55 protein-coding genes (1 of these 55 only partly in view) are annotated in these 56,661 nt (G+C 62.6%); 18 read left to right on the forward strand and 37 right to left on the reverse strand.

Annotation, left to right across the window (positions count from 1 at the left end; translation table 11 throughout):
• Nucleotides 1–322 precede the first annotated feature (322 nt).
• The 3 genes from AC07SU_RS23690 to AC07SU_RS23700 all read right to left on the reverse strand — a co-directional run bounded on the left by AC07SU_RS23690 (nt 323) and on the right by AC07SU_RS23700 (nt 3,423).
• Nucleotides 323–1,981, reverse strand: a complete 1,659-nt coding sequence (locus tag AC07SU_RS23690; protein ID WP_176996498.1) for a cation acetate symporter — start codon at nt 1,979–1,981, stop codon at nt 323–325.
• On the reverse strand, nt 1,978–2,289 hold the full coding sequence (locus tag AC07SU_RS23695) for a DUF485 domain-containing protein (protein ID WP_176996499.1): 312 nt from the start codon (nt 2,287–2,289) through the stop codon (nt 1,978–1,980). Before AC07SU_RS23695 ends, AC07SU_RS23690 begins: the two co-directional genes overlap by 4 nt.
• A 282-nt stretch (nt 2,290–2,571) precedes the next feature.
• Nucleotides 2,572–3,423, reverse strand: coding sequence for a glycine betaine ABC transporter substrate-binding protein (locus AC07SU_RS23700; RefSeq protein WP_016972152.1), 852 nt, complete (start codon nt 3,421–3,423; stop codon nt 2,572–2,574).
• 333 nt (nt 3,424–3,756) lie between these two features.
• Here AC07SU_RS23700 and AC07SU_RS23705 point away from each other — a divergent pair, with 333 nt between their 5' ends.
• Nucleotides 3,757–5,310, forward strand: a complete 1,554-nt coding sequence (locus AC07SU_RS23705; RefSeq protein WP_494998389.1) for a glycoside hydrolase family 17 protein — start codon at nt 3,757–3,759, stop codon at nt 5,308–5,310.
• Between the two features lie 113 nt (nt 5,311–5,423).
• Here the strand turns inward: AC07SU_RS23705 and AC07SU_RS23710 are convergent, their stop codons facing one another.
• Nucleotides 5,424–5,792 (reverse strand): hypothetical protein, encoded by a 369-nt coding sequence (locus tag AC07SU_RS23710; protein ID WP_494998390.1) that lies wholly within the window; start codon nt 5,790–5,792, stop codon nt 5,424–5,426.
• 236 nt (nt 5,793–6,028) lie between these two features.
• Between AC07SU_RS23710 and AC07SU_RS23715 the strand changes: the two genes are divergently transcribed.
• Nucleotides 6,029–7,327 (forward strand): serine/threonine protein kinase, encoded by a 1,299-nt coding sequence (locus AC07SU_RS23715; protein ID WP_494998391.1) that lies wholly within the window; start codon nt 6,029–6,031, stop codon nt 7,325–7,327.
• Entirely contained in the window at nt 7,320–8,108 is a 789-nt protein-coding gene (locus tag AC07SU_RS23720; protein ID WP_178921972.1) for an MlaA family lipoprotein, read from the forward strand. Before AC07SU_RS23715 ends, AC07SU_RS23720 begins: the two co-directional genes overlap by 8 nt.
• A 96-nt stretch (nt 8,109–8,204) precedes the next feature.
• Here AC07SU_RS23720 and AC07SU_RS23725 read toward each other — a convergent pair whose 3' ends face one another.
• From AC07SU_RS23725 to AC07SU_RS23750, 6 genes are all read right to left on the reverse strand, one after another.
• Nucleotides 8,205–8,567, reverse strand: a complete 363-nt coding sequence (locus tag AC07SU_RS23725) for a DUF805 domain-containing protein (RefSeq protein WP_494998392.1) — start codon at nt 8,565–8,567, stop codon at nt 8,205–8,207.
• Between the two features lie 135 nt (nt 8,568–8,702).
• Complete coding sequence (locus tag AC07SU_RS23730; RefSeq protein WP_494998393.1) at nt 8,703–9,617, reverse strand: DUF808 domain-containing protein; 915 nt, start codon at nt 9,615–9,617, stop codon at nt 8,703–8,705.
• 713 nt (nt 9,618–10,330) lie between these two features.
• Complete coding sequence (locus AC07SU_RS23735) at nt 10,331–11,737, reverse strand: efflux transporter outer membrane subunit (protein ID WP_494998394.1); 1,407 nt, start codon at nt 11,735–11,737, stop codon at nt 10,331–10,333.
• Nucleotides 11,734–14,859: an efflux RND transporter permease subunit gene (locus AC07SU_RS23740; protein ID WP_494998395.1), complete on the reverse strand. Its 3,126-nt coding sequence runs from the start codon at nt 14,857–14,859 to the stop codon at nt 11,734–11,736. Before AC07SU_RS23740 ends, AC07SU_RS23735 begins: the two co-directional genes overlap by 4 nt.
• A 4-nt stretch (nt 14,860–14,863) precedes the next feature.
• The gene (locus tag AC07SU_RS23745) at nt 14,864–17,926 is read right to left on the reverse strand and encodes an efflux RND transporter permease subunit (RefSeq protein WP_494998396.1); all 3,063 of its coding nucleotides are present in this window, start codon (nt 17,924–17,926) and stop codon (nt 14,864–14,866) included.
• A gap of 13 nt (nt 17,927–17,939) precedes the next feature.
• Entirely contained in the window at nt 17,940–19,067 is a 1,128-nt protein-coding gene (locus tag AC07SU_RS23750) for an efflux RND transporter periplasmic adaptor subunit (protein ID WP_494998397.1), read from the reverse strand.
• 241 nt (nt 19,068–19,308) lie between these two features.
• On the opposite strand from AC07SU_RS23750, the gene AC07SU_RS23755 reads away from it, so the two are divergent.
• A complete protein-coding gene (locus AC07SU_RS23755) occupies nt 19,309–19,914 on the forward strand; it encodes a TetR/AcrR family transcriptional regulator (RefSeq protein WP_176998184.1) in 606 nt (201 codons plus the stop codon).
• A 206-nt stretch (nt 19,915–20,120) separates the two neighbouring features.
• Nucleotides 20,121–20,579 (forward strand): REP-associated tyrosine transposase, encoded by a 459-nt coding sequence (locus AC07SU_RS23760; RefSeq protein ID WP_494998398.1) that lies wholly within the window; start codon nt 20,121–20,123, stop codon nt 20,577–20,579.
• A 119-nt stretch (nt 20,580–20,698) separates the two neighbouring features.
• Here the strand turns inward: AC07SU_RS23760 and AC07SU_RS23765 are convergent, their stop codons facing one another.
• Nucleotides 20,699–21,139 carry a GlcG/HbpS family heme-binding protein gene (locus AC07SU_RS23765; protein ID WP_178925533.1) on the reverse strand — a complete coding sequence of 147 codons (441 nt, stop codon included), beginning with the start codon at nt 21,137–21,139 and terminating at the stop codon, nt 20,699–20,701.
• Nucleotides 21,140–21,395: 256 nt separating this feature from the next.
• On the opposite strand from AC07SU_RS23765, the gene gcl reads away from it, so the two are divergent.
• From gcl to AC07SU_RS23805, 8 genes are all read left to right on the forward strand, one after another.
• The gene (gcl, locus tag AC07SU_RS23770; protein ID WP_176998187.1) at nt 21,396–23,171 is read left to right on the forward strand and encodes a glyoxylate carboligase; all 1,776 of its coding nucleotides are present in this window, start codon (nt 21,396–21,398) and stop codon (nt 23,169–23,171) included.
• Nucleotides 23,172–23,181: 10 nt separating this feature from the next.
• A complete protein-coding gene (gene hyi / locus AC07SU_RS23775; RefSeq protein WP_494998399.1) occupies nt 23,182–23,964 on the forward strand; it encodes a hydroxypyruvate isomerase in 783 nt (260 codons plus the stop codon).
• 165 nt (nt 23,965–24,129) lie between these two features.
• Nucleotides 24,130–25,020 (forward strand): 2-hydroxy-3-oxopropionate reductase, encoded by an 891-nt coding sequence (locus AC07SU_RS23780; protein ID WP_494998400.1) that lies wholly within the window; start codon nt 24,130–24,132, stop codon nt 25,018–25,020.
• A gap of 150 nt (nt 25,021–25,170) precedes the next feature.
• Complete coding sequence (locus AC07SU_RS23785; protein WP_494998401.1) at nt 25,171–26,451, forward strand: glycerate kinase type-2 family protein; 1,281 nt, start codon at nt 25,171–25,173, stop codon at nt 26,449–26,451.
• Nucleotides 26,441–27,856 (forward strand): pyruvate kinase, encoded by a 1,416-nt coding sequence (gene pyk, locus AC07SU_RS23790; protein WP_176998190.1) that lies wholly within the window; start codon nt 26,441–26,443, stop codon nt 27,854–27,856. Before AC07SU_RS23785 ends, pyk begins: the two co-directional genes overlap by 11 nt.
• Nucleotides 27,857–27,975: 119 nt before the next feature.
• Nucleotides 27,976–28,851, forward strand: a complete 876-nt coding sequence (locus AC07SU_RS23795) for an urea transporter (RefSeq protein ID WP_494998402.1) — start codon at nt 27,976–27,978, stop codon at nt 28,849–28,851.
• Between the two features lie 31 nt (nt 28,852–28,882).
• The gene (locus AC07SU_RS23800; RefSeq protein WP_494998403.1) at nt 28,883–29,707 is read left to right on the forward strand and encodes an ion transporter; all 825 of its coding nucleotides are present in this window, start codon (nt 28,883–28,885) and stop codon (nt 29,705–29,707) included.
• Nucleotides 29,708–29,812: 105 nt separating this feature from the next.
• Entirely contained in the window at nt 29,813–30,817 is a 1,005-nt protein-coding gene (locus tag AC07SU_RS23805; protein ID WP_176998193.1) for a sulfate ABC transporter substrate-binding protein, read from the forward strand.
• Between the two features lie 104 nt (nt 30,818–30,921).
• Here the strand turns inward: AC07SU_RS23805 and AC07SU_RS23810 are convergent, their stop codons facing one another.
• Nucleotides 30,922–31,536 (reverse strand): DUF5666 domain-containing protein, encoded by a 615-nt coding sequence (locus AC07SU_RS23810; RefSeq protein WP_176998194.1) that lies wholly within the window; start codon nt 31,534–31,536, stop codon nt 30,922–30,924.
• A 178-nt stretch (nt 31,537–31,714) separates the two neighbouring features.
• Between AC07SU_RS23810 and AC07SU_RS23815 the strand changes: the two genes are divergently transcribed.
• Nucleotides 31,715–32,911: an MFS transporter gene (locus AC07SU_RS23815; protein WP_494998404.1), complete on the forward strand. Its 1,197-nt coding sequence runs from the start codon at nt 31,715–31,717 to the stop codon at nt 32,909–32,911.
• Nucleotides 32,912–33,000: 89 nt separating this feature from the next.
• Here AC07SU_RS23815 and AC07SU_RS23820 read toward each other — a convergent pair whose 3' ends face one another.
• Nucleotides 33,001–33,405 (reverse strand): type II toxin-antitoxin system HicB family antitoxin, encoded by a 405-nt coding sequence (locus tag AC07SU_RS23820; protein WP_494998405.1) that lies wholly within the window; start codon nt 33,403–33,405, stop codon nt 33,001–33,003.
• Nucleotides 33,406–33,622: 217 nt separating this feature from the next.
• Here AC07SU_RS23820 and AC07SU_RS23825 point away from each other — a divergent pair, with 217 nt between their 5' ends.
• Both AC07SU_RS23825 and AC07SU_RS23830 read left to right on the forward strand, forming a co-directional pair.
• Nucleotides 33,623–34,279: a peroxiredoxin-like family protein gene (locus AC07SU_RS23825; protein ID WP_494998406.1), complete on the forward strand. Its 657-nt coding sequence runs from the start codon at nt 33,623–33,625 to the stop codon at nt 34,277–34,279.
• A 14-nt stretch (nt 34,280–34,293) separates the two neighbouring features.
• The gene (locus AC07SU_RS23830; RefSeq protein WP_494998407.1) at nt 34,294–35,181 is read left to right on the forward strand and encodes a LysR family transcriptional regulator; all 888 of its coding nucleotides are present in this window, start codon (nt 34,294–34,296) and stop codon (nt 35,179–35,181) included.
• An 81-nt stretch (nt 35,182–35,262) separates the two neighbouring features.
• Here the strand turns inward: AC07SU_RS23830 and phnP are convergent, their stop codons facing one another.
• The 14 genes from phnP to AC07SU_RS23900 form a co-directional block, all read right to left on the reverse strand.
• On the reverse strand, nt 35,263–36,012 hold the full coding sequence (phnP, locus tag AC07SU_RS23835; RefSeq protein ID WP_176998199.1) for a phosphonate metabolism protein PhnP: 750 nt from the start codon (nt 36,010–36,012) through the stop codon (nt 35,263–35,265).
• The gene (gene phnN / locus AC07SU_RS23840) at nt 36,003–36,575 is read right to left on the reverse strand and encodes a phosphonate metabolism protein/1,5-bisphosphokinase (PRPP-forming) PhnN (protein WP_494998408.1); all 573 of its coding nucleotides are present in this window, start codon (nt 36,573–36,575) and stop codon (nt 36,003–36,005) included. Before phnN ends, phnP begins: the two co-directional genes overlap by 10 nt.
• Nucleotides 36,575–37,720, reverse strand: coding sequence for an alpha-D-ribose 1-methylphosphonate 5-triphosphate diphosphatase (locus tag AC07SU_RS23845; RefSeq protein ID WP_494998409.1), 1,146 nt, complete (start codon nt 37,718–37,720; stop codon nt 36,575–36,577). The genes phnN and AC07SU_RS23845 overlap by 1 nt, the downstream gene beginning before the upstream one ends.
• A complete protein-coding gene (phnL, locus tag AC07SU_RS23850) occupies nt 37,710–38,432 on the reverse strand; it encodes a phosphonate C-P lyase system protein PhnL (protein ID WP_176998202.1) in 723 nt (240 codons plus the stop codon). The genes AC07SU_RS23845 and phnL overlap by 11 nt, the downstream gene beginning before the upstream one ends.
• The gene (gene phnK / locus AC07SU_RS23855; protein WP_176998276.1) at nt 38,429–39,238 is read right to left on the reverse strand and encodes a phosphonate C-P lyase system protein PhnK; all 810 of its coding nucleotides are present in this window, start codon (nt 39,236–39,238) and stop codon (nt 38,429–38,431) included. Before phnK ends, phnL begins: the two co-directional genes overlap by 4 nt.
• Complete coding sequence (locus tag AC07SU_RS23860; protein WP_494998410.1) at nt 39,199–40,041, reverse strand: alpha-D-ribose 1-methylphosphonate 5-phosphate C-P-lyase PhnJ; 843 nt, start codon at nt 40,039–40,041, stop codon at nt 39,199–39,201. The genes phnK and AC07SU_RS23860 overlap by 40 nt, the downstream gene beginning before the upstream one ends.
• A complete protein-coding gene (locus AC07SU_RS23865) occupies nt 40,034–41,110 on the reverse strand; it encodes a carbon-phosphorus lyase complex subunit (RefSeq protein WP_494998411.1) in 1,077 nt (358 codons plus the stop codon). Before AC07SU_RS23865 ends, AC07SU_RS23860 begins: the two co-directional genes overlap by 8 nt.
• The gene (phnH, locus tag AC07SU_RS23870) at nt 41,110–41,700 is read right to left on the reverse strand and encodes a phosphonate C-P lyase system protein PhnH (RefSeq protein WP_494998412.1); all 591 of its coding nucleotides are present in this window, start codon (nt 41,698–41,700) and stop codon (nt 41,110–41,112) included. Before phnH ends, AC07SU_RS23865 begins: the two co-directional genes overlap by 1 nt.
• A complete protein-coding gene (gene phnG / locus AC07SU_RS23875) occupies nt 41,700–42,137 on the reverse strand; it encodes a phosphonate C-P lyase system protein PhnG (RefSeq protein ID WP_494998413.1) in 438 nt (145 codons plus the stop codon). Before phnG ends, phnH begins: the two co-directional genes overlap by 1 nt.
• Before the next feature lie 12 nt (nt 42,138–42,149).
• Complete coding sequence (gene phnF, locus AC07SU_RS23880; RefSeq protein WP_176998207.1) at nt 42,150–42,854, reverse strand: phosphonate metabolism transcriptional regulator PhnF; 705 nt, start codon at nt 42,852–42,854, stop codon at nt 42,150–42,152.
• A gap of 36 nt (nt 42,855–42,890) precedes the next feature.
• Entirely contained in the window at nt 42,891–43,673 is a 783-nt protein-coding gene (phnE, locus tag AC07SU_RS23885; RefSeq protein ID WP_033897602.1) for a phosphonate ABC transporter, permease protein PhnE, read from the reverse strand.
• Between the two features lie 110 nt (nt 43,674–43,783).
• Nucleotides 43,784–44,785, reverse strand: a complete 1,002-nt coding sequence (gene phnD, locus AC07SU_RS23890) for a phosphonate ABC transporter substrate-binding protein (RefSeq protein ID WP_176998208.1) — start codon at nt 44,783–44,785, stop codon at nt 43,784–43,786.
• Between the two features lie 32 nt (nt 44,786–44,817).
• Nucleotides 44,818–45,651, reverse strand: a complete 834-nt coding sequence (phnC, locus tag AC07SU_RS23895) for a phosphonate ABC transporter ATP-binding protein (protein ID WP_176998209.1) — start codon at nt 45,649–45,651, stop codon at nt 44,818–44,820.
• Between the two features lie 239 nt (nt 45,652–45,890).
• The gene (locus AC07SU_RS23900; RefSeq protein ID WP_494998414.1) at nt 45,891–46,799 is read right to left on the reverse strand and encodes a LysR family transcriptional regulator; all 909 of its coding nucleotides are present in this window, start codon (nt 46,797–46,799) and stop codon (nt 45,891–45,893) included.
• Between the two features lie 110 nt (nt 46,800–46,909).
• Here AC07SU_RS23900 and AC07SU_RS23905 point away from each other — a divergent pair, with 110 nt between their 5' ends.
• On the forward strand, nt 46,910–48,103 hold the full coding sequence (locus AC07SU_RS23905; RefSeq protein ID WP_494998415.1) for an MFS transporter: 1,194 nt from the start codon (nt 46,910–46,912) through the stop codon (nt 48,101–48,103).
• A 149-nt stretch (nt 48,104–48,252) separates the two neighbouring features.
• Here the strand turns inward: AC07SU_RS23905 and AC07SU_RS23910 are convergent, their stop codons facing one another.
• The 10 genes from AC07SU_RS23910 to ccmA all read right to left on the reverse strand — a co-directional run bounded on the left by AC07SU_RS23910 (nt 48,253) and on the right by ccmA (nt 55,600).
• Entirely contained in the window at nt 48,253–48,645 is a 393-nt protein-coding gene (locus AC07SU_RS23910) for a hypothetical protein (RefSeq protein ID WP_494998416.1), read from the reverse strand.
• 16 nt (nt 48,646–48,661) lie between these two features.
• Nucleotides 48,662–49,846 (reverse strand): c-type cytochrome biogenesis protein CcmI, encoded by a 1,185-nt coding sequence (ccmI, locus tag AC07SU_RS23915; RefSeq protein ID WP_176998213.1) that lies wholly within the window; start codon nt 49,844–49,846, stop codon nt 48,662–48,664.
• A complete protein-coding gene (locus tag AC07SU_RS23920; protein ID WP_071488487.1) occupies nt 49,839–50,312 on the reverse strand; it encodes a cytochrome c-type biogenesis protein in 474 nt (157 codons plus the stop codon). Before AC07SU_RS23920 ends, ccmI begins: the two co-directional genes overlap by 8 nt.
• Nucleotides 50,309–50,845: a DsbE family thiol:disulfide interchange protein gene (locus AC07SU_RS23925; protein ID WP_016978490.1), complete on the reverse strand. Its 537-nt coding sequence runs from the start codon at nt 50,843–50,845 to the stop codon at nt 50,309–50,311. The genes AC07SU_RS23920 and AC07SU_RS23925 overlap by 4 nt, the downstream gene beginning before the upstream one ends.
• Nucleotides 50,842–52,830 carry a heme lyase CcmF/NrfE family subunit gene (locus tag AC07SU_RS23930; RefSeq protein WP_176998215.1) on the reverse strand — a complete coding sequence of 663 codons (1,989 nt, stop codon included), beginning with the start codon at nt 52,828–52,830 and terminating at the stop codon, nt 50,842–50,844. The genes AC07SU_RS23925 and AC07SU_RS23930 overlap by 4 nt, the downstream gene beginning before the upstream one ends.
• A gap of 3 nt (nt 52,831–52,833) precedes the next feature.
• Nucleotides 52,834–53,289: a cytochrome c maturation protein CcmE gene (gene ccmE, locus AC07SU_RS23935; protein WP_010565024.1), complete on the reverse strand. Its 456-nt coding sequence runs from the start codon at nt 53,287–53,289 to the stop codon at nt 52,834–52,836.
• A complete protein-coding gene (gene ccmD, locus AC07SU_RS23940; protein ID WP_176998216.1) occupies nt 53,286–53,462 on the reverse strand; it encodes a heme exporter protein CcmD in 177 nt (58 codons plus the stop codon). The genes ccmE and ccmD overlap by 4 nt, the downstream gene beginning before the upstream one ends.
• The gene (locus AC07SU_RS23945; RefSeq protein WP_494998417.1) at nt 53,459–54,214 is read right to left on the reverse strand and encodes a heme ABC transporter permease; all 756 of its coding nucleotides are present in this window, start codon (nt 54,212–54,214) and stop codon (nt 53,459–53,461) included. Before AC07SU_RS23945 ends, ccmD begins: the two co-directional genes overlap by 4 nt.
• Nucleotides 54,215–54,299: 85 nt before the next feature.
• Complete coding sequence (gene ccmB, locus AC07SU_RS23950; RefSeq protein ID WP_014717701.1) at nt 54,300–54,968, reverse strand: heme exporter protein CcmB; 669 nt, start codon at nt 54,966–54,968, stop codon at nt 54,300–54,302.
• Nucleotides 54,965–55,600 (reverse strand): cytochrome c biogenesis heme-transporting ATPase CcmA, encoded by a 636-nt coding sequence (ccmA, locus tag AC07SU_RS23955; RefSeq protein ID WP_178925056.1) that lies wholly within the window; start codon nt 55,598–55,600, stop codon nt 54,965–54,967. Before ccmA ends, ccmB begins: the two co-directional genes overlap by 4 nt.
• A gap of 200 nt (nt 55,601–55,800) precedes the next feature.
• Between ccmA and fliK the strand changes: the two genes are divergently transcribed.
• Nucleotides 55,801–56,661, forward strand: the 5' portion of a protein-coding gene (fliK, locus tag AC07SU_RS23960; RefSeq protein WP_494998418.1) for a flagellar hook-length control protein FliK. 717 nt of this gene lie beyond the right edge of the window; only the first 861 of its 1,578 coding nucleotides appear in the window; it begins with the start codon at nt 55,801–55,803; its stop codon lies off the right edge, out of view.

Here is a 56,661-nt window from a genome sequence, read left to right on the forward strand (position 1 = left end):
CCCCCCCCCCCCCCCCCCCCCCCCCCCCCCCCCCCCCCCCCCCCCCCCCCCCCCCCCCCCCCCCCCCCCCCCCCCTTCCCCCTACACACCCCACCACCTCCGTAGGAGCTGGCTTGCCAGCGATGGGGCCCGAGAGATCAGCGCCAAGCTCAGGGACGCCATCGCCGGCAAGCCGGGCTCCTACAACGGATTGCGCGCAGCCTTCCTACAACTTTTATTGGTGCAGGATCTGAGAAACAGTTTTGTCGTATCTGTTACCAATAAAAGCAAAAAAATGCCCCGATCTCGCGACCGGGGCATTTTTTTGTAACAGCCAGAGCGATTAGTGGTTAACCGCCCCGCTCGCCCCCAAACCAGTCTGCGAACGCACAAACTGCGGGAAGTACAGCGCACGTTCCTTGTCTGCCGCCGCCGACTTGTCGGTGATGGAGAAGAACCAGATGCCGATGAACGCAATGATCATCGAGAACAGTGCCGGGTACTCGTAAGGGAAGATGGCTTTTTCATGGTGCAGGATCGAGACCCAGATGGTTGGGCCCAGGATCATCAGGCCAACCGCACTGATCAGGCCCAACCAGCCGCCGATCATCGCGCCACGGGTGGTGAGGTTCTTCCAGTACATGGAAAGCAGCAACACCGGGAAGTTACAGCTGGCTGCAATGGAGAACGCCAGGCCGACCATGAACGCAATGTTCTGGCTTTCAAACAGGATGCCCAGGCCGATAGCCAGCACGCCCAAGGCGATGGTGGTGATCTTCGAGACGCGAATTTCATCCTTGTCGTTGGCCTTGCCTTTCTTGATCACGCTGGCATACAGGTCATGGGACACCGCCGAAGCACCGGCCAGGGTCAAGCCGGCTACCACCGCCAGAATGGTGGCGAAGGCAACAGCCGAAATGAAGCCCAGGAAAATGCTGCCACCCACCGCGTTGGCCAGGTGCACCGCCGCCATGTTGTTACCGCCCAGCAAGGCGCCTGCCGCGTCCTTGAACGCCGGGTTGGTGCTGACCAACAGGATCGCGCCAAAGCCGATGATAAAGGTCAGGATGTAGAAGTAACCAATGAAGCCAGTGGCATAGAACACGCTCTTGCGGGCTTCTTTCGCGTCGCTGACGGTGAAGAAGCGCATCAGGATGTGCGGCAGGCCAGCGGTACCGAACATCAGCGCAAGCCCGAGGGAGAACGCCGAGATCGGGTCTTTTACCAGGCCGCCAGGGCTCATGATCGCTTCACCTTTAGGGTGAACCTTGATCGCCTCGGAGAACAGGACGTTGAAGTCGAAGTTGACGTGCTTCATCACCATCAACGCCATGAACGACGCGCCGGACAACAGCAGCACCGCCTTGATGATCTGCACCCAGGTGGTTGCCAGCATGCCGCCGAACAACACATAGAGCACCATCAGGATGCCCACCAGGATCACCGCCACGTGGTAGTCCAGGCCGAACAGCAGCTGGATCAGCTTGCCCGCCCCCACCATCTGCGCGATCAGGTAAAACGCCACCACCACCAGCGAACCACAGGCCGACAGGCTGCGGATCTGGGTTTGCCCGAGGCGATAGGATGCCACGTCGGCAAAGGTGTACTTGCCCAGGTTACGCAGGCGCTCGGCGATCAGGAACAGGATGATCGGCCAGCCCACCAGGAAGCCGATCGAGTAGATCAGGCCGTCATAACCGGAGGTATACACCAGCGCGGAAATCCCCAGGAAGGACGCCGCCGACATGTAGTCACCGGCAATCGCCAGGCCGTTCTGGAAACCGGTGATCTTGCCACCGGCCGCGTAGTAGTCGGCCGCCGACTTGTTGCGCTTGGACGCCCAGTAGGTGATGCACAAGGTGGCACCGACAAACGCGATGAACATCACGATGGCGGAGACGTTCAGCGGTTGCTTGTGCACTTCACCGGTCAATGCATCCGCCGCCCAAACGGCCGGAGCGAACAGCGAAGCGCCGAATACAGCCAATAGACGCCGGATCATTGCGCAGCCTCCTTGAGAATCGCATTGTTCAGGTCGTCAAATTCGCCGTTGGCCCGGCGTACGTAGATGCCGGTCAGGATGAAGGCGGACACAATCAGTCCGACGCCCAGGGGAATGCCCCAGGTAATCGAGGAACCGGGGCTGAGCTTGGCCCCCAGTATTTGTGGCCCGTAGGCGATCAACAGGATGAAAGCGGAGTAAAGCCCTAGCATGATTGCCGAGAGAATCCAGGCGAATCGTTCCCTTTTTCTCACCAGCTCCTTGAAACGCGGGCTGTTTTGAATCGAGAGGTAAATGCTGTCGTTCATTGTTTTTATCCTCGCAGCACAGCTTTTTATTATTTTGGAACGTATCCACTGTATGCGGCTGCCGTAGAGGTTCCAGACGACCTTAGTAGTAGATGGAGATCGCCACTTCGCAAGTTTTGCGGCCAACAAATAAACAACAGCCTGAATACAGACAAAAATGTGGGAGCGGGCTTGCCCGCGAATGCGGTGGTTCAGTCGGCTTATGCATCGACTGACACACTGCTTTCGCGGGCAAGCCCGCTCCCACATTAGGTCTGCGGCGTAATTTCTACAGATTAACGGTTACTTACCGGTCCACTCAGCAACACGCTCAGGGTGCTTGGCTACCCAATCCTTGGCTGCGGCATCAGGCTTGGCACCTTCCTGGATCGCCAGCATGACTTCGCCGATTTCGTCCTTGGAGGCCCACTGGAATTTCTTCAGGAAGGCTGCGACTTCCGGCGCTTTCTTCTCCAGGCCCTTGCTGCCGATGCTGTTAACGGTTTCAGCGGCACCGTAAACGCCTTTCGGGTCGTCGAGGAAACGCAGTTTCCACTTGGCGAACATCCAGTGTGGCACCCAACCGGTCACCGCAATGGATTCCTGCTTGTCTTCGGCACGGGTCAGTTCGGCGATCATCGCGGCGCCCGAACTGGCTTGCAGTTTATAGTCGAGGCCGTACTGCTTGATGGCTTCGTCGGTCTTGAGCATCACGCCTGAACCGGCGTCGATGCCGACGATCTTGTTCTTGAAGGTGGTGTCGGTCTTGAGGTCTTCGATGGACTTGGCCTTGACGTACTCCGGCACGATCAGGCCGATTTTCGCATCCTTGAAGTTGGGGCCGTAGTCGACCACCTTGTCCTTGTTCTTGGCCCAGTACTCACCGTGGGTCACGGGCAGCCAGGCGGAGAGCATGGCGTCGAGTTTGCCGGTGGCCACGCCTTGCCACATGATCCCGGTGGCGACCGCCTGCAGTTTCACGTCATAACCGAGCTTTTCCTTGATCACTTCTGCCGCCACGTGGGTGGTGGCCACGCTGTCGGACCAGCCATCCACATAGCCGATGCTCAGGGTTTTGCTGTCGGCGCTGGCCAGTGTGGAGCTCATCGCAACTACCAGAGTGGCAGCTGCGCCCAAGAGTCGTCGCATCTTCATAGTACTTCCCCGAAAGTGCTGCGCCCGACGGATGCCGAGCGACGTCAACCTAGTTGTTATGTGGTGCACCGCGCCCCCTTCACGCGCATCGATCCGGCTGCTGCCACATCAGTGGAGTGCTGACCCTTTGATCATCAACCTGACGGGGCTTGGAACCTGCTCTGCCTGCGACCTCAGGTAAGCAAGAAACGACATCACAACGCCAGCAGGACGTTTTGTAGGATATGGCGTCAAAATCCCGCCCGAACTTTGCATGTCAAAATTATGCGGCCCCACTGGGACCGGGCAAATCCGGGTAAGATGCGCGCCTTTGCTCTTCCAGATAAGCCGACCATGCCCGCGACTGCCCGCTTCCCTGCCCTGCCCTATTTCCTCGCCTTTGTCCTCGGCCTGCTGGCCCTCGTCGGTTACTGGTACGGCCTCGGCCGGCCCGTGGTGTTGCCGGACGTCGCCAGCGCCAGCCACAAGATGCAATGCGCGTCCTACACGCCTTTTGACAAAGACCAATCCCCGTTCGACCAGCCGTTCCAGCTGCGGCCAGAGCGCATGGACGCCGACCTGGCCTTGCTGGCCACCCGCTTCGAATGCATTCGCACCTACTCCATGACCGGCCTGGAAGCCCTGCCCGAAATGGCACGCAAGCATGGATTGAAGCTGATGGCCGGCGCCTGGGTCAGCAGTGACCCGGTAGCCACCGAGAAAGAAATCGACGAACTGATCGCCTCGGCCAACGCCAACCCGGATGTCGTGACCGCCGTAATCGTCGGCAACGAAGCCTTGCTGCGCAAGGAAGTCACCGCCAAGCAGCTGGTGACCCTGATCCACAAAGTCAAAAGCCATATCCAGCAACCGGTGACCTACGCCGACGTGTGGGAGTTCTGGCTACAGCACCCGGAAATCGCTCCGGCCGTGGACTTCCTCACCATCCACCTGCTGCCGTACTGGGAAGATGACCCGTCGGGCATCGACCAGGCGCTCAAGCATGTGGGCGATGTGCGCCAGACCTTCGGCAACAAGTTCGCCCCCAAGGATGTGCTGATCGGCGAAACCGGCTGGCCCAGCGAAGGCCGTCAACGGGAAACCGCCGTGCCGAGCCGGGTCAACGAGGCCAAGTTCATGCGCGGGTTCGTGGCGATGGCCGAAGCCAACGGGTGGCATTACAACCTGATCGAAGCCTTCGACCAGCCGTGGAAACGTGCCAGTGAAGGCGCAGTGGGCGGTTACTGGGGCTTATTCGATGCCGATCGCCAGGACAAAGGCATCCTCGCCGGCCCGGTGAGCAATGTGCCGTACTGGCCGCTGTGGCTCGGGGTGGGCGGGGTGATCCTGCTCGGTACGCTGGCGCTCGGCGGTTGTGTACGCAGCAAGCGCTCGGCAATCCTGCTGCCGCTGCTCGGCGCCGTTGCGGCCTGCTCCATCGGCACCTGGGCCGAACTGACCCGCGTGACCGCACGTTTTAATGACGAATGGGTGTGGGCAGGCTTGCTGGTGGTGTTGAACCTGCTGGTGCTGGCTCACGCCGCACTGGCCTTGAGCGCCCGGGAAGGTTGGCGTGAACGCGCATTCAACTGGCTGGAGCAGCGCGCCGGTTGGCTGGTGGCGATCGCCGGGTTTGCCGGCGCGGTGATGATGCTGGCACTGGTGTTCGACCCGCGCTACCGCAGCTTCCCGAGTGCGGCCTTGGTATTGCCAGCGCTGGTGTACCTGGTGCGTCCGGTGACCGGGCCGCGTCGGGAAATTGCGCTGCTGGCCTTTATCATCGGTGCCGGCATTGCGCCGCAGTTGTACCGTGAAGGCCTGTTGAACCAGCAGGCGTGGGGGTGGGCAGTGGTCAGCGTGTTGATGGTTGCAGCGTTGTGGCGTTGCTTGCGAGTGCGCAAAACCTGAGACCGCTATCGCAGCGATGCGGCGACCCGACAAGCCAGCTCCCACATTTGACCGAGTACATCCTTTGGAATGCGGTCAAGTGTGGGAGCTGGCTTGCCTGCGATAAGGCCCTATCAGGCAACCCGTGGCTTCCTGACCAACCGCAACCCGGCAATCACCACCGCAAACACCGCAAACGTGGTGTTGTACAACGCCAGCGCCGGCAGGCCGAACAGCATCCCCAGCACCGCCAGCCCCCATCCCGCACGGCCCGGCACAAAAAACGCCAGCACCGCCGTGACCAGCGCCGCCCAGCCCATCACCTTGAAGTGGATCATCAGGCCCAGGTTCGAGCGCAGTTGGCATTCCCAGCGGCTGGCCTCATCGGCACAGATGCCGACCCACCGTCCATCCTCCATGAAGCCGTAACGTGCGCCATAACTGGCGGCCAGCCATAACGGCAGGGCAATCAGCAGCAGGATCCAGGGTAAACGACGGGACATTGGGGCACTCCGATAGGCAAAAACGGCGCTCAGCTTAATGCCCCGGTGGCCATTGGCAAGGCGCATACACACAATTAGTGTTCACCAACGCGTGGCAAAGTGTATCGTCTGGCTACTATTACCCGGATTCCCACGCTTTTTCCGACTTTTCGTGCCGAGTGATGGCACTTCGGCGACAGCGCGGTGGTCATAGCCTGCGAACATCTTTCAGCACGTTTCCTCTTAGGGATTAAGTCATGCTCCGTTCCTTGCGCTGTGCTGCCTTATTGGGCAGCCTTTTTCTGAGTGCGTCAGCACTGGCGGTCGACATCGACCAAGCCACCTATGGCTTCCCTCTGACCAACCCGTTCGAAGCGACCATCGCCACCACCCCGCCCGATCTTCGGCCCAAGCTGCCGAGTGACGACGAGATCAACCAGTCCGACTACAGCCTGACGATGCGCCCCGAGCGCGAGTTCAGCCTGCCGGACAACTTCTGGGCGGTGAAGAAACTCACCTACCGCATCGCCAAGCAGGACCACGCCGCGCCGCTGATCTTCCTGATCGCCGGCACGGGTGCGCGCTTTGACAGCAGCATCAACGAGTACCTGAAAAAGCTGTATTACCAGGCTGGCTACCACGTGGTGCAGCTGTCGTCGCCCACCAGCTTTGACTTCATCAGCGCCGCCTCGCGCTTCGCCACCCCGGGTATCACCCAGGAAGACGCGGAAGACATGTACCGCGTGATGCAAGCCGTGCGCGCACAGAACGCCTCGCTGCCGATCACCGACTTCTACCTCACCGGCTACAGCCTGGGTGGCCTGGATGCGGCATTTGTCAGCAAACTGGACGAGACCCGCCGCAGTTTCAACTTCAAGAAAGTGCTGCTGCTCAACCCGCCGGTCAACCTCTACACCTCGATCACCAACCTCGACAAGCTGGTACAGACCGAGGTCAAGGGCATCAACAACACCACCACCTTCTATGAGCTGGTGCTGAACAAACTGACCCGCTACTTCCAGCAAAAGGGCTACATCGACCTTAACGACGCCCTGCTCTACGACTTCCAGCAATCCAAGCAGCACCTGACCAACGAACAGATGGCCATGCTGATCGGCACCTCGTTCCGCTTTTCGGCCGCCGACATCGCCTTCACCTCGGACCTGATCAACCGCCGCGGCCTGATTATCCCGCCCAAATACCCGATCACCGAAAGCACCAGCCTCACGCCGTTCCTCAAGCGTGCGCTGCAATGCGACTTCGACTGCTACCTCACCGAGCAAGTGATCCCGATGTGGCGCGCCCGCTCCGATGGCGGCAGCCTGTTGCAACTGGTCGATCAGGTCAGCCTGTACGCCCTCAAGGACTACCTGCACAACAGCCCGAAAATCGCCGTCATGCACAACGCCGACGACGTGATCCTGGGCCCTGGCGACCTCGGCTTCCTGCGTAAAACCTTCGGCGATCGCTTGACCGTCTACCCGCTGGGCGGCCACTGCGGCAACCTCAATTACCGCGTCAACGCCGACGCCATGCTGGAGTTCTTCCGTGGCTAAATATCTTCTGCTGCTCGCCGCCCTGATGTGCGCAGGCGTGGCCAATGCCGACAACAGCAAGGCCCATGAACCGGTCAAGGTCGACGCCGATGGTTTCAAGGAACCGCTGTCCAAGCTCAAGTTCAACCCCGGCCTGGACCAGCGTGAATTCGAGCGTTCCTCGCTGACTGCGCTTAACGTCTACGACCCGCTGGAGTCGTGGAACCGCCGCGTGTACCACTTCAACTACCGCTTCGACCAATGGGTGTTCCTCCCGGTGGTGGACGGTTACCGCTACGTCACGCCAAGCTTCCTGCGCACCGGCGTGAGCAACTTCTTCAACAACCTGGGCGACGTGCCCAACCTGTTGAACAGCCTGCTGCAACTCAAGGGCCACCGCTCCCTGGAAACCACCGGGCGCCTGCTGCTCAACACCACCATCGGCATCGCCGGCCTGTGGGACCCGGCCACCGCCATGGGCCTGCCGCGCCAGAGCGAAGACTTCGGCCAGACCCTGGGCTTCTACGGCGTCCCCGGCGGCGCCTACCTGGTGCTGCCGATCTTCGGCCCATCGAACCTGCGCGACACCACCGGCCTGGTCGTCGACTACGGCGCAGAAACCGAGATCAACTTCCTCAACGTGTCCAAGGTCAGCGAAAACCACCCGGAAATCTGGGCCCTGCGCGCCGTGGACAAGCGCTACCAGACCAGCTTCCGTTATGGGCAAATGAACTCGCCGTTTGAGTACGAGAAGGTGCGGTACATCTATACCGAGTCGCGCAAGTTGCAGATTGCCGAGTAAACAGCGCCCACAAAAAAAGGCCATTCGATTGAATGGCCTTTTTTATTTAAAAAATCTTTACTTTCTTACTCGGCTAACTTCTTTAAAAACTGTCTTTCAAGAGGCTACCGGGGGTACGCCGTAATCATTCTCTTCCTTATCGCCTTGAGTCAGTAACTGGATAGACACCATTATAAAACCTACTACCGGTATCAAAAACCAAAGTATATAGGCCCCTGTAATGTTTACGTCATGCAGCCGTCGAAATGTCACTGACAACAGTGGAGGCAACATGAAAAACACATAAAAACCAAAGGGTACATAGAACCATGGACTCGAAAATACATCTGCCCATTGCGCAATAAAATAAGAAACCCAAACTACCATCGTGTCCATCAACGCAAACGACCAGTACTCCTTTCTAGACGCTCGACCACTGAACTTGACATAGTTTTTTATCGCTTGAAAACACACCTTCATCCTTAACCCCTACTCGATCCATTTTTATCACGCCCCTTCACATGAAGAGGCGCGACGCATCCTATAAATGCCTGGAAAATCGAACTGTAGGATTAAGCTTAAACAGCGTTTCAAACTGTACTCATTGTGAACTAATCAGCCCTTCGCCGCTCGCCATACCTTGCCCAGTACTTGAACAACGACCAATACCGCCGCCCCGGCAATCACTCCTGCAACGCCGTTGAGCAGCGTCGGCACCAACCAGGCCACCCCACCCGCGCCTTGGCTGACCGTCTCGATCCAGTGATGCACCACCGGCACGCCATGGGTGAGGATGCCACCGCCCACCAGGAACATCGCCGCCGTACCAATCACCGACAGGCTCTTCATCATGTACGGGGCCGCACGCAGAATCCCGCCGCCGATACCGCGCGCCATCTGGCCAGGCTTCTGCGTAAGCCACAGGCCCAGGTCGTCCAGCTTGACGATGCCGGCCACCAGCCCATAGACGCCGATGGTCATGACAATGGCGATACCCGACAGCACAACCACCTGCTGCATCAAAGGCGCGTCCGCCACCGTGCCCAGGGTGATGGCAATGATTTCGGCAGAGAGAATGAAGTCCGTGCGAATCGCGCCCTTGATCTTGTCCTTTTCAAAAGCCACCAGGTCGGTCGCCGGGTCCGCAACCGCTTCAACCAACTGCGCATGCTCAGCCTTGTCGTCGCTCTGACTGTGCAGAAATTTATGCGCGAGCTTCTCAAAGCCTTCAAAACACAGGTACGCCCCGCCCAGCATCAACAACGGCGTGACCGCCCAGGGTGCAAACGCACTGATCAACAAGGCGGCCGGCACCAGGATCAGCTTGTTGACGAACGAGCCCTTGGCCACCGCCCACACCACGGGAATCTCCCGCTCGGCGCGTACGCCCGAGACCTGCTGAGCATTAAGCGCCAAGTCATCGCCCAACACCCCGGCGGTTTTCTTGGCCGCCATTTTGGTCATCAACGCCACATCGTCGAGCACGGCGGCGATGTCATCGATCAATACCAACAAGCTGCTTCCTGCCATGATTCGGGCTTCCTGCGTTTAAAGTGCCGCGAATATACCGCGAGCGTTACGAAGGAATATAGACACCCGCACAAACAACGGTTGCTCTGCTTTTGATCTGGCTTGTGATCTCAGACGCCCCGTCAACCACGCTGGCCGAACGCAGGCTTGAATCCGTGGGTAACCCGGCAGGACGCCGGGTTAGCCGCCCCGCGCCATGGATGGCGCGTGGCGGCGGCCCACGGATTCAAGCCGGAGTGAGGGCACACCGAGCCTAAGCGAGGTGCCGAGTGGTGGGGCGAAGCGTTTTTGGTTACTTTTGGCGCTCTTCCAAAAGTGACCCGCTGTAAGAGCGGAACCATAAGGCGCCGTTACCGCAGCAATGGATATGTACTCCGACCAAAAATCCCCGGCGACCACCACATAGCCTTCGCGAGCAAGCCCGCTCCCACAGTTGGATCGAGTGACATCAGTAAGTCAGTGAACAATCAATAGACCGCTATCGCAGGCAAGCCAGCTCCCACATTTTGACCGTGGGCCATCAGCAAAATAGTGTTCGCCTTTGAGGCCATCAGGACTGCCAGCCACCTCCCAAGCTCTGGATCAACGCCACACTGCCCTCCCACAGTTGGATCGAGTGGCATCAGTAAGACAGTGGACAATCAATAGGCCGCTATCGCAGGCAAGCCAGCTCCCACAATTTGACTGTGGTCCATCAGCAAAATAGCGGGCCATCAGGGCTGCCAACCGCCCCCCAAACTCTGGATCAACGCCACACTCCCCTGACTCAACTGCCCCTGCGTATCCCGCAAATTCTGCTCGGCCTGCAGCAACACCAACTGCTGGGTCAACACCGCCTCACGACTCACAGTGCCCGCACGCAATTGCGCCTCCTGGCTGCCAAACAATTGCTGATTACGCGCAAACACCTGCTGGAACGCATCCGCCTGCGTCTGCAGATGATTGATCGCCGACAGGTTGTCCTCGACGTTCTGCAACGCACTGAGCACCGTGCCACGGTAGTTGGCCGCAATCTGGTCATAACTCGCCTCAGTCTGCTTGACCGCCGCTTCTCGGGCGCCGCCATCAAAGATTGTCTCCGCCAACGCCGGCCCCAAGGTCCAGATACGGTTAGGCAGCGAGAACAAACCGCCCAGCGCACTGCCGCGATAGCCCAATGACGCGGTGAGGTCCAGGGTCGGGAAAAACGCCGCTTCGGCCACGCCGATCTTGGCATTCGCCGCCGCCGCCGAACGCTCGGCCGCCACCACATCGGGCCGGCGTTGCAGCAAGGTCGACGGCAAGGTCAACGGCGGCCGGGGCACCACGAAGCTGAAGTCAGTGCGCGGCGCCACGCTGAACTCACTGGGCGCCATGCCCACCAGCACCGCCAGGGCATGCTCATATTGTTCACGGTCGCGCAGCGAGGTTTGCAGGTCGGCAATCGAGGTGGTCAGTTGGTCCTGGGCCACCAGCAACTGGTCGTTGGTCGCCACGCCCTGGGTGAACTGGGCCTGGATCATGTCCAGCAATTGCTGATTGATGGCTTGTTGCTGTTGCAGCAGGCGCACATCGATGTCCATCTGTCGCAACGCCAGGTAGTTGCTCGCCACGCTGGAACTGATGGACAACCGCACCCCGGCCAGCAACGCGTCGGATTGCTGCGCCGTGGCCTGGCTCGACTCAATGCCTCGGCGCACCTGGCCCCACAGGTCCGGCTCCCAACTGGCGGTGAGGGTGGCACTCACGCTGTTTTTCACCCCGGTGGACGTCGCGGCGCTGGAGGTGGTGCCGTCACCGCCCTCCCCCCGCGATCCCGACAGCCCCACGCCCACTGTCGGCCACAACCCGGCACGGCTCGACGCCACCTGCGCCTGGGCCAACCGGTACGCCGCCTCCGCCGCGATGATCGACTGGTTAGCCTTGGCCGAGCGTGCCACCAGGTCGTTCAGCACCGGGTCCTGATAGGCCAGCCACCACTGGCTGTCCAAAGCGCCCTGGGGGTTGGACACCGCACGCTGCCACTGCGCGCCTTCCTTGAACGTCTGCGGCAATGGCATCGCGGGTTTCCGGTAGTCGGGCCCGACCATGCAACCGCCAAGCACCAGGCTGAGGAACAGCACGCTGTATCGAAGTTTCATGACCTTGCTTCCTTGTGCCGCCCCAGGCGTTGCGACGCCCGGTCGAGCCAGAGGTAAATCACCGGGGTGGTGTAGAGCGTCAGCACCTGGCTGAGCAAAAGGCCACCAATAATCGAAATCCCCAAGGGCCGGCGCAGCTCGGAGCCGTAGCCATGCCCCAGCACCAGCGGCAACGCCCCGAGGATGGCCGCCAGGGTGGTCATCATGATCGGCCGAAAGCGGATCAGGCACGCGCGGCGAATCGCTTCCTTGGCCGTGAGCCCGAACTCGCGCCGCTCGGTGATTGCGAAATCGATCATCATGATCGCGTTCTTCTTCACGATACCAATCAACAGAATCACCCCCACCAGCGCAATGATCGACAGCTCGGTGCCGGTCAGCAGCAACGCAATCAACGCACCGACACCCGCCGACGGCAACGTGGACAGGATGGTCAGTGGGTGCATCAGGTTTTCGTACAGAATGCCCAGCACGATGTACACCGACAGCAGCGCCGCGACGATCAGCAGCGGCTCGCTGGCCACCGACGACTGGAACACCTGGGCCGTGCCGGCAAACTGGCCGGTGACGCTGGCCGGCATGCGCAGTTGCTTCACCGCGTCATCCACCAGTGCCGTGGCCTGGCCGATCGACGTGCCCGGGGCGAGGTTGAACGAGACCGTCACCGCCGGGAACGTGCCCTGGTGGCTGATGGAAATGGCCGTGCGCGAAACCGTGTTATCCGCCAGGGCCGACAGCGGCACCAACGTTGCCGGGCTGGCCAGGTTCGGCGTGGCCGTGGTGCCCTTGGCCGCCACCGCCGCGCTGCCGGTGGGCACATAAATGCCTTTGAGCGCCGTCGGGTCGCTCCAGTACTCAGGGGCAATTTCCATCACCACATGGTACTGGTTGGCGGCGCGGTAAAGGGTCGAGACCTGGCGCTGGCCAAACGCGTCGTACAGCGTCTGGTCCACCGCCGACATGCCCACCCCAAGCCGCGCCGCCGTGTCGCGGTTGATCTGCACATTGGCCAGCAGGCTGTTGTCCTGCTGGTCGGTATTCAGGTCGGTCAGTTGCGGCAGCGTGTGCAGCACCGCCACCACCTTGGGCACCCATTCATCCAGGGATTGCTGGTCATCGGCGGTCAGGGTGTATTGATACTGCGCGCCACTTTGCCGACCGCCCACGGTGATGTCCTGGGCGGCCTGCAAGAACAGCTTGGTGCCCGGCATATCGCCCAGGGTGTGGCGGATCTGGCCAATCACATCGGTGGCGCTGTCCTTGCGCTGATCGATGGGCTTGAGCAGCACAAACAACTGCGCGCTGTTGACCGCTCCCCCGCCCCCGCCACCGCCGCCCACAAACCCGGCGGCGGTTTCCACATTGGGGTTCTGCATGACCTTGTGGTTGATCGCGGTGAAGTCCTTTTGCATCGCCCCGTAGGAAATGCTCTGCGCCGCAATGATGCTGCCCTGCAGGCGCCCGGTGTCTTCCTGGGGGAAAAAGCCCTTGGGCACCAGCACGTACAACACTCCCGCGAGTACGATCACCAGCACCGTCACCAGGCCCATCAGGATCGAATGGTCGATCACCCAACCGAGGGTGCGGTCATAGAAGCGATGGAAGCGTGAGTCCGGGTGCTCGTTGCCCTCATGCACCGCTTTAGGCGCGCGCAGCAACACGCTGGCGAGCATCGGCGTGACCGTCAGCGAGATCAGCATCGAGATCACGATGGCCACCGACAACGACACCGAGAACTCGCGAAACAGCCGCCCGACAATCCCGCCCATCAACAGCAGCGGTATAAACACCGCCACCAGCGACACGCTGATGGTCAGCACCGTGAACCCCACTTCCCGCGCCCCGGCCAGGGCCGCTTCCACCCGGGTCTTGCCGCGCTCCAGGTGGCGCATGATGTTTTCCACCACCACGATGGCGTCATCCACCACGAAACCGGTGGAAATGGTCAGCGCCATCAGCGACAGGTTGTTCAGGCTGTAGCCCAGAAAGTACATGGCGCCAAACGTGCCGAGCAACGACAGCGGCACCACCACGGCCGGCACCAAAGTACTGCGCCAGTCGCGGAAGAAACCAAAGGTCACCAGCGTCACCAGCAGGATAGACGCCAGCAAGGTCACTTCCACGTCATGCAGCGACGCCCGAATGGTGGTGGTGCGGTCCATCAGCAGGTTGAGTTTGATCGAGGCCGGGATCGAGCTTTGCAAAAACGGCAGCGACGCCTTCACCGCGTCCACGGTATCGATCACGTTCGCGCCCGGCTGCTTGAACACCACCAGCAGCACGGCCGGCTTGCCGTTGGACAGACCGAAGTTGCGCAGGTCCTGCACGTCTTGACGCACATAGCCCAGGTCCGAGATATGGATCAGCTCGCCGTTATGGGTCTTGACCACCAGCGGCCCGTAATCGTTGGGGTCAAGCAACTGGTCATTGGCGCCGATGCCATAGGAGCGGTCGCCCACCGCCACATTGCCCTTGGGCAGGTTGGCGTTGGACGCGCCAATCACCTGGCGCACTTGCTCAAGGCTCACCCCGTACCTATTGAGCCGGTCCGGATTCAGCTCAATGCGCACCGCCGGCAGCGCACCGCCGCCCACCGTCACATCGCCCACGCCCGTGGTCTGCAACAGGCGCTGTTCCAGCACCGTCGAAGCGGCGTCGTACATCTGCCCCGGCGTGGCGCTGTCGGAGGTCAGGCTGATAATCAGGATCGGCGAGTCAGCCGGGTTGACCTTGCGGTAGGTCGGGTTGCCCGACAGGTCGCTGGGCAGGTTGCTGCGTGCGGCGTTGATGGCCGCCTGCACGTCCCGCGCCGCACCGTCGATATCGCGGTTCAAGTCAAACTGCATGGTGATGCGCGTGGAACCCAGGCTGCTGGCGGAGGTCATTTGCGTGACCCCGGCGATCTGGCCGAACTGACGCTCCAGCGGCGTGGCCACGGAGCTGGCGACGGTGGTCGGGTCGGCGCCGGGCAACGAGGCGCTGACGCTGATGGTCGGGAAGTCGACTTCCGGCAGCGGCGCCACCGGCAACAGGTTGAACGCCAGCACGCCAAACAGCGCGAGTCCGGCCGCCAGCAAGGTGGTGGCTATGGGGCGATGGATAAACGGCGCGCTGAGGTTCATCGCATCATGGCTCGACCGCCGCACGCCGGCTGAAACGCTCGCCCAGGCCGTGCATGGCGAGGAAGATCACCGGGGTGGAAAACAGCGTGAGCAACTGGCTCAGCAGCAGGCCGCCGATGATTGCGATGCCCAGCGGGTGACGCAGTTCCGAACCAATCCCCGTGCCCAGCGCCAACGGCACCGCACCGAACAGCGAGGCCATGCTGGTCATCAGGATCGGCCGGAACCGCAGCTCCGCCGCCTGGCGAATCGCAGCCACCGGGCTCAAACCGCCTTCACGCAACAGCTCCAGGGCGAAGTCGACCATCATGATGCCGTTCTTCATCACAATGCCGATCAGCAACACGATGCCGATCAAACCGATGATGTCGAACTGCGTGCCGGTCAGCAGCAGCGCCAGCAACGCACCGAGGGCCGCCGAGAGCAAGGTCGAGAGGATGGTCACCGGGTGCACGAAGCTCTCGTACAGAATGCCGAGCATCAGGTACACCACCACAATCGCCGCCAACACCAGGAACACCTGGTTCGACAATGACGCCTGGAACGTCGCCGCCGCGCCCTCCAGGTTGGCCTGCACCGACAGCGGCAGGCCGACCTGGGCTTCGATGTCCTGCAAACGCGTGACCGCCGCGCCCAACGTTTGGCCGGGCGCAAGGTTGAAAGACACGTCTGCATAGGGAAACTGCCCCAGGCGGTTGATGGTCACCGGCGTGCGCACCACTTCCAGGGTCGCCATGCTCGACAGCGGCGCCACGCCGCCCGAGGGAATGTCCACGTACAAGCCGGTGAGCAAGTCCGGCAGGTTGCGCGGCGGATGGTCGGTGGCGATCACCACGTGGTACTGGTTGAGCTGGGTGTAGATAGTCGACACCTGGCGCTGGCCAAAGGCGTCGTACAGCACATCGTCGATGGCTTGCGGGGTGATGCCCAGGCGCGAGGCGGTGGCGCGGTCGAAGGTCAGCTTGATCTGGTTGCCGAACTGCATGGCCTGGCTTTGCACATCGGTGAACATCGGGTCTTTCTTGATCGCGGTGAGCAGTTTGGTGGTCCACTGCTCCAGCTCATCCGGGTCGGTGGCTTGCAGGCCCAGGCGATAGCTGGTGGTGGACACCGTGGCATCCAGGGTCAGGTCCTGCACCGAGTGCAGGTACAGGCGGATGCCGGCGTCATCGGCATTGGCGTCCGCGAGGCGGCGGATCACGGCGGTGCTGCTGTCACGCTCGCCACGGGGCTTGAGGTTGATCAGCAGGTTGCCTTGGTTGATGGTCGGGTTGGTCTGGTCGATACCCACGAACGAGGACAGGCTCTGCACGGCCGGATCCTTGAGAATGCGCGCGGCCAAACGTTGCTGCTCAACCTGCATCTGCTGGAACGAAACGGTCGGCGACGCCTGGGAAATACCTTGGATCAGGCCGGTGTCCTGGTCCGGGAAAAACCCCTTGGGCATGATCACCAACGTGAACAAGGTGAGTGCCGCCGTGAGCACCACCGAGATCAGCGTGAGGGTGCGGTGTGCCAGTACCCAGTCCAGGCCGCGTACGTAATGACGGTTGATCCGGTCGAAGAAATCCGGCCGGCGCTCCTCGTGCTCGGACTTGAGCATGCGTGCGCACATCATCGGTGTGAGCGTCAGGGAGATCACCGCCGAAATCACGATGGTCACCGCCACGGTCATGGCGAATTCGCGGAACAACCGTCCCACCACATCGCCCATGAACAGCAGCGGGATCATCACCGCAATCAGCGCGATGGACAGCGAAATGATGGTGAAGCCGATCTGCTCGGCGCCCTTGAGTGCGGCCTGCAAGGGCGTGTCGCCCGCCTCCAGGTAACGGGTGATGTTTTCGATCATGACGATGGCGTCATCCACCACAAACCCGATGGCGATGGTCAGCGCCATCAGCGTCAGGTTGTTCAGCGAAAACCCCAGGGCGTAGGCCACTGCCAGGGTGCCGATCAGCGTCAGCGGGATGGTGACCGCAGGGATGATCGTCGCCGGGATATTGCGCAGGAACAGGAAGATCACGATCACCACCAGCAATATCGCCAGCCCCAGCTCGTATTGCACATCGGTGACCGAGGCGCGGATGGTCTGGGTGCGGTCGGTCAGCACCGCCACCTTCAAGGTGCCCGGCAGGCTGGCGCGCAACTTGGGCAGCAGTTGCTGCACGCGGTCGACCACCTCGATCACGTTGGCCCCCGGCTGGCGCTGGATATTCAGCACGATGGACGGCGTGTCATTGGTCCAGGCCGCCTGGCGCGGGTTCTCCGGCCCCTGGGTGGAACTGGCGATCTGCGACAGGCGGATCGGCGCGCCATTCTTGTAGGCGATCACCAGGTCGCGGTATTCCTCGGCCGATTGCAGTTGGTCGTTGGCCCCGATGGAATACGCCTGGAACTTGCCATCGATATTACCCTTCGCCTGGTTGACGTTGGCCGTGCCCAGTGAGGTGCGCAGGTCATCCAGAGACAGCCCGAGGCTGTTCAGCGCCGAGGTGTTGGCCTCCACCCGCACGGCCGGGCGCTGGCCGCCGCTGATAGTGACCAGGCCGACACCGGTGATCTGCGAGATCTTCTGCGCCAGGCGCGTGTCGGCCAGGTCTTCGACCTTGGTCAGCGGAAGCACGTCGGAGGTCAGTGACAGGGTCAGTACCGGCGCATCAGCCGGGTTGACCTTGCTGTACACCGGTGGGTACGGCAGGTTCGCCGGCAGGAAGGTGCCCGCCGCGTTGATCGCCGCCTGCACTTCTTGTTCGGCCACGTCCAGGGACAGCGACAGGTCGAACTGCAGGGTCACCACCGAGGCGCCGTCCGAGCTGGTGGAGTTCATCGACTTGAGCCCCGGCATTTCACCGAGCTGGCGCTCCAGCGGCGCGGTGATCGAGGAACTGACCACATCCGGGCTGGCGCCGGGGTATTGGGTGAAGACCTGGATGGTCGGGTAATCCACCTCGGGCAGCGCCGACACCGACAGCAAGTGATACCCCAACAGGCCGAGCAGCAGCACCGCCACCATCATCAGGGTGGTGGCGACTGGGCGTTCGATAAAGGGCCGCGAAATGTTCATGCTCGGCAGCTCCTCACTGGGCGACGACCTTCACCACAGAGCCATCGTCCAGTTTGTCGGCGCCCTCGGTGACCACCTGCTCGCCGGCCTTGACGCCGTTGTCGAGCACCGCCGACACGTCGCCGGTGGAGGGGCCGGTCTGAATCGTGCGCAGGCTGGCCTTGTTGCCATTCACCACAAACACAAAGTCGCCTTTGCTGCCGTGCTGGATCGCACGGGTGGGCACCACGGCGATCTGGCTCAAGGTGTCGGCTTTGAGCCGTGCGTTGACGAACTGATTGGGGAACAGCGCATTGCCCGAATCGTCGAACTGCGCCTTGACCTTGATCGTGCCGGTGCTGGTGTCCACCTGGTTATCCAGGGCCAACAGGCTGCCGGTGGCCAGCAAGGACTTCTTGTTGCGGTCGTAGGCCAGCACGGGCACGGCGCCACGGGCCAGGGCCTGGTCGATTGCTCCCAAGTCATCCTCGGGCACGGCAAACACCACGGTGGCTGGGCTCATCTGGGTGATCACCACAATGCCGGTGGTGCTGGCGGTGGTGACATAGTTGCCGGGGTCGACCAGCCGCAAACCGACCACGCCATCCACCGGTGAGGTGATGGTGCAGTAGCTCAGTTGCACTTCGAGGTTTTGCACATTGCCTTGGTCGGCGGCCACGGTGCCTTGTTGCTGCTGGACCAGGGAGGCTTGAGTGTCGAGGGTTTGCTGGCTGGTGGAACCGGCCTTGACCAGGTCGCGGTAACGGGCGAGGTCACGCTGGGCATTGCTCAACACCGCCTGGTCATGGGCCAGGGTGCCCTTGGCCACGGCCAGTTGCGCCTTGAGCGCGCGGTCGTCAATGCGGGCGATGACCTGGCCCTTGCTCACGTGCTGGCCTTCCTTGAACTCCACGCTGCTAAGAATCCCGTCGACCTGGCTGACCACGGTGACGCTGCGCGTCGGTGTCACGGTGCCCAGCGCGTCGATGTACACCGGCACATCCTGCAACACCACCGGCACCACCGCGACGGGCTCGCCGGGAGACGGTGGCTTGCCTTTATGGGCGCCTCCCATCAGGTGCATGCCCAGGCCGACCACCAGCGCGATGACCAACAACGCGCCAACACCCCAGGCGAACGTACGTCGTCTGCTTTTCTCCACGGTTTCTCACTCGAACGCCGAATACAGGACAGAACGGCAACCGGCAAAGGTCGCGTCGTTGCCCTGAACTCTAGCAGCCCGCCCTTCGCCTGCCTGTACTACCTTGAATGCGTTCAGCCTCAAGACAGACAATGTCAGTGTAACGCCCGTGATACGTGGGCTGCGGCGGGATTCTTGAGCGCTGCGCAAAGCCGGTGCTACCATGCGCAACCGCCAGTCTTGGCAAGGAAACTCCAGGTTTATGAGCAGCATTCGCGAGCGCAACAAAGAAAAAATCCTGCGGGCGGCCAGCGAGGAGTTTGCCGACAAAGGCTTCGCCGCGACCAAAACCAGCGACATCGCCGCCAAGGCCGGGCTGCCCAAGCCCAACGTCTATTACTACTTCAAGTCCAAGGACAACCTCTACCGCGAGGTGCTCGAAAGCATCATCGAGCCGATCCTGGCCGCGTCCACGCCCTTCAACCCCGAGGGCGAACCATCGGTCGTGCTGAGCAACTACATCCGCTCGAAGATCCGCATCTCCCGCGACCTGCCGTTTGCCTCCAAGGTCTTCGCCAGCGAAATCATGCACGGCGCACCGCACTTGAGCGCCGATCAGGTCGAGCAACTCAACGCCCAGGCCAAGCACAACATCGACTGCATCCAGAACTGGGTCGACCGCGGCCTGATCGCCGCCATCGACCCCAACCACCTGATGTTCAGCATCTGGGCGGCGACGCAGACGTACGCGGATTTCGACTGGCAGATTTCGGCGGTGACCGGGAAGGCCAAGCTGGATGAGGCGGATTATGAAGCGGCGGCGTTGACGATCATTCGGTTGGTGTTGAAGGGGTGTGAGCCGGACTGATAGATCGGGGTATGGCTATCGCAGGCAAGCCAGCTCCCACACTTGATCCGCGCCAGACACACATTGTATGAACACTGCGAGCCCCCTGTGGGAGCGGGCTTGCCCGCGATAGCGCCAGTTCAGACACATCCTGCCAAAAGCCCGCCAACCAGCACCACACACCGCGACCTAGCCTCTCAGAACCCCCATTGAAGAGAGGCCAAGGAATGCCTGATCTCCCCGCTTCAAAGCGCCTGCGCATCGGCCGCTATGACGAACCCAACCGCATCTATTTATTGACGACCAACACCCTGGATCGCGAACCCATTTTCCAGGACTTCAAACTCGGTCGCCTGGTGGTTCAACAATTCAGGATTGCCCAGTACCAGGGCCTGGCGACCTCCTTGGCGTGGGTCGTCATGCCTGATCATTTCCACTGGCTCATCTCGCTGGAGAAAGGCTCACTTGCTGATTTGATGCGTCAAGTGAAGTCCAAAAGTACTCGCGTGGTGAATGCAGTCGCCGGGCGCCAAGGTCGACTCTGGCAACCCGGCTTTCACGACCATGCGGTGCGCCGTGAAGAAAGCCTTGAAGGCATCGCTCGATACATTGTGGCCAATCCATTGAGAGCCGGGCTGGTAAAGAAATTTGGCGACTACCCGCTGTGGGATGCCATTTGGCTTTGACTTGAGAGCGCGTCGTCTGCATCGCGGGCAAGCCCGCACCCACATTGGCCGGTGTGAACACCATCAAACCCTGTGGGAGCGGGCTTGCCCGCGATGAGGCCCTTCCAGTCACCTTACAATCAAGCCGACACCCCCGCATCCGCCAACAACCCTACCCCCTCAATCGCCGTAATCGCGCACTGCTCATCAATGTCCGACGTATCCCCGCTGATCCCGATCGCCCCCAACACCACCCCTTCCCCATTGCGAATCAACACACCACCCGGGGCCGGCACGACGCTGCCCTGCCCCAGGCTGTTCAGCGCAGCGATAAACGCCGGCCGCTGTTGGGCGTCCAGCGCCAGCAGGCGTGAGCCTTTGCCCAGGGCGATCGCGCCCCAGGCCTTGCCGATGGCGATCTGTGGGCGCAGCAGGCTGGCGCCGTCTTCGCGTTGCAGGGTGATCAGGTGGCCGCCGCTGTCGAGCACCGCAATGGTCAGCGGCGCCGCGGAAATGGTGCGGCCGGCGTTCAAGGCCTGGCTGGCCAGTTGAGTGGCAATTTTCAAGGTTAAAGCGCTCATGGTGCCGTCCTTCTTTTGTTATTGGGAAAGCGGTGGAGGTCTGTTTGATCAGATGCTCGATCAAACAAATAGAACACAATGACATTTGTTTTTGTATACAATATTTTCGCACAAAGCTTCCATACGTCGAAAAAATGCCTTCCGACGAACGCAAAGGCCACCGAATAAAATGGATTGACCTGCGCCGCTCGCCGTGAATACACTTTGAACAGACACCACTTGTATACAATTACAAAACGCAAGAGGCACCAAAACCATGAGCAAAATGAGAGCAATCGAAGCCGCCGTTCTGGTGATGCGCCGTGAAGGTGTGGACACTGCCTTCGGTATCCCAGGCGCCGCAATCAACCCGCTGTACTCGGCTTTGCAGAAAGTGGGTGGCATCGATCACGTCCTTGCTCGCCACGTTGAAGGCGCCTCCCACATGGCCGAGGGCTACACCCGCACCAAGGCTGGCAATATCGGCGTGTGCATCGGCACCTCGGGTCCGGCGGGCACCGACATGGTCACTGGCTTGTACAGCGCCTCGGCCGACTCGATCCCTATTCTGTGCATCACCGGCCAAGCGCCACGTGCCCGCATGCACAAGGAAGACTTCCAGGCCGTGGACATCACCAGCATCGTCAAGCCGGTGACCAAGTGGGCCACCACTGTGCTGGAACCGGGCCAAGTGCCTTACGCGTTCCAGAAAGCCTTCTATGAAATGCGCTCCGGCCGCCCAGGCCCGGTGCTGATCGACCTGCCGTTCGACGTGCAGATGGCCGAGATCGAGTTTGATATCGACGCCTACCAGCCGCTGCCCCTGGCCAAACCACTGGCGACCCGCGTGCAGGTGGAGAAAGCCCTGGCGCTGCTGGACCAGGCTGAACGCCCACTGCTGGTCAGCGGTGGCGGCGTGATCAACGCCGACGCCAGCGAACTGCTGGTGGAATTTGCTGAACTCACCGGCATCCCGGTCATCCCGACCCTGATGGGCTGGGGCACCATCCCGGACGATCACCCGCAAATGGTGGGTATGGTCGGCCTGCAAACTTCCCACCGTTACGGCAACGCGACGATGCTCAAGTCGGACGTGGTGCTCGGCATCGGCAACCGCTGGGCCAACCGCCACACCGGTTCGGTCGAGGTGTACACCGAAGGCCGCAAGTTCATTCACGTCGACATCGAGCCGACGCAGATTGGCCGCGTCTTCACCCCGGACCTGGGCATCGTCTCCGACGCCGGTTCCGCCCTGACGATGTTCATTGAAGTGGCCCGCGAGTGGAAAGCCGCCGGCAAGCTCAAGGACCGCAGCGCCTGGTTGAACGACTGCCAGCAGCGCAAAGCCACGCTGCACCGCAAGACCCACTTCGACAACGTGCCGGTCAAGCCGCAGCGCGTATACGAAGAGATGAACCAGGTGTTCGGCAAAGACACCTGCTACGTCAGCACCATCGGCCTGTCGCAGATTGCCGGCGCGCAATTCCTGCACGTGTACAAGCCACGTCACTGGATCAACTGCGGCCAGGCGGGCCCATTGGGCTGGACCATTCCGGCTGCTCTGGGCGTGGTCAAGGCGGATCCAACCCGTAAAGTCGTGGCGTTGTCGGGCGACTACGACTTCCAGTTCATGATCGAAGAGCTGGCCGTGGGCGCGCAGTTCAAGCTGCCGTACATCCACGTGGTGGTGAACAACTCCTACCTGGGCTTGATCCGCCAGGCGCAACGCGGTTTCGAGATGGACTACTGCGTGCAGCTGTCCTTCGACAACCTCAACGCGCCGGAACTCAATGGCTATGGCGTGGACCACGTGGCCGTCGCCGAAGGCCTGGGTTGCAAGGCCCTGCGCGTGTTCGAGCCTGGGCAGATTGCACCTGCGTTGCGCAAGGCTGAGGAAATGATCGAAGAATTCAAGGTTCCGGTGATCGTTGAGATTATTCTGGAACGCGTGACCAACATTTCCATGGGCACCGAGATCAACGCCGTCAACGAATTCGAAGATCTGGCACTGGTCGGCAACGATGCGCCGACTGCCATTTCCCTGCTCGATTAAGGAGAACCCTATGCCGCGCTTTGCTGCCAACCTGTCCATGCTGTTTACCGAACAGGACTTTCTCGCCCGTTTCAAAGCGGCCGCCGATGCGGGCTTCCAGGGTGTGGAATACCTGTTCCCCTACGAGTTCAGCTCTGCCGAGATCAAGGCACAGCTGGACGCCAATGGCCTGACCCAAGTGCTGTTCAACCTGCCGGCCGGTGACTGGGCCAAGGGCGAACGCGGCCTGGCCTGTCACCCGGACCGGGTCGAAGAGTTCCGTGCCGGGGTCAAGCTGGCCATCGCCTACGCCCAGGTACTGGGCAACACCCAGGTCAACTGCCTGGCAGGTATCCGGCCACAGGGCGTTGACGATGAAACCGTCGAAAAGACCTTCGTCGCCAACCTCAAGTACGCCGCCGAGAAGCTGCAGGCGGCGGGGATCAAGCTGGTGATGGAGATGATCAACACCCGCGATATCCCAGGCTTCTATCTGAACAACACGGCGCAGGCCCTGTCGATTCGCGAGCAGGTGGGCAGCGCCAACCTGTTCCTGCAATACGACATCTATCACATGCAAATCATGGAAGGCGACCTGGCCCGCACCATGGCCACCCACCTGGATGACATCAACCATATCCAGCTGGCGGACAACCCAGGGCGCAACGAGCCGGGTACCGGTGAGATCAACTACCGCTTCCTGTTCGAACACCTGGACCGCATCGGCTACACCGGTTGGGTCGGCTGTGAATACAAGCCGCTGACCACCACCGAGGCAGGCCTGGGCTGGCTCAAGAGCCACAACGCGATCTAGAAGAACAAACACAAAACAAAATGTGGGAGCTGGCTTGCCTGCGATGCAGGCACCGCGGTGTTTCAGGCATAGCCAGTTGATGCCATCGCAGGCAAGCCAGCTCCCACATTGGGCCTGAGGCGTTTGGCAGGTCGCGACATACCGAATAACAAGAGGATTTTGATCATGGCTAAAATCGGATTCATCGGCACCGGCATCATGGGCCAACCCATGGCCGCCAACCTGCAGAAAGCAGGTCACCAACTGTTCCTCTCCGAGCATCACGGCAAGGCACCGCAAGCCTTGATCGACGCCGGTGCCGTGGCCCTGGCCAACCCGCAGCAAGTCGCCCAGGAAGCCGAGTTCATCATCGTGATGGTGCCCGACACCCCGCAGGTTGACGACGTGCTGTTTCGTAAAGACGGCGTGGCCGCAGGCCTGTCGCCAAACAAGGTCGTGATCGACATGAGTTCGATCTCGCCGACCGCCACCAAGGCGTTTGCCGCCAAGATCAACGAGACCGGCGCGCAGTACCTCGACGCGCCAGTGTCCGGTGGTGAAGTGGGCGCCAAGGCCGGCACCCTGAGCATCATGATCGGCGGCGAGCCGCAGACCTTCGAACGCGCCCTGCCGTTGTTCCAGGCCATGGGCAAGAACATCACCCGGGTGGGCGGCAACGGTGACGGCCAGACCGCCAAGGTCGCCAACCAGATCATCGTCGCGCTGAACATCCAGGCGGTGGCCGAAGCGCTGCTGTTCGCCTCCAAGAACGGCGCCGATCCAGCCAAGGTGCGTGAAGCGCTGATGGGCGGTTTTGCTTCGTCGAAAATCCTCGAAGTGCACGGCGAGCGCATGATCAAGGGCACCTTCGACCCGGGCTTCCGCATCAACCTGCACCAGAAGGATTTGAACCTGGCCCTGGCCGGCGCCAAGGAGCTGGGGATCAACCTGCCCAACACCGCCGGCACCCAGCAAGTGTTCAGCACCTGCACCGCGATTGGCGGCGGCAACTGGGACCACTCGGCGCTGATCAAGGGGCTGGAGCATATGGCGAATTTCTCGATTCGCGATAAATAACCCCGCCACACCCCCACCTGTAGGAGCCGGCTTGCCGGCGATGGGGCCAGCTGCATGTTGCACAAGGCTTGAGGCCGCCATCGCCGGCAAGCCGGGCTCCTACAGGGTTTCATCGTGTTTCCAATAATAAGAACCCCCGGGAGCCCGCTTATGTCGGTCGATCCGCAACACCTGCTTCGCGAGCTGTTTGCCACAGCCATCGACGCCGCCCACCCCCGGCAAGTCCTTGAACCCTATCTGCCTGCCGACCGCAGTGGCCGTGTGATCGTGATCGGCGCCGGCAAGGCTGCCGCCGCCATGGCCCTCGTCGTGGAAAATTGCTGGCAGGGCGAAGTCAGCGGCCTTGTCGTCACCCGCTACGGCCACGGCGCCCCTTGCAAGAAAATCGAAGTGGTCGAAGCCGCGCACCCGGTGCCCGATGCGGCCGGCCTGGCCGTGGCCAAGCGTGTGCTGGAATTGATCAGCAACCTCAGCGAAAAAGATCGGGTGATCTTCCTGCTCTCCGGTGGCGGCTCGGCGCTGCTTGCCCTGCCCGCCGAAGGCATCACCCTGGCCGACAAGCAAGCCATCAACAAAGCCCTGCTCAAATCCGGCGCGACCATTGGCGAGATGAATTGCGTGCGCAAGCACCTCTCGGCGATCAAGGGTGGCCGGCTGGCCAAGGCCGCGTGGCCGGCCACGGTGTACACCTACGCGATTTCCGATGTGCCGGGCGACCAGGCCACGGTGATTGCCTCCGGCCCCACCGTTGGCGACCCGAGCACCTCGGCACAAGCCTTGGCGATCCTCAAACGCTACAGCATCGACGCCCCCGCCTCGGTGCGCAGCTGGCTGCAGAACCCGGCCTCGGAAACCGTCAAACCCGGCGACCCGGTGCTCGCGCGCAGCCACTTCCAGTTGATCGCCCGCCCGCAGCAATCGCTGGAAGCCGTGGCGGTGAAAGTCCGCCAGGCCGGCTTCAGCCCGCTGATCCTCGGCGACCTGGAAGGCGAAGCCCGCGACGTGGCCAAAGTGCATGCCGGCATTGCGCGGCAGATCGTGCAGCACGGCCAGCCACTGGCGGCGCCGTGCGTGATTCTGTCGGGCGGTGAAACCACCGTCACCGTGCGCGGCAATGGCCGTGGCGGGCGCAACGCCGAGTTCCTGTTGAGCCTCACCGACAGCCTCAAGGGCCTGCCGGGCGTGTACGCCCTGGCCGGTGACACCGACGGCATCGACGGCTCCGAAGACAACGCCGGCGCGATCATGACGCCGTGCAGCTATTCGCGCGCCGAAGCCCTCGGCCTGTCGGCCAGCGACGAGTTGGATAACAACAACGGCTACAGCTACTTCGCCGCCCTCGACGGGTTGATCGTCACCGAGCCGACGCGCACCAACGTCAACGACTTCCGCGCCATTCTGATCCTTGGGAACCCGACACATGACGCCTGACAAGAAGGTCAAGATCCTCGCCACCCTCGGCCCGGCCACCGACGGCATCGATGACATCCGCGAGTTGGTGGAAGCCGGGGTGAACATCTTTCGCCTCAACTTCAGCCACGGCGACCACGCCGACCACGCGCAGCGCTACCAGTGGATCCGCCAGGTGGAGCGCCAGCTCAATTACCCGCTGGGCATCCTGATGGACCTGCAAGGGCCGAAACTGCGCGTCGGGCGTTTTGCCGAAGGCAAGGTGCAACTGGTGCGCGGCCAGGCATTGCGCCTGGACCTGGACCCAACGCCGGGCGACCAGTGCCGGGTCAACCTGCCTCACCCGGAAATCATCGCGGCGCTGGAACCCGGCATGGACCTGCTGCTGGATGACGGCAAGCTGCGCCTGCGGGTCATCACCAAACATGCCGACGCCATCGACACCACGGTGCTCAATGGCGGCGAGCTGTCGGACCGCAAAGGCGTGAATGTGCCGCAAGCCCTGCTGGAACTCAGCCCACTGACCGCCAAGGACCGGCGCGACCTGAGCTTCGGCCTGGAACTGGGCGTGGACTGGGTGGCGCTGTCGTTCGTGCAACGCCCGGAAGACATCCGCGAGGCCCGCGAGCTGATCGGCGACAAGGCCTTCCTGATGGCCAAGATCGAGAAGCCTTCGGCCGTGCAACGCCTGCAGGAAATTGCCGAGCTGAGCGATGCGATTATGGTGGCCAGAGGCGACCTGGGCGTGGAAGTGCCTGCCGAAAGCGTGCCGCAGATCCAGAAAGACATCATCAGCACCTGCCGTCAGCTGGGCAAACCGGTGGTGGTGGCGACGCAGATGCTCGAGTCCATGCGCTTCTCCCCGGCCCCGACCCGGGCCGAGGTCACTGATGTGGCCAACGCCGTGGCCGAAGGCGCCGATGCGGTGATGTTGTCAGCGGAAACCGCCTCGGGGGAGTACCCGCTGGAAGCCGTGCAGATGATGAGCAAGATCATCCGCCAAGTGGAAAACGGCCCGGACTACCAGACCCAACTGGACGTGAGCCGGCCCAAGGCCGAGGCCACGGTGTCGGACGCCATCAGCTGCGCGATCCGGCGCATCAGCAGCATCCTGCCGGTGGCGGTGCTGGTGAACTACAGCGAGTCGGGCAGCTCCAGCCTGCGTGCCGCACGGGAACGGCCGGTGGCGCCGATCCTCAACCTCACGCCGAACCTGTCCACGGCGCGGCGCTTGAGCGTGGCGTGGGGCGTGCATTCGGTGGTCAACGACCGGCTGCGCCAGGTGGATGAGGTGTGTTCCACGGCGCTGGAGATCGCCCAGGCTCAAGGGATGGCACAGCGCGGGGATACGTTGGTGATCACGGCCGGGGTGCCGTTTGGGCAGCCGGGGTCGACCAATTCGCTGCGCATCGAGACATTGATCTAGCGCCTGTTCGGGCCTCATCGCGGGCAAGCCCACTCCCACATTTGACTGTATTCACAGATCAAAAGGTGGGAGCTGGCTTGCCTGCGATAAGGGCAACTCGGTCTAACTGACTTCCTCACATGCACAACCACACCTGCCCCGACTGGGCCGAAGCCCTGCTCAATGGCTTCAGCCAGATATTCCTGCAGCGCCAGCCGCTGTGCGGCCTGCTGTGCCTGCTGGCGATCCTGATCGGCGCCCCGGCCTTGCTTGGCGGCGCGCTGCTGGGCGGTGTGGCCGGTTTGCTCACGGCCCAGCGCCGGGGTTACCCCAAGGCCGAGCGCCAGGCCGGGCTGTATAGCTATAACGGTGTGCTGCTGGGCTTGTTGATCAGCCAGCACTTCGCCTGGTCGGCGCTGTTGCCCCCGCTGATCCTGGCGTGCGGCGGGCTTTCGGCGATGCTGACACGGCAATGGTTGAAGCATGCGGCCCAGCCGGATGACCTGCCTGCCTACACCGCGCCCTTTGTCGGGCTGGGCTGGCTGTTGCTGGGGCCCGGCGCGCCCAGCGCATTCGCCCTCACCGAACCCGATACCCTGGCGGTGGTGTCCGCGCCGTTCACCGGGCTTGCGCAAGTCATGTTGCTGGACCAACCCTTGGCCGGTGTGCTGATTGCGCTCGGCCTGTTGCTGGCCAATCGTCGAGCCGCCTTGTGGGCCTTGGCCGGGGCCAGCATCGGCGTGCTGGTCGCCCTGTGGCTGGACGAGCCTGCCAGCGCCCTCCTCGGCCTGCACAGCTACAACCCTGCACTGGCTGCGCTGGCCCTGAGTCAGACACGCCGGCAGCCCTGGCTGCCACTGCTCGGCATTGCCCTGGCGATCCTGCTCACACCTGGCTTTACCGCCCTGCACCTGCCCGCGCTGACCGCGCCGTTCATCCTCGCCTGCTGGCTGGTGCGCGCTGGCGCCCGGATGCTGCGCAAACCCCGCATGGACAGCCCCTTCGAATCCCCCTAGGCTTGCTCGATATTCGACTCAGGCGGGATTTATGGACAGCAACAACGACTGGCGCCAGCGGCTCTACGTCATGATTTTCCAGAGTGACACCACTGCCGGGCGGCGCTTTGACGGCATTCTGTTGCTGATCATCCTCGCCAGCCTGGTGATCGTGATGCTCGACAGCATCGACCAGATCCACCAGAACTACGCCGATGTGCTGGCCTACATCGAGTGGGGCTTCACCCTCGTCTTCCTGATCGAATACGGGCTGCGGCTGTATTGCTCGCCCAAGCCGTTGCGCTATGCCTTCAGTTTTTATGGGCTGGTGGACTTACTGGCCATCGTGCCCGGCATCCTCGCGTTGTATTACAGCGACGCGCAGTACCTGCTGATCATCCGCATCATCCGCATGCTGCGCATCTTCCGCGTGCTCAAGCTCAGCCCGTACCTCAAGCAGGCCAACTACCTGATGGCGGCGCTGCGCGGCAGCAAGCAGAAGATCGTGGTGTTCCTGCTGAGCGTGTGCACCCTGGTAACCGTGTTCGGCACCCTGATGTACGTGATCGAAGGCCCGGAGCACGGGTTTACCAGTATTCCCAAAGGCATCTACTGGGCCATCGTGACCCTCACCACCGTGGGCTTTGGCGACATCGTGCCGAAGACGCCGCTGGGCCAGGTGATTTCGTCGCTGGTGATGATCACCGGTTACTCGATCATTGCCGTGCCCACCGGAATTTTTACCGCTGAACTGGCGAGCGCCATGCGCGGCGAGCAGCTGCAACATGACTGCCCGGTGTGCAAGAAGAACAGCCATGAGCCCAACGCCGCGTTCTGCTCCCGCTGTGGGAATAATCTTTTCAAGAAACTGGAATAAGCAAAGAGCGTTTTAATCTTTAAACGTCTATGCGGTGCCCGTTATAGTCGATGGCAAATTGCCCCCACTCAATACATCACCTTCTCGAACAACAAGGAATGAGCAGTGAAAAAACTCGTTAGCGCCTCTCTCCTGGCCGCCGGCCTTGCCCTGGCGGGCGCCGTCCAGGCTGCCCCCGTCACACTGCTCAACGTCTCCTACGACGTGATGCGCGACTTCTACAAGGACTACAACGCCGCCTTCCAGAAACACTGGGAAGCCGAGCACCCGGACGACAAGCTGACCCTGCAGATGTCCTTCGGCGGCTCCAGCAAACAAGCGCGCTCGGTGATCGACGGCCTGCCGGCTGACGTGATCACCATGAACATGGCCACCGACATCAACGCCCTGGCCGACAACGGCAAGCTGGTGCCGGACAACTGGGTCACCCGCCTGCCGAACAACAGCGCGCCGTTCACCTCCGCCACCGTGTTCATCGTGCGCAAGGGCAACCCAAAAGCCCTGAAAGACTGGCCGGATTTGTTGAAAGATGGCGTGCAAGTGATCGTGCCTAACCCGAAGACCTCGGGTAACGGCCGCTACACCTACCTGTCGGCCTGGGGCTACGTGCTCAAGAACGGCGGCGACGAAAACAAGGCCAAGGCCTTCGTCGGCAAGCTGTTCAAGCAAGCACCTGTGCTGGACACCGGTGGCCGCGCCGCCACCACCACGTTCATGACCAACCAGATCGGCGACGTACTGGTGACCTTCGAGAACGAAGCCGAAATGATCGCCCGTGAATTCGGCCGCGATCAGTTCGAAGTGATCTACCCAAGCGTGTCTGCCGAAGCGGAGCCGCCGGTGTCGGTGGTCGACAAAGTGGTCGAGAAGAAAGGCACCCGCGCTGCCGCCGAGGACTACCTGAAGTACCTGTGGTCGCCGGAAGGCCAGGAAATCGCCGCCAACAACTACCTGCGCCCACGTGACGCGAAGGTGCTGGCCAAGTACACCGACCGCTTCCCGAAAGTCGAGTTCTTGTCGGTCGAGAAGACCTTTGGCGACTGGCGCACCGTGCAGAAAACCCACTTCAATGACGGTGGGGTGTTTGACCAGATCTATAACGGTCAATAACTGAGCCCACCCTGTAGGAGCCGGCTTGCCGGCGATTCACCCTTGAAGCTGGCGGCGCTGCCACTGGCCTCATCGCCGGCAAGCCGGCTCCTACAGTTTTTGCGTTACATCGGTGGGGTTACGCCATCCTTGCCCGCCGAGATGGCCTGGGCCGTCACCGTGCCGTCCGGCCCTTTCGCGGCAAACAACACCACCTTCACCCCCACCTTGAGCAAGCTGCGATCCCCCGGCTCCAGGTTCACGATCGGCACATCCTCCGGCACCACGATCTTCTGCTCACCGCCCTTGTACTTCACGGTCAACGTGCGGCCGTTGCTCACCACCAGGTCGCCGACGGTGCCGTTGGTCATGCTGCTGCCTTCTTTCAAATCGAACGCACGATGCCCGTCGCCAGTGCCGGCCATGGCCGGTGGGAATACGTGCACTTCCAACGCCGTGAGGGTGCCGTCGGCATTGGGCATGGCGGCGGAGCCGATGTAGCTGCCGGGCTTGATTTCATCGATCTTGGCCAGCGTAACGGCGCGTACTTGGGTGTCTTTGGTGAGGTGCACGGTGACGTCTTCGCCACTGTTGACCTTGACGTGGATCGCGTCGCCGTCGACCGCCGTGATGGCGCCGCGCACGCCCACACGCGGGGCTTCGGCGGCGTTGGCCAGGCCAATCGCCATGGCAGCGGCAAGGGTTGAGGCCAGGATCATCTTGTTCAGCGTGATTTTCATGAAGGTGGATTTCCTGTTTCGGCAGTTGTGGCTGAATGTATCATTGCCGTTCGACCCGAAAGTTAACGATTCAGTCATTAATTTGCGGCATGAGTGTTATCACTGCCAGCGGCCTACTGCCCACAGGGCGATGTCTTTACTCTTCCACGCCCTCTTCCTTCGCTTTTATGAGAACACCATGAACGCTACCTCACACGCTACAACCACCATGACCCGCGGGATGGTCATGCTGTTTGCGTTCTGCTGCGGCGCCATCGTTGCCAACATCTACTACGCGCAACCGATCATCGAGCTGATCGCGCCAGACATCGGCCTGACCCCGGCAATGGCCAGCCTGATCGTGTCGCTGACCCAGATCGGCTACGCCCTGGGCCTGTTTTTCCTGGTACCGCTGGGTGATCTGCTGGAAAACCGCAAGCTGATGATCACCACCACCGTGGTGGCCATTGCCAGCCTGTTGGGCGCCGCGTTCACCGAGCAGCCGAACCTGTTCCTGCTGGTGTCGCTGCTGATCGGCTTCAGTTCGGTGTCGGTGCAGATCCTGATTCCGTTGGCCGCGCACCTGGCGCCCGCCGAATCCCGTGGCCGGGTGGTCGGCAGCATCATGGGCGGCCTGCTGCTCGGCATCCTGCTGGCACGGCCGGTGTCCAGCGTGGTGGCGGATCATTTTGGCTGGCGTGCGATGTTCATGGCGGCCGCCGCCCTGATGGCATTTATCAGTGTCGTCTTGCTGCTGACCATCCCCAAGCGCCAGCCCGACCACAGCGCCAGCTACGCGCAACTCTTGCGTTCGCTGGGCACCCTGCTGGTGCGCCAACCGCTGCTGCGTCAACGGGCGTTTTACCAGGGCTGCATGTTCGCCACATTTAGCCTGTTCTGGACCGCCGCCCCCTTGGAATTGGCACGTAACCACGGCCTGAGCCAAAGCGAAATCGCGTTGTTCGCCCTGGTCGGTGCCCTGGGTGCCATTGCCGCGCCCATCGCCGGTCGCCTGGCCGACGCCGGCCACACTCACCGCGCCTCCTTGCTGGCGATGCTGTTTGCCGCGTTGAGCTTCCTGCCGGCCTTGGTTCACCCGCTGTACAGCGTGATTGGCCTGGCCGTCACCGGCGTGGTGCTGGACTTCTGCGTGCAGATGAACATGGTGCTCGGCCAACGCGCCATCTACGCCCTCGACGCCAACAGCCGCAGCCGCCTGAACGCGCTGTACATGACCAGCATCTTCATCGGCGGCGCCTTCGGCTCGGCGATTGCCAGCAGCGTGTATGAACACGGTGGCTGGCTGGGCGTGATGCTGGTGGGCAGCGCGTTCCCGCTGGTGGCGTTGTTGCGCTTTTTGAGTGCTTCGCGTCAAGCCGCCCCGGTCGCTGCCTAAACGCATACGTGTGGGAGCTGGCTTGCCTGCGATTGCGGTATATCAGTCAAACCGCTATCGCAGGCAAGCCAGCTCCCACAGGGCTCACCTCACGAACGCACCAACTTCTCTAACGCCGCGTCCGCCAGGAATGACGAGCGGCTTTTGACGTTGTGCTCGCGTACATACCTGTCGATGCGCTGGATGACATAACCGGGCAAGGTCACATTGACCTTCTCGGTCTTGCCCAGATAGGGCGAGATATCCAGCTCCAACATCCCCCAGCCCATCCCGGCATAGTCTTCGTGAGTGTGATGAGTCGCCACCGACGTTGGCAGCGGAATCGGCCCGCCTTCTGCCGCGATCTCTTGCAACAGGATGTGCGCGATTTCCACCGCAGCGTTGTAGGCCTCTTCGAAACTGTCCCCGGCGGTGACAGCGCCTGGAATATCGGGGATCTGAATGCCGGTGGCGGTGAAGTCATCGCCCCATTCGATACAGATTGGGTATTGCATAGCAGGCCTCGTGCAAATTAGATAACCCTAGAGTTATTTATTCAAACACAAAATGAGCTTGAAAGAGCCGTCGGTTGTTTTGCCGAATGTTGAACCCACCCCAACGGTTATTCCAACCTGGCATAGAGCCTATGCCCCCCACCCCGCTTCCGCGCCTCTCCTGCCGCGCTCATCATTCTCTCCAGCCAACCGGCTCATCTCCCGAGGGAATATCTCCATGACACTTCAAGCCACACTGGATGCCTTCCGCGCCGACTTCAAAGCCGGCAAGCCACCGTTCAACGCGCCTGCGCATATTCACCCGATCATGGAACGTGCCACCGCCGAGCTGATCGCTTCCGGCGCCGCACAACGGGCGCTGAAAGTGGGCGACAAGGCGCCGCTGTTCAGCCTCAAGAACGCCGACGGCGAGCTGGTGTCTTCAGCACAACTGCTGGAAAAAGGGCCGCTGGTGCTGACGTTCTACCGGGGCGTATGGTGCCCTTACTGCAACATGGAACTGGAGGCCCTCCAGGCCTTCTTGCCGACGCTCAAAGCCACTGGGGCGCAACTGGTGGCGGTGTCGCCGCAGACGGCAGCCAACAGCCGCAAGTCCACACGCATTACCGAGCTGGAATTTCCGATCCTCAGCGATCCCCACAATGACGTCGCCGCGGCCTTCGGCCTGCGCTTTGAACTGCCGGACTACCTGATCGAGCTCTATAAAGGTTTCGGCAACAACCTGCCGCTGATCAATGACGATCCCTCGTGGACCCTGCCCATGCCCGCGCGCTATGTGATCGGTCAGGACGGTGTGATCCGTTACGCCGAGGTCAACCCGGATTACACTCAACGCCCAGAACCGTCGGACATGCTCGACGCCCTCAAACGGTAACCAGAGGACACCCGATGGACCGCCTCACCGCCATGGAAACCTTTGTCCACGTGGTCGAAACCGGCTCGTTCTCGGCGGCCGCCAAACGCCTGGGCATCGGTCAACCGGCCGTCTCCAAAAGCATTGCGCAGTTGGAGGCGCGCCTGGCGGTGCGGTTGCTGTTGCGCTCCACCCGGGGCCTGACGCCCACCGAAGCCGGGCTGGCCTACTTCGAGCGCGCCAAGCACGCGATCGATGAGATCAACCACACCGAGGACATTGCCCGCAGCGTGGGTGCCGGGCTGTCGGGCAACCTGCGTGTGAGTGCCGGCGTGACGCTCTCGCGCCTGCACATCATTCCCCACCTGGCGCCGTTCCTGGAGCAGCACCCCGGCCTGAACATCGACGTGATGCTCGACGACCGCCTGCTCAATCTTGTGGAAGAAGGCATCGACGTCGCCCTGCGCATCGGCAACCTGAGCGACTCCAGCCTCACGGCGCGACGCATCAGCCAGAGCCCCGCAAGAATCTTCGGTACGCCGGCGTATTTCGCGCGTTACGGCGAGCCCCAAAGCCCCGCCGATCTTCTCAACCACCAAGCCGTGATCTATAGCCTGGGGCAGAGTGCGTGCTGGCCGTTCAAACAGGGCGAGCACGAACACCCCATCGTCGCGCACGGCCGCCTGCGCGTGACCTCCTCCGAAGGCATACGCGCCGGCGTGCTCGCCCACAACGGCCTGGCGATGACAGCGGAATGGATGTTCACCCCGGAAATTGCCAGCGGCGAAGTCAGGGCCGTGCTGACGGACTGGGAATTGCCCCCCCGGGATTTATGGGCGGTGCTGCCTACCGGCCGGTTGGCGAGTGCCAAGGCGCGGGCGTTTGTGGACTACGTAGAAGGCTTGCTGGCGTCGCCCAAATGAATCCCCCGGTCGGTCTGCGCGGGAGGTGTTGTCTGGTCTACCGCTATCGCTGGCAAGCCAGCTCCCACAGGGGATCGCGGGTTAGAGGATACGGCCATCCCAACCGACGGTAACGTGGCGCGGCAGCGTTGAGCGATGCTGCACCAACCACGCATCCAGCGTGTGCCCCACATGGGTCAGCACGCCGAGTTTTGCACCGGTCTGCTCAATGCTCTGCAGCGCCAGCGTCAGGTCATTGTGGTTACGCGGCGCCTGCGGCTGGGGCGGCATGGAGCAGTCCAGCACCAGCACGTCCAGCGGTTCGCGTTGCAACCAGGCAAGCGTGTCTGGCGGCAGGCCGACCGTGTCGGTGAGGTAGGCGATGCGCCGCCCTTGACCTTCCAGCAGGTAACCCAGGGTCAACTTGGAATGCTCCAGCGGCAACGCCGTCACCGTCAGCTCAGCAAACTGCCGCGTTTCGAACGCGGCAAAGGGTTGGCTGAAGTCCAAAATGCCCGGGTGTTTGTAGAGGTCAGATAACCCCTCCGGGTCCGCCGGCCCATGCACCGGAATCACCAGCCCTTGCCCCCAGCGCAAATGCAGCAGGCCCTGGGCGTGATCGGCGTGGTAGTGGGTCTGGAAAATCCCGTTGAAACTGCGCGGCGGGAAACGTTCGGTGAGGTCGGGCAAGCCGCTGTCGATCAACCAGCGCTGGTCGCCACACTCGATCAACGCGCTGCACGGCCGGCGGCGCAGGCTGGCATCCTGGCGGGCCAGGGTGCAGGCCACGCACTCGCAGCCATACACCGGGACTTGCCGCGCATCGCCGGTGCCCAGCAAGGTCAGGCGCATGCCGAATGCCCGTGGTTCAGGCAGCACAGCAGGCGCTCGACGCTGTGCTCCAGCGGCCCGGAGTTGTCCAGCACGAACAAACCCTCGCCATGGCCGGCGATCAGCTCGGCAGTGAAACGGGCATTGCGCGCCAGGCGCGCTTCGATATCCGCCAGCGACTCACGCCCCCGTGCGATCAAACGCTGGCGCAACACTGCCTGGTCAACCGTCAGCAGCAGCACCAGCGACGTCGGGTAGCGCGCGCGGGTCTGCCCCAGGTGCGCCCGCGAACCGTTGACCAGCACGTCCTCCCCCGCCGCCAGCCAATCGTCGATCTCACGCGGTATGCCGTAGGACAACCCATTGGCGTGCCAGCTGAGGGCAAACGCGCCCTCGGCCTCCATCGCGGCAAACTGCTCCGGGCTCACACCCTGCGCCGCCTCACCTACCGCTTCCGCCGAGCGGGTGATGACGCGGCGCACGATGCGGCAACCGCGCTCGGCCAAGCGCGGGCGGGCGGCATCCAGCAGGCTGTCCTTGCCCGAACCGGATGGCCCGATGAGATAGATCAACCTGCCTGCCATCAAAACACCCTCTTCGCTTGCCGCCACACTTGTTGCACCACCGGCAGCCCTTCACGGCTCCGCGCCTGGACCAGGTCGGCGCGCAGGCCGATGGCAATTTCACCACGATCCGCCAGGCCCGCCGCTTGCGCCGGTGCCAAGCTGATCATCTTGACCGCCCGCGACAGGTCGCCGCCGTCCTGCTGGTCAGCCAGCACGAACGCCGCCTGCAACAGGCTGGCCGGGTAATAGTCGCTGGAAAGTATATCCAGCAATCCCTCGGCCGCCAGGCCGGCGGCGGCCACATTACCCGAGTGCGACCCACCGCGCACCACGTTCGGCGCGCCCATCAAGACTTTCATGTTCAGCGCCTGGCAGCCCTTCGCCGCTTCCAGCGTGGTGGGGAATTCGGCGATGGTCATGCCGTAGCCTGCCGACTCCTCGACATGGGCCAGCGTCGCATCGTCATGGCTGGCCACCGACAGGCCGCGCTCCAGGCAATGCGCAACAATCGCCGCACGATAACGGTCGCTGTACTCCCGGGAGTTGGCCATCTGCAACACGATGAACGCGTCCATGGTTTCGTCGTTCAGGTGGTACTTGCCCATGTAGTACTCACGGTACTTGGATTCCAGCACGAACTGGCGCTGGCCCGGCGAGTGGTCCATCACCGAGACCAGGCGCACCAAAGGGTTTTCCACCAGGTCGCGGAACACGCTGAGGGTATCCGGGTGGCACAGCTCGCAGCGCAGGTGCAGATGATGCTCGGCGCGGGTCAAGCCAGCGTCTTCCGCCGATGCGATGGCGTCGAGCATCGCCGGCAGTTTCTTCATGCGATTGCCCTTGGGGTTCACATCGCCGATGGACACCGCGTCGAACACCGTGGTGATCCCCGCCGCGATGATCTGCGCGTCATGGCTGAGCACGGCCGAGATCGACGGCCAGTCCACGCCGGGGCGCGGGGTCATGTGTTTTTCCAGGTTGTCAGTGTGCAACTCCACCAGCCCCGGCAACAGGAAATCACCCTCCAGGTCCTGGGCCTGGGGCAACTGGCTGCGGCCTTCGGCGATATCGACGATCTTGCCGCCACGCAGCACCACCGAGCCCAGGAACATGCGATCGGCCGTGACGATCTGGGCATTACTGAGGATCTGTTCAGCGGGCATGGGCGTATTCCTCTTGGGCAACAGGTGTTGGGGTCATGTCGAAATGGCGGTCGGCAACCGCCTCACGGGCGGCGCGGTCGTGGAAGATGCCGATCAGCGCCGCGCCGGCCGCCTTGGCTTCGTTCATCAGTTCCAGCACCACCTGGCGGTTGTTGTCGTCCAGGGACGCGGTGGGTTCATCGAGCAGCATTACCGGCCAGGCCACCATGAAGCCGCGGGCGATGTTGACGCGCTGTTGCTCGCCCCCGGAGAAGGTGCCGGGCGCCAGTTGCCACAGGCGTTGCGGAATGTTGAGGCGGGTCAGCAGGTGTTCGGCGCGTGACTGCGCATTGGCTTTGGACCAGCCGCGCGCCAGGGCCGGCTCCATCACCACGTCCAGGCAAGCCACCCGTGGGATCACCCGCAGGAATTGGCTGACGTAACCCAGGGTCTGCTGGCGCACCTGCAAAATGTCACGTGGCTCGGCGCCGACCAGCTCCAGCCACTCGCCGGCATGGCGTACACGAATGCTGCCACCGGCCGGCAGGTAGTTAGCGTACAGCGTGCGCAGCAAGGTGCTTTTGCCGGCACCGGACTGGCCGTGCAGCACCAGGCATTCACCGCCCTGCACGCTGAACTCGACGCCGCGCAGCACGTTGAGCACCACGCCGTGTTGCTGGTGCAGGGTGAAGGTTTTCGAAAGGTCACGGACCTCGATCAGAGCATTCGTCATGGCTGCAATACCGAAGACACCAGCAGTTGAGAGTAAGGGTGCTGTGGATCGTCGAGGATCTGGTCGGTGAGCCCGGTTTCCACCACGCGCGAACGTCGCATCACCATCAAGCGGTCGGCCAGCAAACGCGCGACGGCCAGGTCGTGGGTGACGATCACCACCGCCAAATCCAGCTCACGCACCAGGCCACGCAGCAGGTCGAGCAAACGCGCCTGTACCGACACGTCCAGGCCGCCAGTCGGTTCGTCCATGAACACAAGACGCGGGCTCGACACCAGGTTGCGGGCGATCTGCAGGCGCTGCTGCATGCCGCCCGAAAAGGTGCGTGGCAAGTCGTCGATGCGCTGCGGGTCGATTTCCACCTGGCTCAGCCAATCAAGACCGGCACCGCGCAGTTGCTCGTAATTGCGCACGCCCTGGGCCATCAGGCGCTCGCCGATGTTCGCCCCGGCCGACACGCCCATGCGCAAACCGTCACGAGGGTTCTGCTCGACAAAACCCCATTCGGTGCGCAACAACGTACGGCGTTCGGCTTCACTGGCGCTGTACAAGTCCAGCCATTCGCCGTCCTTGCTGCGGTAGCCAATCGAACCCGCTTGCGGCGGCAGGCGACCGCTCAGCAGCGAGAGCAACGTGGACTTGCCCGAGCCGGACTCGCCGACGATGCCCAGCACCTCACCGGGGTACAGATCGAAACTCACGCCCTGGCAACCCTTCTCCGGGCCGTACAACAGGGACAGGTCACGCACTTGCAATAACGGCTGGCTCACTGGTTGTTCTCCTTCACACGTTGCGCGCAGTACCAAGTGTCGGAACACACAAAACTCTGGGTGCCCGCATCGTCGAGAATCAGCTCATCAAGGAACGATTCATGGCTGCCGCAGATGGCGCAGTTGTGTTTCCACTTCTGCACGTCGAAGGGGTGGTCTTCGAAGTCCAGGCTGGTGACCTCGGTATAAGGCGGCACGGCGTACAAGCGCTTTTCACGGCCCGCGCCGAACAGCATCAGCGCCGGGCTCATGTCGAGCTTGGGGTTGTCGAATTTGGGGATCGGCGACGGGTCCATCACGTAGCGCTCGTCGACCATCACCGGGTACGCATAGCTGGTGGCGATATGGCCGAAGGTGGCGATGTCTTCGTAGAGCTTGACGTGCATCACCCCGTAATCGTTGAGCGCATGCATGGTGCGGGTCTCGGTTTCCGACGGCTCGATAAAGCGCAGCGGCTCGGGGATCGGCACCTGGTAGACCATGATCTGGCCGGCCTGCAGGGGCGTTTCCGGAATGCGGTGGCGGGTCTGGATCACCGTGGCCTCGGGCGTGGCTTCGGTGGTGGCGATGCCCGCCGTGCGCGCAAAAAAGCGGCGGATCGACACGGCGTTGGTGGTGTCGTCGGCGCCTTGGTCGATGACCTTGAGCACGTCATCCTCACCGAGGATTGCGGCGGTCAATTGCATGCCGCCCGTGCCCCAGCCGTAAGGCAGCGGCATTTCGCGGCCACCGAACGGCACCTGGTAACCGGGGATCGCCACCGCCTTGAGCAAGGCGCGGCGGATCATGCGCTTGGTCTGTTCGTCGAGGTAGGCGAAGTTGTAGGCGGCGTCATTCATGGCTCGAACCCTCGGCCGGTTGGCGCAGTTTGCGGATCAGTTCCAGTTCGGACTGGAAGTCCACGTAGTGCGGTAATTTGAGGTGCGACACAAAACCGGCCGCATCGACGTTGTCGCAGTGGGCCAGCACGAACTCTTCACGCTGGGCCGGCGACACCACCTCTTCGTTGTATTCGCCGGCGCGCAGCGAGCGGTCCACCAGCGCCATGCCCATGGCCTTGCGCTCGGCATGCCCGAACGCCAACCCGTAGCCGCGCGTGAACTGCGCCAGCTCCGTGGCCGAGCCGACGAACTGGTTGACCATCTCGCACTCGGTCACTTCGATGCTGCCCAGGCAAATGGGAAAACCCAGCTCCTCAGGGTCGATCCACACCTCCACATCACCGATGCGAATCTCACCGGCAAACGGGTGGTTGCGGCCGTAGCCTCGTTGGGTCGAATACCCCAGCGCCAACAGGAACCCTTCGTCGCCACGGGCCAGCGCTTGCAGGCGTTCGGCGCGGCTGGCCGGGTATTCCAGCGGGTCGCGGGTGATGTCGGCGACGCTGGCGTTGTCGTCGGTTTCATTCTTGATCAGGCCTTCCTTGGCAAGCAGGCCAAGCACCCGTGGGCAGGCGTCGATGCGTGCTTCGGGCGTGGTCTGCGGGCCTGGGTATTCACCTTCGGCCAACAGCGCAAAATCCAGCAGGCGGTGGGTGTAGTCGAACGTGGGGCCGAGCAGTTGGCCGCCCGGCACGTCCTTGAAAGTCGCCGACAACCGCCGGCTCAACAGCATTTGCGAGGTGTCGATCGGCAGGCTCGGGCTGAAGCGCGGCAGCGTGGTGCGGTAGGCGCGCAGCAGAAAGATCGCTTCCACCAGGTCCCCCGCCGCTTGCTTGATCGCCAGCGCGGCAAGTTCTTCGTCGAACAGCGAGCCTTCTGTCATCACCCGCGCCACGGCCAACGGCAGTTGCTCGCGGATCTGGCTCACGCTCAGTTCGGGAATCGCGGTGTCGCCCCGGCGTTTTTTAGCAAGCAGGCGGTGGGCATTGTCGATGGCCTGTTCGCCACCTTTGACGGCTACGTACATCAGGTGCGCTCCTCTGCGATACGGCTGCTGCGCGGCAGGCCGATCAAGTGGTGGCCAGCGGCAAACAGCACGTCCAGGCCACGGGGGAAGGCTTCGCGGCGCTGGCGTTCGAGCCAGAATGCCTGGGGCACCGGCAGGTGCACCTGGCGCTGGGCCTTGATGCCCGGGCCGCGCCACAGCAGGCCGCGCCCGGACTCCAGGTCAGTGAGCTGCACGAGCAAGGTGCAGGACTGGTCGGGGTAGCGGTCGTTGCCGTGGTCGAAGCCACCGAGGTCGAGCAGGTCGGGCTCACCGAGCAAGGCGAACACCGCGTCTTCGCGGTTGGCCGTGAACGGGCAGCCGCAGTGGAAGGCCAGGTTGGCGCGGATCAGCGGCGTGTCGAAGCTCGGCGCCAGCCACAGCGGTGTGTCCACATCCAGCAAGGCCAGGCACAACGCGTAGGTGGCAGGTGCCAGGCCATCGAGGTGGGGCGCAGACGCCAGGTGCTGGATCAGGCCGGGTTCGGCCAGGGCCTTGAGGGCCGCGCGAAAACCGCGCTGGGCGTCCAGTACCGGGTTGACGAAGGCCGGTTGCAACAGTTGCGCATTCATCAGTTTTCTCCTCGCACGAGGGTGAAGAACTCGACCTTGGTGGCAGCGGTATCGGCTTCCTTTTGCGCGCGGCGATTGGCCTGGGCATTGGCCAGCGCGGTGATCAGGTCGCTGAGCCAGATGCTCGGCTGGCTGCCTTGCAGGTGGGCATCGGCCAGGGCCGCCAGTTCGGCATGCACCTTGTCGCGCCCGGCCAGGTAGCTGTAGCCGGTACGGCCATCAGCCAGGCGCACCACGCAGCGGGTTACGCTCATCTCGCCAACGTTGAACGGCGCACCGTCGCCGCCCATACGGCCGCGCACCAGGGTCATGCCGACTTCGGGGGCGCGGATCAGGTGGTACTCGACGTCTTTCAACGCCGCTTCATGGGGTTGCAGTTCACTGAGCCGGGCGCGGGCTAACACGCCGATCCAATGCTGACGCGGGGACAAACTCATCACGGTCTCCATTCAGGTCACCACTTGGTACTGGAAGCGATCCGAGCGGCTGGTGGACTGCGCCAGCTCCACCGGGCGGCCGTCGCGATCGCGGGAAAGGGTAAACACGGTGAGGGCCGGCAAATGCCGAGGCATCATCAGCAGCGCGGCTTCATCACGATTGGGCAAACGCGCACCGATCAGGCTTTGGGTGCGGGTCAGTGGCAGGTCACGTTCACGCAGGTATTGGCGCAGGGAGCCGCCGTTGTAGTCAGCCAGCAACGGCGCACGGCTGGCGCAGTAGCGATGGCGGATCAGGCTGACGGGCTGGTGGTCGAGCTTGCGCAGGGTCTGCAGTTCGATCATCGGTGCCATTTCGGCGATGCCCAGTTGCAGCGCCTCATCACGGCTGGCGTAGCAGTAGCGACGCTTGAGCAACACCGCCTGCACGCCCACGCCCTGGGCCGACAACGACTGGCTGTAGGACGTCTCGGCACCCATCGGGTAGATCAACGGGCGGTCGAGCACCTGGGTGCCCTTGCCCTGGCGGCGCAACAGGCTGCCTTCAAACACCAGCTCATCGATGGCGCGACGCAGGGTGTGGCGATTGACGCCAAAGCGCTCGGCCATGTGCACCTCGCCGGGCAGGAAATCACCGGCGCTGTAGCTGCTCAGTTCACGGCGCAGGATATCCGCGAGTTCGCGGTACACCGGCTCTTCTTGTCTAGACAACTGCATGCTTAAAAAAAGCGCCCTGCGGGCACCCCTCCGGCGTCAGATGAACTGCTTGCGCAGGCGTTGGGACAGCACGTCGATACAGCTCACCACCACGATGATCACCAGCAGCACCGCGCAGGTTTGTACAAACTGGAAGGCGCGGATGTTTTCCCAGAGGATCACGCCGATCCCGCCCGCCCCGACCATGCCCACCACCGTGGCCGAACGCACGTTGGCCTCGAAGCGGTACAGCGCGTAGCTCACCCACAGCGGCATCACTTGGGGGATCACGCCGTAGATCACTTCCTGCAAGGCACTGGCGCCAGTCGCCCGCACCCCTTCAACCGGGCCTGGGTCGATGGCTTCGACGGCTTCGGCAAACAGCTTGGCGAGCACGCCGGTGGTGCTGATCCACAAGGCCAGAACACCGGCAAAAGGACCAAGGCCCACGGCGACCACGAACAACATGGCGAACACCATTTCGTTGATGGAACGGAAGGCATCCATCACCCGGCGCAGCGGTTGGTGGATCCACCACGGGGTGATGTTGTCGGCGCAGAGAATGCCCAGCGGCACCGAGCAGACAATCGCCAGTACCGTGCCCCAGAGGGCGATCTGCACGGTGACGATCATTTCCTTGAGGTAGGAGCGCCATTCGTGGAAGTCCGGCGGGAAGAAGTCGGCGGCGAAGGTCGCCATGTTTCCGGAATCGCGGTACAGCGCCAGCGGGTTCATTTCCGCGCCGTGCCAGGCCCAGGCCAGCAGGACCAGGAACAGGCCCCAGCCGAGGTATTGGGGCCAGGTGCGTTTGCCGACGGCTTCAGCGTGCAGAGTTGTCATGGTTGTCCTCGATCTAAATGTGGGAGCTGGCTTGCCTGCGATAGCGGTCTGTCAGGTACAAATGTGTTGCTGATACACCGCAATCGCGGGCAAGCCCGCTCCCACAGGGGTTAGCCGTTTGCTGCAGTTTTCTTGTCGAGCTCAGAGATGCGCTGTTGCAGCTTGGCCAGGTCAGCGTCGATGTCGGCGAGCTTCTTGGCTTTGTCGGCGGCTTCAAGGTGGTCATCGGCGCTGATGATCGTGCGCTGCTTGAACAACTCCAGCTGACGGATCGGCAACAACTGGTCGTCGCTCGACGGCAGGAACTTGCCCAACTGCATGTTCTTGAGCACCGCCTTCTCTTCATCGGTGTCGCCGTAGTGGGCGAAGAAGTCGCGGATCTTGGTCTTCTCGCTGTCGCTCAGGGCCTTGCTCCACACCATCGGGTCAGCCGGAATCAGCGGGGATTTCCAGATCACCTTGAGCATGGCGGCCTTGTCTGGCTGGGTGACTTCCAGGCGGTCCCAGCTTTCGGTGTTGAAGGTGGCCACGTCCAACTGTCCCTTGGCCACGCTCAAGGCGTTGACTTCATGGCTGGAGTTGAGGGTGCGCTTGAAGGCGGTGGCGGCGTCGACGTTGTTCTTGGCGAACACGTAGTAGCCCGGTACCAGGTAGCCCGAGGTGGAGTTCGGGTCACCGTTGCCGAAGGTCAGGTTCTTGGCGTTCTTGAGCATGTCGTCGACGTTGTTGATCGGGCTGTCCTTGCGCACGATCAGCACGCTCCAGTAGCCGGCAGCGCCGTTGGCGGCGGCGGTCTGGGCGAAGATCTCGCCGTTTGAGCGGTCCACCGCTTCCATCGCCGCCTTGTTGCCCAGCCACGCCACGTCGACCTTGTTGAAGCGCATGCCCTGGATCAGGCCGGCGTAGTCGGAGGCGAAGGTGGCGTTGATGGTCAGGCCGGTCTTCTTGTGCATGTCATCCAGAAACGGCTGCCAGATGCTCTTGAGGTTCTGCGAAGACTCGGTGGACATGATGCCGAAGTTGATGGCCTTGTCCGCCGCATAGGCATTGCCCATCGCGACACTGGCCAACAAGGCGGCAGACAAAAACACTTGGCCGATACGGTTGAACATGGAAGGCATTCCTGTGGGTCGTGAGTAGGGTTTCAAGCGCGTGCCAGGGCCAGCCGAGGCGTGGCGGCGGTGGCGCGGGACTGGTCGGAAAACATCAGGCTGGTGTCGACATCGGCACCGTACAAATCATTGAGGAAGTGGCTGCTCATGGCGCTGCCCTGCCCGTCGAAATGAATGCGCCCGCCCTTGAGCGCCACGGCACGCGGGCAATAACGCACGGCGTAATCGACTTGATGCAGGGTCACCACCACGGTCTTGCCGTCGCGGCGGTTGATGTCGGCGAGGATCTCCATGACCTTGCGCGCCGACTCAGGGTCCAGCGAGGCGATCGGCTCATCGGCGAGGATCACTTCGGCGCGCTGGGTCAACGCACGGGCAATCGCCACGCGCTGCTGCTGGCCGCCGGACAGGGTGGAGGCACGTTGCTCGGCCAGGTCGGCCAGGCCCACGCGGGCCAGGGATTCGAGGGCAAACGCCTTCTCTTCGGCATTGAACAGGCCGAGGTTGCCACGCCAGCGCGGCATGCGCCCCAGACAGCCGAGCAGCACGTTGTCGAGCACGCTCAAGCGGTTGACCAGGTTGAACTGCTGGAAGATGTAGCCGATGTCCGCGCGCAACCGCCGTACCTTGCCGTTCAACCGTCCGCTGGCCTGCACCTCCCGGCCCAGCACCTTGACGCTGCCACCATTGCTCTTGTCGCAGCACGCCAGGCCCGCCAAGTGGCGCAGCAGCGTGGACTTGCCGGAACCGGAAGCGCCGATCAGCGCGACCATCTCACCGGCATCAATGGTGAGTTCGAGGTCGACCAGTGCGGATTTCTTCGCAAAGGTCTTGTTCAAGTGATCGACATGGATAGCGTGAGTCATGGGCTTCTCTGTCTTGTTTGAACAGCCAAAGGTGGCTGCGGTTGAGTTCAAACGACAGTAGGCGCGGGCTGTGTCAGCCCTATGACTTGCACATGACTGCAGGGGGTCGGTTCGATGAAGCTTTTATGAAAGGTTGAAAGGTCACCGCAGCCCGCTGTAGGAGCTGGCTTGCCAGCGATAGCGGTGGGTCAGCCACGCGGTTGCCAGCAGGTCTGCCGTCATCGCCGGCAAGCCGGCTCCTACAGGGGTTTTGCGTTGGCTTCGCGGGCGCGCAGTTTCGGGGTGACGAAGTCCAGGAATGCGCGCACTTTTAATGGCAGCGGGGCCTGGCCTTTGTGCACCAGGTTGATGGGCAATGCAGTCGACTCATAGGGCTGCAGCAGCACCTGCAAATCACCCTTTTGCAGCGCATCCGCCACTTGATACGACAACACCCGAATCATGCCAACGCCCAGCGTCGCCGCTGCAATCGCCGCTTCCGCCGTGTTCACCGACAGCCGAGAACGCACGGGCACGGTCTGTTCTGATTTGCCGCTTCCAAATACCCAGGCGCCCACCGAGGCGAGCACGTCGAAGGTGATGCAACTGTGATCCGCCAGATCCTGTGGCTTGGCCGGTTCACCGTGAGCGTGCAGATAGTGGGGGCTGGCACACACCACGCGCCGCACCGTGCCCACGGGCACCGCCTTGAGCGAGCTGTCGGGCAGCTCACCGATGCGCACGGCCACGTCGCACTGCTCTTCCATCAAATGCACCACGCGGTCGGTGAGCATCAGGTTGACGCTGATCTCGGGGTACTGCGCCAGAAATTCCGCCACCACCGGCACGATGTGCAGGCGCCCGAAGACGATGGGCGCGGTCACCACCAACTCGCCTTTGGGCTGCGCGTATTCGCCAGTGGCTGCGCGTTCGGCTTCGCCGATCTCTTCGAGAATGCGCCGGCAGGCCGTCAGGTAGGAAGCCCCTACGTCGGTCAACGACAGTTGCCGCGTGGTGCGGTGCAGCAGTCGTGATTTCAGATGAGCCTCCAGCTCCGCCACCTTGCGGCTGACGGTGGCCAGGGGCATGTCGAGCTGGCGAGCGGCGGCCGACAAGCTGCCCGCTTCCACCACGGCGACAAACACGGACATCGACTCAAGACGGTTCATGGCGCCCTATCAAATTCTGGAAGGATGATTCCCGATCCTAGGGGATTATCGACATAAACGCGACTGCGTAAGGTTGGCCACTCTTTCCCTGCAACCCTATGGAGCGCGCCATGAGCACAGCCGAGAATCACCCGCCGCGAGGCAAGATCATCATGATGGCGGTGATCGCCGGCGCGGTGGTCACCAACATTTATTGCACTCAACCGGTGTTGCCGCTGATTGCTTCGGACATGGGCGTGGCGGTGTCGACGGTCAATCTGGTGGCGGGTGCGGCCTTGCTGGGTTTTGCCACGGGGCTGGCCCTGTTACTGCCGATGGGCGACCGCTTTGACCGGCGCAAGCTGGTGCTGGGGCAAATTGCGCTGGCGTTCTGTTTTGCCCTCGCGGCGGCGTTTGCGCCGAGTATCTGGGCGTTGATCGGCGCGTCGTTCGGCCTGGGCGTGGTGTGCTGCGTGCCACAACACCTGGTACCGTTCGCGGCGGTGATGTCCCAGCCCCACGAACGCGGGCGCAACGTGGGCACGGTTGTCAGCGGGATCATGCTCGGGATTCTGCTGGGTCGTACGATCAGTGGCGTGGTGGGCGAGGCCTACGGCTGGCGCGCGGTGTATGCGATGGAAGCGGCGTTCATGATCCCGGTGTGGTGTATCGCAGCCAGGTTGCTGCCGCCGGGCGTGCCAAGCAGCAACCTGTCCTACCCTCGCCTGCTGGCTTCGTTGTGGCCATTGATGCGCGACAACAGCCCCATTCGCCAATCGATGATGGTGCAGGCGCTGTTGTGGGCGTGCTTCAACGCGTTCTGGGTGAACCTGGCGGGGTTGCTGGCCAACGGGCCGTGGCACTTGGGCAGTGCGTGGGCCGGGGCGTTCGGGATTATCGGCGCAGTGGGGGCGTTTGCGGCGTCGTATGGTGGCCGGGCGGCGGACAGGCTGGGTTGCCGCACGGTGATCGGGGCCAGCGTCGGCATCGTGACATTGGCCTTCTTGTTGCTGGCGGGCGCGCAAGCGTCGCTGATCTTGCTGGTACTGGGGGTGATTGTGTTGGATATCGGCGTACAGGCGGGGTTGGTGGCGAACCAGACCCGGGCGTTTGCGGTGGACCCGAAGGCCCAGGGGCGCATCAACAGTTTGTACATGACCGCCACCTTTGTGGGTGGGGCGATTGGCGCGACGGTGAGTGGCGGGTTGATGGCGCAGTTTGGCTGGGTGGGGGTGGTGGAGTTGGGGGTTGTGCTGGGGGTGCTTGCGGGATGTATCCATTGGCTCGGCGGACTCAAGGGATCGCACACACTCCAGAGCGAATAACCTTCAATTGTAGGAGCCGGCTTGCCGGCGATGGCGGTGGGTCAGCTGAAAAATATCGGGCTGACAGAAAGCTATCGCTGGCAAGCCAGCTCCTACAGGGGGTTGCGTTTCACGCTGGGAATAAAAAGGCGACCCGAAGGTCGCCTTTTTTAGTGCGCATACTGCTTGCTCAAGCCGGGCGGTACGCCCTGTACGCTGGTCTCTTCCCACGGGCCGTTCGGGCTGATGGAGCGGCTCCAGCCGTTGCTCCAGCGGTAGTAGGTGCGTTGGCGGTAGAAGGTGTCGGGCTGCTCTTCGAGCACATACACCTGCATTTTGCCGTCCCAATGGCTGGCGGCGCCCGGGGGTGGCGCGAAGGTCGGTGACGAGGTGGGCACCGGCTTCGGTGCTGGCGTGACCGGGCCGGACGGTTTGGTGCTTGGCTGGGTCGACGGCCCCGACGGCGGGATCGCCGGACCGGTGGGCGACGGAGGCCGGTGGACCGCACAAGCGCTCAGGCCCACGATCAGGCTGAGCAGGGTAAGGCGTGCAAGTGCGGTCATAGGCGTTTCCTCGAAATTACTGATCCGGACTGTCGATGGTCAGCTGCTGCAACGCAGTGGTGCTGCTGGCCAAGGGTTGACTGCGGCCGATCCACTCGCCAGCGGTCGGAAGACCTGCCCGGGATAGGCGTGCAACCAGTTGGACTTCGGGGAAGTTCGACAGTTTCAACTGCGGCATCATCGCGTCGGCATCGCCCAGTTCCACAGTGATTGGCAGTTCGGCAACGGTGACGCGTTTGGCCGCCAACGGCGCAGGCGGGCCACTGACGGCGCGGGCGAAGATGAACACGCTGTCGGTGGGCAGGGCCTTGGCCTTCACGTCGGCGGATAAATCCACACGCACTTTCATCAGCGCTTTTTGAGCGACGGTGCCGCCGCTTTCCTTGAGCTTTTCGGCAGCCCGGTCGATACCGCCTTGCAGCGCTGCGCGGGAATTGTCCTCCGGTGGCAGTTGGGCCAGCAGGCGGTTCCAGTAGTCGATGGCTTCCTGGTAACGCTGGCCCTCAAAGGCCGCGATGCCCAACAGGCCCAGGCTGGTGACTTCTTTCGGGTCCAGCTTCAACGCTTCGTCGGTCAGCGCCTGAACCTTGGGCGACCACTGTTTGTTGTCGGCAAAGTACTGGGCCTGGGCCCACTGGCCGAGCAGTTCCGGCTGTCGACCGGCCAGGGCCACGGTGCGCTCGAAGACTTTGGCGGCATCGGCGGAACGGTCCTGGGCCATGTAGGCGCGACCGAGGAAGTACAAGCCCTCGGCCGAGTCCGGCTGGGCCGCGGCGGCGCGCTCCAGGCGCTGGGTCATGTCTTGCATGGACACCGGCGGCTGGGAGAATTCGCGGGTCAGCTCGACCTTGTCGCTCGCCCCGTAATGCAGGTACAGCGCAACGCCAAGCACCGGCACCAGAAACGCCGCCAACAGTGGCAACGGTTTGCCCAAGCGCGACTCGCGGGGTTTTTCCACGCCTTCGGTGTCGGCCAACAGTTCGCGGGCGGCTTCGGCGCGGCCGGTGTCGAGTTGCGCGGCGTTGAGCACGCCTTCGTCCTGCTGCACTTGCAACTCGGCCACACGTTCCTGGTACAGCGCCACGTTCAGCGCGGTGCGGTCCTCTTCACGTTGGGCGCGGCGGTCGCGCAATACAGGGATCAACAGGAAACTCAGGGCAATCAGGAGCAGCAACCCTGCTGCAAGCCAAAAATCAATCATCAGTCTTGGTGTCCAGCAATTGGTCGAGGCGTTTGCGTTCATCGAGGGAGAGCGCGTCGGAACCATCAGTCGGCGCGGCGCGGCGGCGGCGCACGATCACGGCCATCACCACCACACCGGCCAGCAACAACCCGGCCGGGCCGAACCAGAGCAACGCGGTCTTGCCGGTGAGGGCCGGTTTGTAGCGCACGAAATCACCGTAGCGGTCGACCATGAAGTCGATGATCTGCTGGTTGTCCTTGCCCTCCCCCAGCATGCGGAAGATCTCTTTGCGCAAGTCGGCGGCGATCGGCGCGTTGGAGTCGGCGATGTCCTGGTTCTGGCACTTGGGGCAGCGCAGTTCCTTGGTCAGGTCACGGAAACGCTCACGCTCGGCATCGTTGGCGAATTCGTAGGTGTCGATGGCGGCGTGGGCCACGCCCGCCAAACCCAGCGCCAGCACGGCAGCGGCTAACAGACGCTTCATGGCTTGGCCTCATCGACCAGGGCCTGGTACTTGGCGGCCAGTTGCTCGCGCCACACCACTTCGTCGATCACGCCCACGTACTTGTCGCGGATCACCCCCTTGGCATCAATGAAGAAGGTTTCCGGGGCGCCGTACACGCCGAGGTTCAAGCCGAGGTTGCCGTCTTCATCGCGGATATCCAGTTGGTACGGGTTATGGAATTCGGCCAGCCACTTCAACGCGGCAGCGTTGTCGTCCTTGTAGTTGATGCCGTAGATCACCACGCCCTTCTCGGCCAGCTTGTTCAGCACCGGGTGTTCGACGCGGCAGGAGATGCACCAGGTGCCCCACACGTTGACCAGCGCCGGTTTGCCCAGCAGGTCGGCCTGGGTCAGGGTCTTGTCGCCCTGCACCGTTGGCAGGCTGAAGGCCGGGAAGGGTTTGCCGATCATCGCCGAAGGCAACTCGGCCGGGTCCAGGTACAGCCCGCGATACAGGAACACCGCCACCACCAGAAACATCGCCAGCGGCACAACCATCAACCAACGCTTCATACCGCCGCTCCCTGCAGGCCGAGGGCTTCACGCACCCGGCTCTTGACCTTGACCCGATAACGCCGGTCCAGCGCGGCGAGCAAACCGCCGAAACCGGTGAGCAAACCACCGAACCAGATCCAGCGCACAAACGGCTTCACATGCACGCGCACGGCCCAGGCGCCGTCGCCCAGGGGTTCGCCCAGTGCCACATAGAGGTCACGGGTAAACCCGGCGTCGATACCGGCCTCGGTCATCATCGAACTCTGCACGGTGTACAGGCGTTTTTCCGGGTGCAGCACCGCCACTTCCTTGCCGTTGCGCACGACGCGCACGGTGCCTTTGTCGGAGGTGAAGTTCGGGCCTTCGAAGTGCTTGGCGCCTTCGAAGATGAAGTGGTAACCGGCCAGGTCCATGGACTCGCCCGGCGCCAGGCGCAGGTCGCGCTCAGCGCTGTTCTGGCTGGACAGCACCACGCCCAGGGCGCACACGGCGATGCCGATGTGGGCGACCTGCATGCCCCAATAGCTGCGGGTCAAGCCAGGCAAGCCCTTGATCAGGCCTTTGTGACGGGTCTTGTCGACGATGTCGCGCACGCCGGCCAGCAACACCCACGCCGCCAGCAGGAAGGTGGCCAGCACCGCCCAGTTGAAGTCGCCGTAAGCCACACCGGCGATCACCGCCAGGGCCACGCTGCCCAGCAGCACGGGCATGAGCATGCCTGCCAGCCATTTCACCGGGGTGTCTTTCCAGCGCACCAGCACGCCGACGGCCATCACCACCATCAACAGGCCCATCAGCGGGATAAACAACGCGTTGAAGTACGGCGGGCCGACGGACAGCTTGGCGCCGCTCAAGGCATCCAGCACCAACGGGTACAGGGTACCGAGCAGAATCATCGACGCGGCCACCACCAGCACCAGGTTATTGCCCAGCAGCAGCGTTTCCCGCGACCACAGGTTGAAGCCGACCTGGCTCTTGACCACTGGCGCGCGCAGGGCGAACAGCGTGAGCGAGCCGCCGACCACAAACAGCAGGAAGATCAGGATGAAGATGCCGCGCTCCGGGTCGGACGCGAACGCGTGCACCGACGTCAGTACGCCCGAACGCACGAGGAAGGTACCGAGCAGGCTGAGGGAAAACGCCGCGATGGCCAGCAACACGGTCCAGCTCTTGAACACGCCGCGTTTTTCGGTGACGGCCAGCGAGTGAATCAGCGCCGTGCCCACCAGCCAGGGCATGAAGGAGGCGTTTTCCACCGGGTCCCAGAACCACCAGCCGCCCCAACCGAGTTCGTAGTAGGCCCACCACGAGCCCAAGGTGATACCAATGCCGAGGAACGCCCAGGCGACGATGGTCCACGGTCGCGACCAGCGCGCCCAGGCGGCGTCAAGACGCCCGCCGAGCAAGGCGGCGATGGCGAAGGCAAAGGCCACGGAGAAACCGACGTAGCCCATGTAGAGCATCGGCGGGTGCACGATCAGGCCGATGTCTTGCAGCAGCGGGTTGAGGTCGTGCCCGTCTGCCGGGATCTGCGGCAGGATGCGGCTGAACGGGTTGGAGGTCATGATCAGGAACAGCAGGAACCCAATGCTGATCATGCCCATCACTGCCAGCACGCGCGCCAGCATCACTTGTGGCAATTGGCGCGAGAACACCGACACGGCGAAGGTCCAGCCGCCGAGGATCAACGCCCACAGCAGCAACGAACCTTCGTGGGCCCCCCACACGGCGCTGAACTTGTAGTACCAGGGCAAGGCGCTGTTGGAGTTGTTGGCCACATAGGCGACGGAAAAGTCGTCGGTCATGAAGGCGTAGGTGAGGCAGCCGAAGGCGAACAACAGGAACGCAAACTGGCCCCAGGCAGCCGGCTGTGCCAGGCTCATCCACAGGCGGTCACCGCGCCAGGCGCCGAGCAACGGCACCACGGCCTGCACAATGGCAAAGCACAGGGCGAGGATCATCGCCAACTGGCCGAGTTCTGGAATAAACAATGCGGACGTCATGGCTTAGCCCTCCTTGGCTGGCGTTGGCGCGGATTGACCGCTGTCTTTGAGGGCCTTGGTCACTTCAGGCGGCATGTATTTCTCATCGTGCTTGGCCAGCACTTCGTCGGCCACCACCACGCCGTCGGCGTTGAGCTTGCCCAGAGCGACGATGCCCTGGCCTTCGCGGAACAGGTCCGGGAGGATGCCGCGGTAGGTGATGGTCACGGCCTTGTTGAAGTCGGTGACCACGAAGGTCACGTCGAGGGAGTCGCTGGAGCGTTTGAGCGAGCCCTTCTCCACCATGCCGCCGGCGCGGATGCGGGTGTCCAGTGGGGCTTCGCCATTGGCGATCTGGGTCGGGGTGTAGAACAGGTTGATGTTCTGCTGCAGGGCGCTCAAGGCCAGGGCCACGGCAATGCCGACGCCGGCCAGGATGGCAAGGATGATCAACAGACGCTTTCTACGCAGCGGATTCACTTTTCGGTCTCCCGGCGCAGACGACGCGCCTCTTGTTGCAAGTAACGCTTGCGGGCCAGGATCGGCGCGGCCACGTTGAGGGCCAGCACCGTCAGGCAGATGCCATAGGCCGTCCAGACATACAGGCCGTGATGGCCCATGGCGAGAAAATCACTGAAAGACGCAAAGCTCATCCACGGGCTCCCAGGCAGGTTTGCACTTCGGCCTTGACCCAACTGGCGCGGGCTTCACGCTTGAGCACTTCAAGGCGCATGCGCATCAGCAGCACGGCGCCGAAGAAGCAGTAGAACCCCAGCACCATCAGCAGCAACGGCGCCCACATTTCCACGGGCATGGCCGGTTTTTCGGTGAGGGTGAAAGTGGCGCCCTGGTGCAGGGTGTTCCACCACTCCACCGAGTATTTGATGATCGGGATGTTGATCACGCCGACGATGGCCAGCACGGCGCAAGCCTTGGCGGCGCTGTCGCGATTGCTGATGGCGTTGCCCAGGGCAATCAGGCCGAAGTACAGGAACAGCAGGATCAACATGGAGGTGAGCCGTGCGTCCCATACCCACCACGAACCCCAGGTGGGTTTGCCCCAGATCGCGCCGGTGACCAGCGCCACGGCGGTCATCCATGCACCGATGGGCGCGGCGCATTGCAGGGCCACGTCGGCGAGCTTCATCTTCCACACCAGGCCGACGATGCCGCACACGGCCAGCATCATGTAGCAGGACTGGGCCAGCATCGCGGCAGGAACGTGGATATAGATGATGCGAAAGCTGTTGCCTTGCTGGTAGTCCGGTGGCGCGAAGGCCAGGCCCCAGACCAGGCCGATGCCAATCAACACGGCGGCAGCGATGCTCAGCCACGGCAGCAGCTTGCCGCTGATGCCATAAAACCATTTGGGCGAGCCGAGCTTGTGAAACCAGGTCCAGTTCATTGCTGTTTCCATCACGGTGGCTTCCCGTCATTGCGGGAGGCTCAGGGTCTTTACTGACTAAGACATAACGCTTGGTCAGACCTCATTATTCGCCGACGCTGATCTTCAGGCCGGCCGCTATAGCAAAGGGTGTCAGGGTTACCGCCAGGGCGGTCAGGCTACCAAGCCACAGGAGGTAACCGGTCGCCGGCATGCCCATGAGCGCGGCTTGCAAGGCGCCGCTGCCCAGGATCAACACCGGGATATACAAAGGCAGAATCAGCAGGGCCAGTAACAGGCCGCCCCGCTTCAAACCGACGGTCAACGCTGCGCCCACCGCCCCCAACAGGCTGAGCACCGGCGTACCGAGCAACAAGGATAGAAGCAACACCGGCAAGCATTCGACGGGCAAGCCCAGCATCATCGCCAACAGTGGCGAAAGCAAGACTAGCGCCAAGCCGGAAAAAACCCAGTGTGCCAGCACCTTGGCCAGCACCAGAAGTGGCAAGGGGTGCGACGAAAGGACCCACTGTTCGAGGGAGCCATCTTCGAAATCACTGCGAAACAGCCCGTCCAGCGAGAGCAGAACCGATAAAAGCGCCGCCACCCACACCAGCCCCGGGGACAAGGTTTGCAACAGTTTAGTCTCGGGGCCGACCGCCAGCGGGAACAGCGCGATGACAATCGCGAAGAACACCAGCGGGTTGGCCAACTCAGCCGGGCGGCGGCACAACAGCCGCGCTTCGCGGGCGACCAACAGGGCGAATACGCTCATGCCGACCACCTTCCCAGGTCCAGGTCACGGTAACCGGCAGGCGTGCGATTGAGGGTGTGATGGGTGGTGAGCAGCACCAGCCCGCCCTTTTCGCAGTGCTGGGCCAAATGTTCTTCGAGCTGGGCGACGCCTTGTTTATCCAGGGCGGTGAATGGCTCGTCGAGAATCCACAGCGGCGGGCCCGGCAGGTACAAACGCGCCAGGGCCACGCGGCGCTGTTGGCCGGCAGACAGGGTGTGGCAGGGAACGTCTTCGAAGCCCTTGAGACCGACAGCGGCCAGGGCTTGCCAAATAGCGTCGCGGGACGCGGGATGATGCAGGGCGCTGAGCCAGCTGAGGTTTTCTTCGGCGGTGAGCACGTCCTTGATGCCGGCGGCGTGACCGATCCAGACGAGGTTGCGGGCCAGCTCAGTGCGTTGTTCATTGAGCGGCTTGCCGTTGAGCCGCACAACACCTGCCGTCGGCTGCATCAACCCGGCCAGCAGGCGTAGCAAGCTGGTCTTGCCGCTGCCGTTGGGGCCACTGACCTGCACCATGTCGCCGCCCGTCAGCCGCAGTTCGAGGTGCTCGAACAGCAGGCGCAGGTCGCGTTCACAGGAAAGCGCTACGGCTTCAAGAAGAGGGCTGGTCAAAAGATCGCGGGCCTTTACGGTTCAAGTCGGCGGTGCAGCGGCCGTTAAAGAGAAATGCACAATAACGGCTTTGGCGACCGATTTTAGAGAGCTGGATCAAATAGTTGTGAGGTTTTTACCGCTCTCTTTGCAGACGGGCGGCATTATACATGCGATGCCCTACTCTAAAGAGGGCAATTTCCTTCGAGACGACGTGCACGATGACCGGTGAGATCAACCTTCCTACACTGCCGCCAGCACCCGCGGCCGGGCCTGCCCCGCTGCCCCCGACCGGTGAGCTGCTGAAACTGCTGGAACCGCAGATCGGCTTGATCGACCCCGGAAAAACCGTGAACGCCGAGGTACTCGCGCTTAAACAGGGCGGTGATGCGTTTCAGCTGCTGCTCAAGTTGACCCTCGAAGGCGGCCGCCAGACCCTGGTGCAAGCCAGCAGCGCACAGCCATTGCCGCTGGGCAGCAACGTGGCCGTGAGCCAGACCCCGACGGGCAACCTGACCATCACCTTGCAGCAAGCCTTGAGCGCCAACGTGGCCGCCCTCACCCGCATCGACACCACGCAAATGCCGGTGGGTACGCTGTTGCAGGCCAAAGTACTGACCACCCAAATGCTGCCCCAGGGCACCACGCAACCGGCGATCTACCGTTCGCTGGTGACCGTGCTCAGCAACGCCCTGGCCGGGGCGACCCTGACCGTGGAAAGCCCGCAGCCACTGCGGGTGGGCAGTTTGCTGAGTGCCGTGGTGCAAGACACCCAGACCTTGAATTTCGTGCCATTGAGCGGGCTCAAGGACCAACTGGCCGTGGCGCAGCAACTCGCCACCCAGCAAAGCCGCCAGGGTTCGCTGGACGTGGTGTTCACCGCCTTGCAGAACCTGCCCGCTGATGACACTACCTCCAGCGACCTGCGCGCGGCCGCCGCGCGCTTGCTCGCCGCGCTGCCCGACCTGTCGCAGGTGAGCAACCCGAAGGTGCTGGCACAAGTGATCCAGAACAGCGGCGCGTTTCTCGAAGCCAAATTGCTGGCCGGGCAAAACCCGCAAATCCCGCCGCTGGACATGAAG

Source organism: Pseudomonas sp. GW821-FHT05H12 (assembly GCF_059419385.1).

Coding starts and splice junctions, on each gene's coding strand:
- AC07SU_RS23690 (WP_176996498.1), bottom strand. CDS start 1,981: ATGATCCGGCGTCTATTGGCTGTATTCGGCGCTTCGCTGTTCGCTCCG.
- AC07SU_RS23695 (WP_176996499.1), bottom strand. CDS start 2,289: ATGAACGACAGCATTTACCTCTCGATTCAAAACAGCCCGCGTTTCAAG.
- AC07SU_RS23700 (WP_016972152.1), bottom strand. CDS start 3,423: ATGAAGATGCGACGACTCTTGGGCGCAGCTGCCACTCTGGTAGTTGCG.
- AC07SU_RS23705 (WP_494998389.1), top strand. CDS start 3,757: ATGCCCGCGACTGCCCGCTTCCCTGCCCTGCCCTATTTCCTCGCCTTT.
- AC07SU_RS23710 (WP_494998390.1), bottom strand. CDS start 5,792: ATGTCCCGTCGTTTACCCTGGATCCTGCTGCTGATTGCCCTGCCGTTA.
- AC07SU_RS23715 (WP_494998391.1), top strand. CDS start 6,029: ATGCTCCGTTCCTTGCGCTGTGCTGCCTTATTGGGCAGCCTTTTTCTG.
- AC07SU_RS23725 (WP_494998392.1), bottom strand. CDS start 8,567: ATGAAGGTGTGTTTTCAAGCGATAAAAAACTATGTCAAGTTCAGTGGT.
- AC07SU_RS23730 (WP_494998393.1), bottom strand. CDS start 9,617: ATGGCAGGAAGCAGCTTGTTGGTATTGATCGATGACATCGCCGCCGTG.
- AC07SU_RS23735 (WP_494998394.1), bottom strand. CDS start 11,737: ATGAAACTTCGATACAGCGTGCTGTTCCTCAGCCTGGTGCTTGGCGGT.
- AC07SU_RS23740 (WP_494998395.1), bottom strand. CDS start 14,859: ATGAACCTCAGCGCGCCGTTTATCCATCGCCCCATAGCCACCACCTTG.
- AC07SU_RS23745 (WP_494998396.1), bottom strand. CDS start 17,926: ATGAACATTTCGCGGCCCTTTATCGAACGCCCAGTCGCCACCACCCTG.
- AC07SU_RS23755 (WP_176998184.1), top strand. CDS start 19,309: ATGAGCAGCATTCGCGAGCGCAACAAAGAAAAAATCCTGCGGGCGGCC.
- AC07SU_RS23760 (WP_494998398.1), top strand. CDS start 20,121: ATGCCTGATCTCCCCGCTTCAAAGCGCCTGCGCATCGGCCGCTATGAC.
- AC07SU_RS23765 (WP_178925533.1), bottom strand. CDS start 21,139: ATGAGCGCTTTAACCTTGAAAATTGCCACTCAACTGGCCAGCCAGGCC.
- gcl (WP_176998187.1), top strand. CDS start 21,396: ATGAGCAAAATGAGAGCAATCGAAGCCGCCGTTCTGGTGATGCGCCGT.
- hyi (WP_494998399.1), top strand. CDS start 23,182: ATGCCGCGCTTTGCTGCCAACCTGTCCATGCTGTTTACCGAACAGGAC.
- AC07SU_RS23780 (WP_494998400.1), top strand. CDS start 24,130: ATGGCTAAAATCGGATTCATCGGCACCGGCATCATGGGCCAACCCATG.
- AC07SU_RS23785 (WP_494998401.1), top strand. CDS start 25,171: ATGTCGGTCGATCCGCAACACCTGCTTCGCGAGCTGTTTGCCACAGCC.
- pyk (WP_176998190.1), top strand. CDS start 26,441: ATGACGCCTGACAAGAAGGTCAAGATCCTCGCCACCCTCGGCCCGGCC.
- AC07SU_RS23795 (WP_494998402.1), top strand. CDS start 27,976: ATGCACAACCACACCTGCCCCGACTGGGCCGAAGCCCTGCTCAATGGC.
- AC07SU_RS23800 (WP_494998403.1), top strand. CDS start 28,883: ATGGACAGCAACAACGACTGGCGCCAGCGGCTCTACGTCATGATTTTC.
- AC07SU_RS23810 (WP_176998194.1), bottom strand. CDS start 31,536: ATGAAAATCACGCTGAACAAGATGATCCTGGCCTCAACCCTTGCCGCT.
- AC07SU_RS23815 (WP_494998404.1), top strand. CDS start 31,715: ATGAACGCTACCTCACACGCTACAACCACCATGACCCGCGGGATGGTC.
- AC07SU_RS23820 (WP_494998405.1), bottom strand. CDS start 33,405: ATGCAATACCCAATCTGTATCGAATGGGGCGATGACTTCACCGCCACC.
- AC07SU_RS23825 (WP_494998406.1), top strand. CDS start 33,623: ATGACACTTCAAGCCACACTGGATGCCTTCCGCGCCGACTTCAAAGCC.
- AC07SU_RS23830 (WP_494998407.1), top strand. CDS start 34,294: ATGGACCGCCTCACCGCCATGGAAACCTTTGTCCACGTGGTCGAAACC.
- phnP (WP_176998199.1), bottom strand. CDS start 36,012: ATGCGCCTGACCTTGCTGGGCACCGGCGATGCGCGGCAAGTCCCGGTG.
- phnN (WP_494998408.1), bottom strand. CDS start 36,575: ATGGCAGGCAGGTTGATCTATCTCATCGGGCCATCCGGTTCGGGCAAG.
- AC07SU_RS23845 (WP_494998409.1), bottom strand. CDS start 37,720: ATGCCCGCTGAACAGATCCTCAGTAATGCCCAGATCGTCACGGCCGAT.
- phnL (WP_176998202.1), bottom strand. CDS start 38,432: ATGACGAATGCTCTGATCGAGGTCCGTGACCTTTCGAAAACCTTCACC.
- AC07SU_RS23860 (WP_494998410.1), bottom strand. CDS start 40,041: ATGAATGACGCCGCCTACAACTTCGCCTACCTCGACGAACAGACCAAG.
- AC07SU_RS23865 (WP_494998411.1), bottom strand. CDS start 41,110: ATGTACGTAGCCGTCAAAGGTGGCGAACAGGCCATCGACAATGCCCAC.
- phnH (WP_494998412.1), bottom strand. CDS start 41,700: ATGAATGCGCAACTGTTGCAACCGGCCTTCGTCAACCCGGTACTGGAC.
- phnG (WP_494998413.1), bottom strand. CDS start 42,137: ATGAGTTTGTCCCCGCGTCAGCATTGGATCGGCGTGTTAGCCCGCGCC.
- phnF (WP_176998207.1), bottom strand. CDS start 42,854: ATGCAGTTGTCTAGACAAGAAGAGCCGGTGTACCGCGAACTCGCGGAT.
- phnE (WP_033897602.1), bottom strand. CDS start 43,673: ATGACAACTCTGCACGCTGAAGCCGTCGGCAAACGCACCTGGCCCCAA.
- phnD (WP_176998208.1), bottom strand. CDS start 44,785: ATGTTCAACCGTATCGGCCAAGTGTTTTTGTCTGCCGCCTTGTTGGCC.
- phnC (WP_176998209.1), bottom strand. CDS start 45,651: ATGACTCACGCTATCCATGTCGATCACTTGAACAAGACCTTTGCGAAG.
- AC07SU_RS23900 (WP_494998414.1), bottom strand. CDS start 46,799: ATGAACCGTCTTGAGTCGATGTCCGTGTTTGTCGCCGTGGTGGAAGCG.
- AC07SU_RS23905 (WP_494998415.1), top strand. CDS start 46,910: ATGAGCACAGCCGAGAATCACCCGCCGCGAGGCAAGATCATCATGATG.
- AC07SU_RS23910 (WP_494998416.1), bottom strand. CDS start 48,645: ATGACCGCACTTGCACGCCTTACCCTGCTCAGCCTGATCGTGGGCCTG.
- ccmI (WP_176998213.1), bottom strand. CDS start 49,846: ATGATTGATTTTTGGCTTGCAGCAGGGTTGCTGCTCCTGATTGCCCTG.
- AC07SU_RS23920 (WP_071488487.1), bottom strand. CDS start 50,312: ATGAAGCGTCTGTTAGCCGCTGCCGTGCTGGCGCTGGGTTTGGCGGGC.
- AC07SU_RS23925 (WP_016978490.1), bottom strand. CDS start 50,845: ATGAAGCGTTGGTTGATGGTTGTGCCGCTGGCGATGTTTCTGGTGGTG.
- AC07SU_RS23930 (WP_176998215.1), bottom strand. CDS start 52,830: ATGACGTCCGCATTGTTTATTCCAGAACTCGGCCAGTTGGCGATGATC.
- ccmD (WP_176998216.1), bottom strand. CDS start 53,462: ATGAGCTTTGCGTCTTTCAGTGATTTTCTCGCCATGGGCCATCACGGC.
- AC07SU_RS23945 (WP_494998417.1), bottom strand. CDS start 54,214: ATGAACTGGACCTGGTTTCACAAGCTCGGCTCGCCCAAATGGTTTTAT.
- ccmB (WP_014717701.1), bottom strand. CDS start 54,968: ATGAGCGTATTCGCCCTGTTGGTCGCCCGCGAAGCGCGGCTGTTGTGC.